The sequence below is a fragment of the Synechococcus sp. WH 8016 genome (genome assembly GCF_000230675.1).
GTDB lineage: Bacteria > Cyanobacteriota > Cyanobacteriia > PCC-6307 > Cyanobiaceae > Synechococcus_C.
Window position 1 is genome coordinate 107496 of the sequence record NZ_AGIK01000006.1, and the last position, 45543, is coordinate 153038.

61 protein-coding genes and 2 tRNA genes (1 of these 63 cut by a window edge) are annotated in these 45543 nt (G+C 54.3%); 19 read left to right on the plus strand and 44 right to left on the minus strand.

The annotated features are described in order from the left end of the window. From SYN8016DRAFT_RS12970 to SYN8016DRAFT_RS13000, 7 genes are all read right to left on the minus strand, one after another. Positions 1-276, minus strand: partial view of a chromophore lyase CpcT/CpeT gene (locus SYN8016DRAFT_RS12970; protein WP_006854874.1) — the beginning only. The gene continues 315 nt to the left of window position 1, outside the view; only the first 276 of its 591 coding nucleotides appear in the window; its start codon is at positions 274-276; the stop codon falls past the left edge of the window. An 86-nt stretch (positions 277-362) separates the two neighbouring features. Then, a complete protein-coding gene (cpcA, locus tag SYN8016DRAFT_RS12975; protein ID WP_006854875.1) occupies positions 363-851 on the minus strand; it encodes a phycocyanin subunit alpha in 489 nt (162 codons plus the stop codon). A 40-nt stretch (positions 852-891) separates the two neighbouring features. Further along, positions 892-1410 carry a phycocyanin subunit beta gene (locus SYN8016DRAFT_RS12980; protein WP_006854876.1) on the minus strand — a complete coding sequence of 173 codons (519 nt, stop codon included), beginning with the start codon at positions 1408-1410 and terminating at the stop codon, positions 892-894. Positions 1411-1594: 184 nt separating this feature from the next. Next, positions 1595-2371, minus strand: a complete 777-nt coding sequence (locus SYN8016DRAFT_RS12985) for a phycoerythrobilin:ferredoxin oxidoreductase (RefSeq protein ID WP_006854877.1) — start codon at positions 2369-2371, stop codon at positions 1595-1597. Then, complete coding sequence (locus SYN8016DRAFT_RS12990) at positions 2368-3069, minus strand: 15,16-dihydrobiliverdin:ferredoxin oxidoreductase (RefSeq protein ID WP_006854878.1); 702 nt, start codon at positions 3067-3069, stop codon at positions 2368-2370. The genes SYN8016DRAFT_RS12985 and SYN8016DRAFT_RS12990 overlap by 4 nt, the downstream gene beginning before the upstream one ends. Position 3070: 1 nt before the next feature. Next, entirely contained in the window at positions 3071-3685 is a 615-nt protein-coding gene (locus SYN8016DRAFT_RS12995) for a phycobiliprotein lyase (RefSeq protein WP_371212450.1), read from the minus strand. A 65-nt stretch (positions 3686-3750) separates the two neighbouring features. Continuing rightward, positions 3751-3969, minus strand: coding sequence for a hypothetical protein (locus SYN8016DRAFT_RS13000; RefSeq protein ID WP_006854880.1), 219 nt, complete (start codon positions 3967-3969; stop codon positions 3751-3753). Positions 3970-4307: 338 nt separating this feature from the next. On the opposite strand from SYN8016DRAFT_RS13000, the gene cpeB reads away from it, so the two are divergent. The 3 genes from cpeB (at position 4308) to SYN8016DRAFT_RS13015 (ending at position 6181) form a co-directional block, all read left to right on the plus strand. Continuing rightward, positions 4308-4862 (plus strand): class 1 C-phycoerythrin subunit beta, encoded by a 555-nt coding sequence (cpeB, locus tag SYN8016DRAFT_RS13005; RefSeq protein ID WP_006854881.1) that lies wholly within the window; start codon positions 4308-4310, stop codon positions 4860-4862. A gap of 53 nt (positions 4863-4915) precedes the next feature. Further along, positions 4916-5410: a class 1 C-phycoerythrin subunit alpha gene (cpeA, locus tag SYN8016DRAFT_RS13010; RefSeq protein WP_006854882.1), complete on the plus strand. Its 495-nt coding sequence runs from the start codon at positions 4916-4918 to the stop codon at positions 5408-5410. A gap of 156 nt (positions 5411-5566) precedes the next feature. Next, complete coding sequence (locus SYN8016DRAFT_RS13015; RefSeq protein WP_006854883.1) at positions 5567-6181, plus strand: HEAT repeat domain-containing protein; 615 nt, start codon at positions 5567-5569, stop codon at positions 6179-6181. Positions 6182-6218: 37 nt separating this feature from the next. Here the strand turns inward: SYN8016DRAFT_RS13015 and SYN8016DRAFT_RS13020 are convergent, their stop codons facing one another. After that, positions 6219-7145, minus strand: a complete 927-nt coding sequence (locus SYN8016DRAFT_RS13020) for a HEAT repeat domain-containing protein (RefSeq protein WP_006854884.1) — start codon at positions 7143-7145, stop codon at positions 6219-6221. A 47-nt stretch (positions 7146-7192) separates the two neighbouring features. On the opposite strand from SYN8016DRAFT_RS13020, the gene SYN8016DRAFT_RS13025 reads away from it, so the two are divergent. Beyond that, a complete protein-coding gene (locus SYN8016DRAFT_RS13025) occupies positions 7193-7627 on the plus strand; it encodes a DUF2656 family protein (protein WP_006854885.1) in 435 nt (144 codons plus the stop codon). Between the two features lie 455 nt (positions 7628-8082). Then, positions 8083-9399, plus strand: a complete 1317-nt coding sequence (locus tag SYN8016DRAFT_RS13035; RefSeq protein ID WP_006854886.1) for a HEAT repeat domain-containing protein — start codon at positions 8083-8085, stop codon at positions 9397-9399. A gap of 86 nt (positions 9400-9485) precedes the next feature. Here SYN8016DRAFT_RS13035 and mpeA read toward each other — a convergent pair whose 3' ends face one another. The 3 genes from mpeA to SYN8016DRAFT_RS13050 all read right to left on the minus strand — a co-directional run bounded on the left by mpeA (position 9486) and on the right by SYN8016DRAFT_RS13050 (position 11916). Then, entirely contained in the window at positions 9486-9983 is a 498-nt protein-coding gene (gene mpeA / locus SYN8016DRAFT_RS13040) for a class 2 C-phycoerythrin subunit alpha (protein ID WP_006854887.1), read from the minus strand. A gap of 41 nt (positions 9984-10024) precedes the next feature. Beyond that, the gene (locus SYN8016DRAFT_RS13045; RefSeq protein ID WP_006854888.1) at positions 10025-10570 is read right to left on the minus strand and encodes a bleomycin hydrolase; all 546 of its coding nucleotides are present in this window, start codon (positions 10568-10570) and stop codon (positions 10025-10027) included. Positions 10571-10707: 137 nt separating this feature from the next. Continuing rightward, entirely contained in the window at positions 10708-11916 is a 1209-nt protein-coding gene (locus SYN8016DRAFT_RS13050; RefSeq protein WP_006854889.1) for a HEAT repeat domain-containing protein, read from the minus strand. 117 nt (positions 11917-12033) lie between these two features. On the opposite strand from SYN8016DRAFT_RS13050, the gene SYN8016DRAFT_RS13055 reads away from it, so the two are divergent. Continuing rightward, positions 12034-12345: a hypothetical protein gene (locus SYN8016DRAFT_RS13055; protein WP_006854890.1), complete on the plus strand. Its 312-nt coding sequence runs from the start codon at positions 12034-12036 to the stop codon at positions 12343-12345. 2 nt (positions 12346-12347) lie between these two features. After that, a complete protein-coding gene (locus SYN8016DRAFT_RS14645; protein WP_006854891.1) occupies positions 12348-12953 on the plus strand; it encodes a Nif11-like leader peptide family natural product precursor in 606 nt (201 codons plus the stop codon). Between the two features lie 5 nt (positions 12954-12958). Here the strand turns inward: SYN8016DRAFT_RS14645 and SYN8016DRAFT_RS13070 are convergent, their stop codons facing one another. The 11 genes from SYN8016DRAFT_RS13070 to SYN8016DRAFT_RS13115 form a co-directional block, all read right to left on the minus strand. Then, positions 12959-13267 carry a hypothetical protein gene (locus SYN8016DRAFT_RS13070; protein ID WP_006854892.1) on the minus strand — a complete coding sequence of 103 codons (309 nt, stop codon included), beginning with the start codon at positions 13265-13267 and terminating at the stop codon, positions 12959-12961. Positions 13268-13297: 30 nt separating this feature from the next. Continuing rightward, positions 13298-13903 carry a chromophore lyase CpcT/CpeT gene (locus tag SYN8016DRAFT_RS13075; protein ID WP_006854893.1) on the minus strand — a complete coding sequence of 202 codons (606 nt, stop codon included), beginning with the start codon at positions 13901-13903 and terminating at the stop codon, positions 13298-13300. A gap of 15 nt (positions 13904-13918) precedes the next feature. Further along, positions 13919-14458 carry a phycobiliprotein lyase gene (locus tag SYN8016DRAFT_RS13080; protein WP_006854894.1) on the minus strand — a complete coding sequence of 180 codons (540 nt, stop codon included), beginning with the start codon at positions 14456-14458 and terminating at the stop codon, positions 13919-13921. Then, positions 14448-14720, minus strand: coding sequence for a hypothetical protein (locus SYN8016DRAFT_RS15125; RefSeq protein WP_136988032.1), 273 nt, complete (start codon positions 14718-14720; stop codon positions 14448-14450). The genes SYN8016DRAFT_RS13080 and SYN8016DRAFT_RS15125 overlap by 11 nt, the downstream gene beginning before the upstream one ends. A 40-nt stretch (positions 14721-14760) precedes the next feature. Further along, complete coding sequence (locus SYN8016DRAFT_RS13085; protein ID WP_006854895.1) at positions 14761-15495, minus strand: phycobilisome rod-core linker polypeptide; 735 nt, start codon at positions 15493-15495, stop codon at positions 14761-14763. Between the two features lie 102 nt (positions 15496-15597). Then, positions 15598-17244: a phycobilisome rod-core linker polypeptide gene (locus SYN8016DRAFT_RS13090; RefSeq protein ID WP_006854896.1), complete on the minus strand. Its 1647-nt coding sequence runs from the start codon at positions 17242-17244 to the stop codon at positions 15598-15600. A 95-nt stretch (positions 17245-17339) separates the two neighbouring features. Then, the gene (locus SYN8016DRAFT_RS13095) at positions 17340-18224 is read right to left on the minus strand and encodes a phycobilisome linker polypeptide (protein WP_006854897.1); all 885 of its coding nucleotides are present in this window, start codon (positions 18222-18224) and stop codon (positions 17340-17342) included. 172 nt (positions 18225-18396) lie between these two features. Further along, positions 18397-19083, minus strand: coding sequence for a pentapeptide repeat-containing protein (locus tag SYN8016DRAFT_RS13100; protein ID WP_006854898.1), 687 nt, complete (start codon positions 19081-19083; stop codon positions 18397-18399). Between the two features lie 5 nt (positions 19084-19088). Next, positions 19089-19835, minus strand: coding sequence for a phycobilisome rod-core linker polypeptide (locus SYN8016DRAFT_RS13105; RefSeq protein ID WP_006854899.1), 747 nt, complete (start codon positions 19833-19835; stop codon positions 19089-19091). 89 nt (positions 19836-19924) lie between these two features. Continuing rightward, entirely contained in the window at positions 19925-20527 is a 603-nt protein-coding gene (locus tag SYN8016DRAFT_RS13110; protein ID WP_006854900.1) for a Phycocyanin, read from the minus strand. Continuing rightward, complete coding sequence (locus SYN8016DRAFT_RS13115; protein ID WP_006854901.1) at positions 20524-20970, minus strand: hypothetical protein; 447 nt, start codon at positions 20968-20970, stop codon at positions 20524-20526. The genes SYN8016DRAFT_RS13110 and SYN8016DRAFT_RS13115 overlap by 4 nt, the downstream gene beginning before the upstream one ends. A 184-nt stretch (positions 20971-21154) precedes the next feature. Between SYN8016DRAFT_RS13115 and SYN8016DRAFT_RS13120 the strand changes: the two genes are divergently transcribed. Next, positions 21155-21583 carry a hypothetical protein gene (locus SYN8016DRAFT_RS13120; RefSeq protein WP_141561523.1) on the plus strand — a complete coding sequence of 143 codons (429 nt, stop codon included), beginning with the start codon at positions 21155-21157 and terminating at the stop codon, positions 21581-21583. Here the strand turns inward: SYN8016DRAFT_RS13120 and SYN8016DRAFT_RS13125 are convergent. The 3 genes from SYN8016DRAFT_RS13125 to SYN8016DRAFT_RS13135 all read right to left on the minus strand — a co-directional run bounded on the left by SYN8016DRAFT_RS13125 (position 21575) and on the right by SYN8016DRAFT_RS13135 (position 23691). Next, positions 21575-21829, minus strand: coding sequence for a hypothetical protein (locus SYN8016DRAFT_RS13125; protein ID WP_006854903.1), 255 nt, complete (start codon positions 21827-21829; stop codon positions 21575-21577). The genes SYN8016DRAFT_RS13120 and SYN8016DRAFT_RS13125 overlap by 9 nt on opposite strands. Positions 21830-22225: 396 nt before the next feature. Beyond that, entirely contained in the window at positions 22226-22891 is a 666-nt protein-coding gene (locus SYN8016DRAFT_RS13130; RefSeq protein WP_006854905.1) for a hypothetical protein, read from the minus strand. Between the two features lie 260 nt (positions 22892-23151). After that, on the minus strand, positions 23152-23691 hold the full coding sequence (locus tag SYN8016DRAFT_RS13135; RefSeq protein ID WP_006854906.1) for a hypothetical protein: 540 nt from the start codon (positions 23689-23691) through the stop codon (positions 23152-23154). Positions 23692-24226: 535 nt separating this feature from the next. Between SYN8016DRAFT_RS13135 and SYN8016DRAFT_RS15985 the strand changes: the two genes are divergently transcribed. Further along, entirely contained in the window at positions 24227-24352 is a 126-nt protein-coding gene (locus SYN8016DRAFT_RS15985) for a hypothetical protein (protein ID WP_256364601.1), read from the plus strand. A gap of 125 nt (positions 24353-24477) precedes the next feature. Here SYN8016DRAFT_RS15985 and SYN8016DRAFT_RS13145 read toward each other — a convergent pair. From SYN8016DRAFT_RS13145 to psbB, 10 genes are all read right to left on the minus strand, one after another. Next, positions 24478-24550 (minus strand) — tRNA-Phe (locus SYN8016DRAFT_RS13145). 30 nt (positions 24551-24580) lie between these two features. Continuing rightward, the gene (locus SYN8016DRAFT_RS13150) at positions 24581-25210 is read right to left on the minus strand and encodes a ComF family protein (protein ID WP_038014869.1); all 630 of its coding nucleotides are present in this window, start codon (positions 25208-25210) and stop codon (positions 24581-24583) included. A gap of 19 nt (positions 25211-25229) precedes the next feature. Beyond that, positions 25230-25517, minus strand: a complete 288-nt coding sequence (locus SYN8016DRAFT_RS13155; RefSeq protein WP_006854910.1) for a DUF2470 domain-containing protein — start codon at positions 25515-25517, stop codon at positions 25230-25232. Between the two features lie 168 nt (positions 25518-25685). Further along, positions 25686-26957 carry an FGGY-family carbohydrate kinase gene (locus SYN8016DRAFT_RS13160; protein WP_006854911.1) on the minus strand — a complete coding sequence of 424 codons (1272 nt, stop codon included), beginning with the start codon at positions 26955-26957 and terminating at the stop codon, positions 25686-25688. 10 nt (positions 26958-26967) lie between these two features. Beyond that, positions 26968-28227, minus strand: coding sequence for a methionine adenosyltransferase (metK, locus tag SYN8016DRAFT_RS13165; protein WP_006854912.1), 1260 nt, complete (start codon positions 28225-28227; stop codon positions 26968-26970). A 37-nt stretch (positions 28228-28264) separates the two neighbouring features. Next, a complete protein-coding gene (locus SYN8016DRAFT_RS13170) occupies positions 28265-29056 on the minus strand; it encodes an HAD family hydrolase (protein WP_006854913.1) in 792 nt (263 codons plus the stop codon). Between the two features lie 13 nt (positions 29057-29069). Then, positions 29070-30170, minus strand: coding sequence for a 30S ribosomal protein S1 (locus tag SYN8016DRAFT_RS13175; protein ID WP_006854914.1), 1101 nt, complete (start codon positions 30168-30170; stop codon positions 29070-29072). 101 nt (positions 30171-30271) lie between these two features. Beyond that, on the minus strand, positions 30272-30748 hold the full coding sequence (gene nrdR / locus SYN8016DRAFT_RS13180; RefSeq protein ID WP_038014871.1) for a transcriptional regulator NrdR: 477 nt from the start codon (positions 30746-30748) through the stop codon (positions 30272-30274). Positions 30749-30881: 133 nt separating this feature from the next. Then, positions 30882-30977, minus strand: coding sequence for a photosystem II reaction center protein T (locus SYN8016DRAFT_RS13185; protein ID WP_006854916.1), 96 nt, complete (start codon positions 30975-30977; stop codon positions 30882-30884). A 21-nt stretch (positions 30978-30998) separates the two neighbouring features. Then, a complete protein-coding gene (gene psbB, locus SYN8016DRAFT_RS13190) occupies positions 30999-32561 on the minus strand; it encodes a photosystem II chlorophyll-binding protein CP47 (protein ID WP_006854917.1) in 1563 nt (520 codons plus the stop codon). 243 nt (positions 32562-32804) lie between these two features. Here psbB and SYN8016DRAFT_RS13195 point away from each other — a divergent pair, with 243 nt between their 5' ends. Together SYN8016DRAFT_RS13195 and psbM are read left to right on the plus strand one after the other, a co-directional pair. Further along, complete coding sequence (locus SYN8016DRAFT_RS13195; RefSeq protein WP_006854918.1) at positions 32805-33272, plus strand: 2Fe-2S iron-sulfur cluster-binding protein; 468 nt, start codon at positions 32805-32807, stop codon at positions 33270-33272. Between the two features lie 60 nt (positions 33273-33332). After that, the gene (gene psbM, locus SYN8016DRAFT_RS13200) at positions 33333-33443 is read left to right on the plus strand and encodes a photosystem II reaction center protein PsbM (protein WP_006854919.1); all 111 of its coding nucleotides are present in this window, start codon (positions 33333-33335) and stop codon (positions 33441-33443) included. Between the two features lie 28 nt (positions 33444-33471). Here the strand turns inward: psbM and SYN8016DRAFT_RS13205 are convergent, their stop codons facing one another. Further along, positions 33472-34320 (minus strand): universal stress protein, encoded by an 849-nt coding sequence (locus SYN8016DRAFT_RS13205; RefSeq protein WP_006854920.1) that lies wholly within the window; start codon positions 34318-34320, stop codon positions 33472-33474. Between the two features lie 52 nt (positions 34321-34372). Between SYN8016DRAFT_RS13205 and SYN8016DRAFT_RS13210 the strand changes: the two genes are divergently transcribed. The 5 genes from SYN8016DRAFT_RS13210 (at position 34373) to SYN8016DRAFT_RS15595 (ending at position 37650) form a co-directional block, all read left to right on the plus strand. Continuing rightward, complete coding sequence (locus tag SYN8016DRAFT_RS13210; protein ID WP_006854921.1) at positions 34373-34822, plus strand: acyl-CoA thioesterase; 450 nt, start codon at positions 34373-34375, stop codon at positions 34820-34822. A 92-nt stretch (positions 34823-34914) separates the two neighbouring features. After that, positions 34915-35958, plus strand: coding sequence for a DNA-processing protein DprA (locus SYN8016DRAFT_RS13215; RefSeq protein WP_006854922.1), 1044 nt, complete (start codon positions 34915-34917; stop codon positions 35956-35958). A gap of 9 nt (positions 35959-35967) precedes the next feature. After that, positions 35968-36876: a peptide chain release factor N(5)-glutamine methyltransferase gene (prmC, locus tag SYN8016DRAFT_RS13220; RefSeq protein WP_006854923.1), complete on the plus strand. Its 909-nt coding sequence runs from the start codon at positions 35968-35970 to the stop codon at positions 36874-36876. Between the two features lie 7 nt (positions 36877-36883). After that, a complete protein-coding gene (locus SYN8016DRAFT_RS13225) occupies positions 36884-37501 on the plus strand; it encodes a Sua5/YciO/YrdC/YwlC family protein (RefSeq protein WP_006854924.1) in 618 nt (205 codons plus the stop codon). Next, complete coding sequence (locus tag SYN8016DRAFT_RS15595; protein ID WP_006854925.1) at positions 37489-37650, plus strand: hypothetical protein; 162 nt, start codon at positions 37489-37491, stop codon at positions 37648-37650. The genes SYN8016DRAFT_RS13225 and SYN8016DRAFT_RS15595 overlap by 13 nt, the downstream gene beginning before the upstream one ends. 50 nt (positions 37651-37700) lie before the next feature. On the opposite strand, the gene SYN8016DRAFT_RS13230 is transcribed toward SYN8016DRAFT_RS15595, so the two are convergent. The 7 genes from SYN8016DRAFT_RS13230 to ctpZ all read right to left on the minus strand — a co-directional run bounded on the left by SYN8016DRAFT_RS13230 (position 37701) and on the right by ctpZ (position 42468). Continuing rightward, positions 37701-37772, minus strand: a tRNA-Thr gene (locus tag SYN8016DRAFT_RS13230). Beyond that, positions 37763-38032, minus strand: coding sequence for a response regulator transcription factor (locus SYN8016DRAFT_RS14650; protein ID WP_006854926.1), 270 nt, complete (start codon positions 38030-38032; stop codon positions 37763-37765). The genes SYN8016DRAFT_RS13230 and SYN8016DRAFT_RS14650 overlap by 10 nt, the downstream gene beginning before the upstream one ends. Positions 38033-38038: 6 nt before the next feature. After that, positions 38039-38323 carry a cell division topological specificity factor MinE gene (gene minE / locus SYN8016DRAFT_RS13235; RefSeq protein WP_006854927.1) on the minus strand — a complete coding sequence of 95 codons (285 nt, stop codon included), beginning with the start codon at positions 38321-38323 and terminating at the stop codon, positions 38039-38041. Between the two features lie 4 nt (positions 38324-38327). Further along, on the minus strand, positions 38328-39143 hold the full coding sequence (minD, locus tag SYN8016DRAFT_RS13240) for a septum site-determining protein MinD (RefSeq protein WP_006854928.1): 816 nt from the start codon (positions 39141-39143) through the stop codon (positions 38328-38330). 40 nt (positions 39144-39183) lie between these two features. Further along, a complete protein-coding gene (gene minC / locus SYN8016DRAFT_RS13245; protein WP_006854929.1) occupies positions 39184-39885 on the minus strand; it encodes a septum site-determining protein MinC in 702 nt (233 codons plus the stop codon). Positions 39886-39916: 31 nt separating this feature from the next. After that, a complete protein-coding gene (locus tag SYN8016DRAFT_RS13250; protein WP_006854930.1) occupies positions 39917-41173 on the minus strand; it encodes an HD domain-containing protein in 1257 nt (418 codons plus the stop codon). Then, positions 41170-42468: a carboxyl-terminal processing protease CtpZ gene (gene ctpZ, locus SYN8016DRAFT_RS13255; protein WP_006854931.1), complete on the minus strand. Its 1299-nt coding sequence runs from the start codon at positions 42466-42468 to the stop codon at positions 41170-41172. The genes SYN8016DRAFT_RS13250 and ctpZ overlap by 4 nt, the downstream gene beginning before the upstream one ends. Before the next feature lie 67 nt (positions 42469-42535). On the opposite strand from ctpZ, the gene petB reads away from it, so the two are divergent. Further along, complete coding sequence (petB, locus tag SYN8016DRAFT_RS13260) at positions 42536-43192, plus strand: cytochrome b6 (RefSeq protein ID WP_006854932.1); 657 nt, start codon at positions 42536-42538, stop codon at positions 43190-43192. A gap of 77 nt (positions 43193-43269) precedes the next feature. Beyond that, positions 43270-43752, plus strand: coding sequence for a cytochrome b6-f complex subunit IV (petD, locus tag SYN8016DRAFT_RS13265; RefSeq protein ID WP_006854933.1), 483 nt, complete (start codon positions 43270-43272; stop codon positions 43750-43752). Positions 43753-43828: 76 nt separating this feature from the next. Here the strand turns inward: petD and SYN8016DRAFT_RS13270 are convergent, their stop codons facing one another. Continuing rightward, positions 43829-45289: a glycoside hydrolase 100 family protein gene (locus SYN8016DRAFT_RS13270; protein ID WP_006854934.1), complete on the minus strand. Its 1461-nt coding sequence runs from the start codon at positions 45287-45289 to the stop codon at positions 43829-43831. Between SYN8016DRAFT_RS13270 and SYN8016DRAFT_RS15415 the strand changes: the two genes are divergently transcribed. Further along, complete coding sequence (locus tag SYN8016DRAFT_RS15415; protein WP_159098332.1) at positions 45269-45502, plus strand: hypothetical protein; 234 nt, start codon at positions 45269-45271, stop codon at positions 45500-45502. The two genes, SYN8016DRAFT_RS13270 and SYN8016DRAFT_RS15415, sit on opposite strands and share 21 nt — an antisense overlap. Positions 45503-45543 lie beyond the last annotated feature (41 nt).

Below are 45543 nucleotides of genomic sequence, written 5' to 3' on the forward strand. Positions count from 1 at the left end.
CGCTTCTGCAAAGCGATCCGGGTCCAGGAAGGTGTGGTTCCAGAGCTTGATCACTCCTGGGGATCGTTCTTCTGCTCTGATGACCCTTAAGCGGTAGGGATGGCTGGGATCTACGGCATAGGTCTGCTCCAGCAAAATCGATCCAGGTTGTAAGTGGAGGAGAGGTGTGTAGCGCAGAAAGATGTGAGCAAAAAAAGGCGGATTTTCGAATGCCTGCTCTTGGTTGCTGTATTCACCACAAATCTGCTGAACAAAACGGCGTACGGATGGCGTCATGTTCCGCTTTTAGGAGTTGGTTGACAATAAAAAAGAGCCCCTGGATGGGGGCCCCTTTTGACCAAAAACTCTTGGATTGATTTAGATCAGATCAGAGCGTTAATGGCGTAGTCGATGTAGCTGTTGGCTTCAGTGCCGGCATTGCCAGACAGACCGTGGTTGGCCTTGATGTACTTAAGGGCTTCCACATACCAGGATGGAGAAAGCTCAAAGGTGCGGTTGATCTCATCGAGACCAGCGATCAGGTAATCGTCCATGGGGCCTGTGCCACCAGCCACCAGGCAGTAGGTGATCATGCGCAAGTAGTAACCGATATCACGGGCACACTTGGCTTTGCCTTCAGTGGTGGTGGAGTAGTTCGAACCCTGCATCTGAGTGGTGTAGGGGAACTTGGTGTAAACGGCTTGAGCGGCACCGTTCACCAAGGAGTCAGCCTTGGCGGTGAGACCTTTGGCAGCCTCGAGGCTGGCTTTGGCGCGATTGAAACGGCCAGAAGCAGCCTGAACTTCAGTGTTGCTGAGGAAGCGGCCTTGTGAATCGGCTGCTGCTACAGCTTCGGTGAGGGGAGTTTTCATTGTTGAAAAGGGATTGAATCGTCGAGTCGGCTATGCCTGATCAGGCCACTGCAGCAGCAGCGCGGTCGAAATAGGTGCCGATTTCACTGGAGAGGGAAGAGCAATCACCTGAGGAGATGCCGGCTTTGTCGTTGACGATTGCCAGGGCAGCTTCTTTCATCAAGTTGACGCCAGCTGCAACGGAGGCGCCTGGTGTGCCCAAAGCCAAGTAGGTCTCGCGCAGACCGTTCAGGCAACGATCATCAAGGACAGAAGCGTCACCTGTGAATGCTGAGTAGGTGACGTAGCGCAGGATGATCTCCATGTCGCGAAGGCAAGCAGCCATGCGACGACTGGTGTAAGCATTGCCACCAGGAGCGATCAATGCAGGCTGCTGAGCAAACAGCTGGCGAGCAGCGTTGGCAACGATTGTGGAAGCGTTGCTGGAGAGACGACTCACAGAGTCGAGTCGCTTGTCGCTGTCGGAAACCATTGCCGACAGGGCATCGATTTCGCTGGAACTGATGAACTGGCCCCGGGCATCGGCCTGGGCGACAACCTTAGTGAAGGCGTCGAACATGGGAGAACTCCTTGGAACTGTCTGGAGGGGAAAAAGTCTTCAGACCTGGATGAGGACGGCACGGAAGCTGTGCCCATCCCGTCGGAACTGATTCTGACTAAAGAGGCTTGTCGCCCCCGACAGCTGTTCATAATGTTTAACTCCCCAGGTGGCAGAGGCCATCTGCCCAGGGCGTTTTCTCCCCCTACTCCAGGTCGAATAGAACGCCGTGAATGAAGTTTTCGGTCCACTCGGGCCCGTGGAAGCGTCCAAGCATTCCGCGGGCGGGATCTTTCTCAGACCTGTAGGCGGTGTACTTCCGCTGTCCGCTTAAGAGATTTTGTTCTCGGTCTGAGCTCACGGATGTCGCTTCTTTGACCAGATCCAAATACAGATGGAGATAGTCGAGATAGGCCGGCATCACAGCCTTTTCAATCAGCGCATCCCCTTCAGCTCCAAGCGGTAACCGCGTCCAAAGGAAGCAGGGCGAGAAAAAGGGCTGAGCTTCTTCAGGGATGGGGCCTCCATCGGGAAGCTCTCGTCTCCAGCGCTCAAAAAGCGGCGTCAGCCTTGACCAGACGTGCTCGGTATGCGTCGCGTCCGATTTAAGGGCTGGTTGAAGATCAAGAGCGATGAGGTGTCCGTTTGGAAGCGTGACGAGATCGGCGCCGAAAAAAGGCAGGTCATAGCTGGTTCTGGGATTCATCACCAGGTTGAGAACGGACGCGGCTGAACCGGCTTCCACGCATGCGGCTCTGACCTGTCGAAGCTTTTCTGTGCTGCATCCCCAGGTTTCGGTGGTGGCACTGAACGGCCTTGCCTTGGAGCCACCGGTGTTGTGCTTATGCAGATAGGTCTGCTCAATCGGGTATGCCGTCGGCTGCATCGGCAGCAGTTGAGCGATGGCCTGATCGAGAAACGGTGCCCAGCGCCATCCTTCTAATTGAATGGGGTCGAGGCTGGATTGGCGTGAGTCGCTCATAACGCAGCAGGGAAGAGAAAGGTGTGCAGGAATTTGTCAGACCAGGCTTTCCCGAAATGACTGGTAAACAAACCGTGAGCAGGATCCCGTTCGGCGCTGTAAACGTCATAGGCAATTTGAAGTCTGTCGACTTCGTCTGGCGGTAGCTGCGAGGGAACGGATTTGGCCGTGTCATGCAGCTCCCAGAAACATTTCATGAACTCATCAAAGGCCTGTGGGAGTGATTCGTGGGCTTGCTCAGCTCCCCCTCTGCAAAACAACAGCCACGGAGAGAAATATTGATGGGGGTCAAAGGAACGCATCGTTTCTTCCCCATTCAGTTCAGGGAAGCGTTCATTGAGCGCTTTCAGGCCTGAGAAGTGGCGTTTCAGGTATCCCTCGTCCTGAATCAAGGGTTGGAAATCAAGAACCGCTACCAACTTTTGACGCGCGCCAAACCAAAGAAGATCGATTCCCAGAATTGGATGATCGAGGTCATGGGATGGATAAGCCACGGAGTTGAGGACCTGCAGACTCTCTCCGGCATCTAGACGGGTGACACGCCAACGCCGGAAGCCCGGAACGTCCCATAACCAGCTGCGAATCGTGCTGGCGTTGCGCTCAGATCGCTGTAATTCGAATTCAGGAGAGATGGTTTGGGTCTGGCCTCCCCTCGCTTTGATGTCTTGATGCAGAGTTTCGAGAAAGGGGTCGAACATTTCAGATCTCTCGTTCTGCGGTGTGCCTGGCAAGGGCCAGAATGTCAGCGTCGCTAGGGCAACGACGCTCTGTGCAGTAAGTCGTCATGGTGACGCCGTCGAGGTTTTGTACGGAACTCACGCGCATGCGCAGCTGGTCGGTCACAAACCAGCAACGTTCAATGCCAACGCTGGTGTCGTATCGGGTAGTGATCGTTAGCACTCCATCTTCAGCAAAGCAGTAAGAGCTCAGAACAGCTTGTTTTTCGACGTATCCCTTGTCTCGAACGAGGAACCCTTTTGCTGAATCTTCAGGGTTCACGACGTTTACAAGAGCCGCTGCACGATCCTCACTCCGATCGCTCAGTTTGAGATTGCTTTCCCACCAGAAACGTGCACCTCCGCAGCCTCGGGAGGGGTCCACACCCAGAGCTGCGCAAATAGCGGCCACACTGTTGTCATTAGGGCCGAAGGGCTCAACGATCAGGTTGGAATCTCCATCTTCATCATCTTGATGGTCTTGGTGATGGACCACGCGACGAATCATCCAGATGCCGGCGCTGGCTTCAAGGAATGCCGTCATCGTCATGGGTGTTTCAAACCCGTCGGTCGGGAGAGACGATCCCTCAGCACTCATGACCTCTAAAGATGAGTCGCTCACTGTCATAGGGCCATTCGACTGAAAGGTAGGGACTGTCTCCATTAATTGGAGGCTTTCACCGTTCGAACTTGTTCTTCGAGTTGATGAAGGATTTGGGTGAGACGTTGAAGCTCTGGGTGCTCCGCAATGGAGGCATCGATGCGTTTCTGAGGGAGTTTGAGCTTTTGACCCATGCCAATCACATCTTTGCGTAGCCGTTCCATGTAGGCCGTGAGCTCTTCAATCGACTCTTGAAGTTCGCTCAAAGATGATTCAGCCATCGCCTTTCAAGGGTTTTGGAAAGGCTAATAGAGGGGTTTGCTTGGAAAACCGCTCGCGCGAGCGGTTTAAATCTGAAGCAAATGTTAAATACTGCCCCGCCCCGTGCTGGTTGAGCAGGATTTTGGACTTCTCTCGGTCATCGAACCCTTTCCAGGACAGGCTCTCTTAGTGATCGGCTCAAAACGGTGACGAACCTTTGCGTGATCTGCACAAAACGCACGGCCCCCCAGTTTGCGCCCCTTAAGTTGATTGGGCTTTCGACCACGAAACGGATACGTCAGGTTTTCTTGACTCCTTATCAAGTCTTAGGCCTCAAGCTCCCTTAGTCCGGCTCCCAATGCTCGACGCATTCTCCCGCTCAGTTTTGAGCGCTGACGCCAAAACCGCTCCTGTTGGTGCTGGCGACATCGCTGCTCTCCGTTCGTACGTTGCCGACGGCAACAAGCGACTTGACGCTGTCAACGCAATTACATCTAATGCTTCCTGCATCGTTTCCGATGCAGTGACAGGCATGATTTGTGAGAACACAGGTCTGATCCAGGCCGGTGGTAACTGCTACCCCACCCGTCGCATGGCTGCTTGCCTGCGTGATGGTGAGATCGTTCTCCGTTACATCTCCTACGCACTTCTCGCCGGTGACGCTTCTGTCCTCGACGATCGTTGCCTGAATGGTCTGAAAGAGACCTACATCGCTCTTGGTGTACCTGCACAGTCCGCAGGCCGCGCTGTTGCCATCATGAAGGCTTCAGCGACTGCGCACATCGGCGAGACCAACACCCCCGCACTGGGTGGCACCAAGTTCCGCAAGATGGAAACCATCCAGGGCGATTGCTCTGCTTTGGTTGCTGAGGCTGCCTCTTACTTCGATCGCGTGATCAGCGCCATCAGCTGAGTCATCCGGTTTTTCTTTTTTTAACGCAAACCTCCATCTAAAGGATCTCAACGATGAAATCCGTCGTCACGACCGTTGTGACTGCTGCAGATGCAGCAGGTCGCTTCCCTTCTCAGAACGACCTCGAAGCCGTTCAAGGCAACATCCAGCGTGCTGCTGCCCGTCTTGAAGCTGCTGAAAAGCTGGCTTCTGGTCTCGATGCAGTCACCAAAGAAGCTGGTGATGCTTGCTTCAACAAGTATCCCTACCTCAAGCAGCCCGGTGAGGCTGGTGAGAACCAGACCAAGGTGGACAAGTGCTACCGCGATCTGGGCCACTACATGCGCCTGATCAACTACTGCCTGATTGTTGGCGGTACAGGCCCTCTCGATGAGTGGGGCATCGCTGGTGCTCGTGAGGTTTACCGCGGCTTAGGTCTGCCTACTTCCGCTTACGTGGAAGCTCTCACCTACACCCGTGACCGCGCTTGTGCACCTCGTGACATGAGCCCCCAGGCTCTGAACGAGTTCAAGTCCTATCTCGATTACACCATCAACGCTCTTTCCTGAAGACGTTGGTTTAGGTCCTTAAACGGAACGAAAGGAGGCCAATTGGCCTCCTTTTTTTATGCCACTTCCCAAGCTAGCGATGAAGTGGATTGGTTTTCTAGTAGATTTATAGGGACGATTTGATGGGTTTCAAGCGTCTTTCATTGCTTTGATTTCATGGCTTCTTCGAATGACCAGCGTCGTGAATTGGATGATCTCTTCGCTGATCTAGCCCATCCCAATCCGAGGATTCAGCAAGAGGCTTATACAGCAATGGTTGATGATTGGCCGGAAGAATCTGTTCCACGCTTGTTGTCTTTACTCGATCAACCAGATGTTTCTTTGCGCCGCGCCGCGGTGCGTGGTTTAGGTGCTTTTGGAGTGTCGACTCTGCACCCCCTAGCTGACTTGTTTGCTCAGAGCACCGATGCAACGGTGCGGGCAAGTTGTGTGAAAGCCTATGCGCAGATCGCTTCAAACTATCCAGAGCAAGACTTCAGCTCCGAGGCGATGTCTCTCTTAGAAGTTGCTCTCGATGATGCCTCGCCAGTTGTTTCTCAGTCTGCCGTGATGGCATTGGGCCAAGTGGGCACGCAAGCACTCCCTCTTTTGATTCGCATTTGTAAGGGTGGCAATATTGCTCATATTCAGTCTGCAGCGATGGCATTAGCAGAAATTCCAGATCCTGCGGCGGAACAGTGCTTAAGAGACATTTTGGCTGACCCTGAAACAGATCCACTCTCGCGTGAGACCGTCGATGCTTCTTTAAGTCGGATGATTGGCCAAAGGTAATGCCAGGGGAAGATGATCGCTGAGGCTTGGCAATCGATTAATCATTTTCGTCGCGAGATAGTTGATTGATTGCAAGGTTGAAAATGGTAATCACGCTGCTGTCTTGTTCCTGCTCAAGTTCTGTGCGAAGTCTCGAGATCACCTGCGGATCCCTAAGTTTCATGAGTGAAAGTGCTGCATTCTTTCGTACTTGAGCATCTTGATCGCGCAACATTGGTAGTAGGAGTGGGGCTCCCCAGTTGGTGTCATGAAGCTTCCCTAGCAATGTGGTTGCCTCGGCTCGAACCTCTTCTTCTGGATCCTTCAGGGCATTTTGCAGAAGTTCACGGGCGTCAAGATCGTCAAGTTGTTGGATCTGATCACCCAGTGCTGCAATGGCGGCTGTTCTCACTTGTGCATGTTCTGAACAGGCTGCTTTGCGCAGGGCTTCTGGTGCTTTTGCTCCCACAAAAGACAACCCCCAACTCGCTAGTCCAATTTGCATTTGACTGCTTTTAGGGTTGATGAGCACATCAAGAAGGCCATCAACCGACGCTGCACCAATGCATGCCATGGCACCCACTGCAGACCCTTGGACGACAGGATCTGGATCCTCCAATAGAGCTTCAAGGAGATCGGGTAGTGCTTTCACGTCATTAATTAACGTCAGCGTTTTGGCAGCAGCTCGACGAACGGTGACGTTTTCGTGCCGTCGCATCGCAATGCAAAGTGAGGGCACGGCAGCGCTGCCGACCGCACCCAAACTTTCCGCAAAAGTAAGTCGTAATAAGCCACGTTTATCACCTAATCCAGCCACCATTTTTTCGATGGCATCACTGTCGCCTGCAGGTATTTCTCCTTGGCGCAACTGTTGCTTAAGTCCTTCGGCAAGCTGCGCTGCTTCTTCTCCACTCAGTTGGATTTGATCAGAGCTATTGGGCTGAGCTGAAGGGTGTGACACTGGAGGATGAACGCGATAGTCCATTATCGACCTCGTTCGATCGCTATGGTCATGAAAGCAACGAGATTTGTGTGACCAGCTACGTTCTCTCTCACAATCTTCAAGTCCAAGATTCTTCTGTTCCTGCCCTTGGCTTCGAGGAGCTTGCGATTGCTTTAAAGAATGAAGACGCCTCCTTCACCTCGGTAGAGGCGTTAACACATCCTCATTGGAAGTTAAAAATCGAATCTTCTCTCGATCCTGAGACGTTTGGAAAACGTCTCAGCTCGTCTTGGCGTGCTGTTCGAAAAAGCATGGGTCATGGCACGAACCATGCTGTGATGGCTTTGGGCGGCCGCAAAGACAGCCCCGGCAATCCCGGTGCCCCCCTTCAGGAAGGAGGCTGGGGGGTTGATGTTGTTGAGACCAACGACTCTGATGCGTTTTTAATCGCAATCAATTGGAGTGGGTTGATCTCGGGGCGCCCTGCGGATGGGGTGATTCAGGTGATTGATCAGCAGGGTTGATCAGTCGCTTGTTCTTTAGTTTCGGCGCTTACGACCAGATCGCTTGGACGAGTTATTGCTGGAAGTCTCAGCCTTGTCCGCTTTGGAAGAAGCTGCCTTCTTTTGGGGCGTCTCTCCTCCGAGGCCTGATCCTGCGGATGCGCCGAAGCCCATGTCGATTGATTCGATTAAAAGGCCTTTGCTATGCATTGCCTGGATTGTCCTTGCAAGATGCTGGAGCGGAACTCTGATCACCTGTTGAGAGGAAAGACGAGAGCCCTGCTCAATCGTGGTTTTCACTAAGACGGAAGAAGACTGTGTAGGGCCCATGTGTGCGAATCGAACCTTTCACTAGCCTCTCGCAGTTTTTTCCTTTGGCGAGAGTTGCTTAATTTTCGTTAGAGATTGATTTTGGCCCTCGCATGTCTCAGCATCCTTCAGACTTAGTGGATTAAGACCCAAAGGTGGCGACAGCGATGAGTGGTGCTTTCGACAATATCCATCCTGGACTGACGCAGCCTGACGCAATCCGAATGCTGTTGACGCCAATCGATCAGTTGGAGTCGCAGAGCGACCCTTACATGGCGGCTGCGCATCTGCTCAATTTTCCTGGTCAATCCACGGAGCAGGCATTGTTGGCTCTTGTTGACGATCAGGACCAGTCTCAGCCGAGGCGTCTAGCGCGTCGTAAGGCTGTGGAAGTTTTAGGCCGCTTGAAATGTCAGGACGCCATCCCTGCAATCGGTCGTTGTTTGAATAGTGATGATCCCTATCTTGTTGAGAATTCAGCATGGGCTCTCGCTCAACTTGATTGCCAAGTTGATGCATTACACGAAACCATGATTTCGTTGGTGTCCCGTTCTGATCAAAATCAACGTGTCCTAATCCAGAGTTTGGCGAGTCTTCAAGTGGCCTCTGCTGCTGGGGTGATCGAGCCATTGCAGGACAGTGAAACTCCCGGAGTTCGTGGCGCTGCCATCAGTGCTTGCATCAAGTTGGGCGCCTCCTGTGATCGTCTCGATGTGCTCCAACAGCATTTTTTGCTGTCAAATCAGATGGATCGGCAGTCTGGAATTCAGGATGCGATTGATTGTGGTGCTAGAGATTTACTTCCTGCTATTTTGCAGGCCCCAGTGTCTCCCGTGTTCAGAATGCGGGCGCTTCGTGCGCTTTGGCCAGAAGGGGATTTGATCTTTGGTGAGTTATCGCTGGTTTCAGTTGTGGATGCTCTGCTTAATGATCATCCTAGTGATTTGGAATTGGTCCATGAATATGATCAAGCTCCTACAAATGAATTTCTGATTCAAGAATTTTTTGGAACGGATTTTAGTCGTTGTTATTTGGCCCTTCAAACTCTCTGTGATCGATCAGCTGTTGAAATATGGCCGCTGCTTCATCAGCGTTGGACTGAGGAAGCTCATAATGATTATGGTGCACACTATTTTTTTGTAAAGCTGTTTGGAAGTCGTTGTGACTGGCCTAAGGAGGCGTTGCCTGTTATTGAACAGATCTTAAATGAAGCAATCTTATCTCAACGTCCGCAATTCATGAAATCGAAGTCTGCTGCAGTCTTGTCAATGTATCGGTTGGGAGTTGGTTTTGAACAAGAAAGGCTCATTCAACTCTTGTCATCTGATTCGATGCCTTTTTGGGAGGTGAGATATGCTGTTTTGATGCTTTTGTCTGATTCGAAGTTCGATTTGGACCGGGACCGTTGCCTTGAATGCTCAGCCGTTGATCCTCATCCTTTTGTTGCCGCTCGAGCCAAGGCGATGACGAGTGATTCTATTTAGCAGTGGTGATTGCTTTCCTTTTAAACATAAAAAAGGGGCGAAATGATTCGCCCCAAGTCGTTATGGATGAAAAACTCGGCTGAGAATCAGGCGAGTGAATTGATCACATAGTCAAGTGCACCGTTGTACTCGGTGAGAGCCTGGGGGCTCAGGTCACGAGGGGCACAACCGTCGTTACGCATGTGGGTGAAACCAGCAACGTAGGTGCCGGGGTCGATGCTGAGGGCCTTGTAAACCTCGCGCTGACCATTGATAGCCAGTTCGTCGAGAGGGCCTGTGCCGCCGACAACCAAGGAGTAGTTGATGAGACGGAGGTAGTGCACGAAATCGCGCTTGCACTTCTCTTTGCCTTCAGTCGCGCACTGGCGAGGCTGGCGGCCGGTGGCGCCGTTGGGGTACTGGGTGTACACAGCGTCAACAGCACGCTGAGCAATCGCATCGTAGTTCTGAGCGATTTTTTCAGCAGCCTCGAGACGGGCAGCAGCGCGTTGCAGGGAACCCTGTACAGCTTCCAGGTCAGAGCTGGTAGGGAAGCGAGATCCGCTGTCAGCGGATCCGATGGCGGTGGTCAGGACAGACTTCATTGATTTTAGAGATGTGTTTGGTTGAAAATCTCAGATGAGCTTCAGCTGATGGCGCTGATCACCATGTCGAAGTAGGAGCCAGCTTCAGCAGACAGAGCGTTGCAATCACCCTGAGTCACAGGCATCTTGCGCTTTTCGCCAGTGCTGTTGTTGGTGTTGGTGATGTGGGCACAGGCAGAAGCCTTCATGATGGCCACAGCACGTGAAGCGGATCCTGAAGGAACGCCCAATGCGGCATAGGTCTCGCGCAGACCATTCAGGCAACGGTCCTGAAGCACGGAGGCATCGCCGGCCAGCAGTGCATAGGAGACGTAGCGCATGATGATTTCAGCATCACGCAGGCATGCAGCCATTTTGCGGTTGGTGTACACACCACCGTTAGGAGCTGTCAGACCTGTGTTTTCGCAGCAGATGCCTGCGACGGAGTCGGAAACAACGCAGGAAGCGTTACTAGTAATGGCGTTCACAGCGTCGAGACGCTTGTTGCCTTCAGAGATGAATGAGCGAAGCGCGGAGAGCTGATCGCCACCAATGAAGCTGCCGCTGGAATCGGCGGAAACAGCTTGCCTGGAGAATGCGTCGAGCATAATAAAATGCTTACAAGAGGGGGACTTAGATGCGATGCATCACCCCGGAACCGTAACTTCATCTGCCAGCTAGAAATCATTCCCCTCTGGCTTCTCAATACAAGTTTGCACTTAAAATATGAAGAAACTATGAAGCCTCAGCCCATTTTCTCCAAGACCTGAGTACACGACCATCTCAAGGGCTCCCAGGGATGGGTCTCTGCAAGCTCTTTGAGAAGAGGTTTTTGGTCATCGAGTTGAAGACGAAGGCAACTCCATGCGGCCGCAATTCTTGATTTTGAGTACTGAGGACCGGTTTCTTGCAGGGCTCGTCTCACCAGGTTGCTGCGTTCCTGCAGCTCGAGTAGGCCAACGCAGCTGGCCAGGAGATAGTGCACTCCATAGTCGCTTCCCTGGTTCTCCTCAAGATCGTCGATGAGAGCCAGGCGTTCCGTCGCTGGCATCTCGCACAAGGCTTTGGCGGCTTCGTATTGACGCGCCTCGTCGCGGTGTTGAAGTCCAGCCCGTATCGCTTCTGCTTCTGAGGGGATCGGAGAGGGGTTGGCGAGAGCAAGCGTGCGCGGATCATCCCTCAGGAGCGTTTCAAGCAAGGCGTCTGAATGGGTTTTGTTGATGTCTTCTCTGTTGCCTTCGGTTTGGGCTTTGGTAATGAGGAAGGCGCTTTTGGCCCGTAGCGGCATCGAAACAGGACAGCGGGTGAGCGCTTCTAAGGCCGCCAAGTGTTGAGCATCGCCTAAATCAATGACTGCCGCTCTGCGTCGTCCTGGATTGGTGTCTTGTAATTGACTCAGCAGTGGCCTCAAGCTTTCGTCTCGATTGGTTAGCCGTAGGGCATGGGCGTGGGCCGCTCCTGCGACTAAAGGATTTAAATCTCCGCGCAGTTCCGCAATCTCATCGTTGCTATCTGGAAGGTTCAGACGCGTAAAGGCTTGAATAACGGCCCGCTTTTGGTTGTCAGGACCGTTCAGTGCAGTCAGTAATTGCTGCTGCTGGGTTTCGGTGAGTGATGCGCCAATGCGTGCAATGGAATCAACAGCGTTAACGACCGTTGGTTCATCTTGATCAGTCAGAGCCTCAATCAAGACAGGGAGAGCCGTCTTTTGTTTTCGTCTGCCCAGAGCTTCAAGAGCTTTTCGTCGGGTGATTCGTTCATAGAGGTCATCGCTTTCCTTTGATGCAACCTCAATCAATCGGTCAAGAGACTGTTGCGATGTGCAGGCTCCTAGGCGTGAGGCAGCTAAGTACTTAACACCGGGATTATCGAGTTGGCTTGGATCAGTAATAATGAGATTGAGAGCATTCTCCTCACTCATTCCCGAAAATAATGTGTCAAAGCGCTCACTCATTGCCTACAGGGAAGAATGGGATTTTGATGCCGGCACTTGTCTTAATGCCCGACGAGGCCAGAGCCTTTGGCTCGGGTTGATCCTTTTCTCTATAGTAGGGGTCAGCCTCATTGGTGAATGAATGTGACGTCCGCATCTTCTGCATTGAGCGAGATCAACCGCTTTGTCAAAGCATTTGATTTGGATGATGCTCTGAATACTATTTCCAGTATCGAGGATCTCAAAAAACTTCTCGTGGATTTTGATAGCCCGCTTTCCGGATCGTTAATCCCCCTTGAGCAGGCAACGCGGACCCCAAAGATTCTTGTTGACTCTGGTACAACTCAGCTGGGAATCCGATGGAGAACGCTTCAGTGTCCTGGTGGGCCTATTGTTCTACAAATGATTTGCGAAAAAGTTAATTTTGCCCTTTGGATTGAGGAGTGTTGAGTATGTCATCGTCTGAACTTGACCGGTTTATCCAAGCTGTCGTTGATGATCACGGCATTGCGACTGGAATTAAGCCTCTTGCTACCCATTATGATCTCGTCGCTTATGCAAACATCAGGGGCTTCTCAATCACATTGGTTGAATGGGGAAGGCATCTTGCGATGGATTGGCTTAAATCTGCCGATGCAGAATTGGAATTGCTTCAGCTTGCCGATCCTGCCCATTGGAGTTGGGCTTTTAGGCAACTGTCGAGTTGGCGTCCTTTGTTAATGGAAGGCACCCTTTCTGAGGGGTTGTTGGGAACGGCCAATTTTGCCTCCATCTCTGAGTCCGATGATCAAAATGGGTTTCAGGGAACGGATGCTGTTGCTCAGCAAGAAAAGCCCCTCACGGATTCTGAGCGAGATGCGGCCCTGGAATCTTTCATTGAAATGCTTAAAAGTAGGCCTGACTTAAAAGATCAAGTGAAGTTTGCACGGGATCAGGATGCAGTGATTGAACTTGCGAACGCACAAGGCTTTCCGGTTGATTCGTTGACATTATTACGTCGTTGGAACAAGGTATCTGACTTCTCCAAGCCGACTTGGTTTGGTTGGTTTGACGAGTAATTTATTTAGCTGATTTCTGCATAACGAGTTTGCGATGTTCCGCGCTTTGCCCAATAGGTCACAATGGCTTCTCCCCCTGGGCGGGGGACTGGAGCATTGGCTCGAAGAATTTTGAATGTTCGGTTTGGTCCCATTGGCCAATTGCCTGCAGCTGAAACGGAACGAATTCTGCCACCAAGTAATTCAATACAACGCTCAAACTTTTCGAGTTGACTTTGATCAACAGTCTCGAAAATAAAATCTGTTCCAACACAAATCAAGTGTTGCGACCGGATCCAAGCTTTTAATTGTTTTTCCGCATCTAGCGCGGACATTCAAACCACATGCTTGCTTGATCAACCATCTTATCGAAGCCAGTCGAGGTTTAGAGAGTCGCCAAGGGATGTCACTCGTTTAAATTTTAAGGGTCCGTGTTCGGAGCCCCATTTTTGCGCATGGGTTTCTGGATCAAAACCGCGATCACGGCTAACCCAAGTTGTGCTGTCTACATCAACCTCGCTGATCAGATAGGTCAATTGCCCATCGCGCGGGACCAAACACTTGTGGCCTGGCTCCACTTCTCCCCGATAACATCCAGTTTCGACTTCATGAAAATGCATATCGCATCCACAACGTGGTGTGAGGGACTCCACTTTGAGGCTTCGGAGTAACTCTGGACGCTGTCCTGAGCCGGCAAGCCTTAGTGCATCAGCAAATCCAAAATTTTCAACAACAAAGATGTCTTGAATTTGCTGGAGTCGATGAATCCCTTGTCGATAGGGACTCCAGGGATCATGGTCGTAGCTTTGTTCTGAGTAGAAGCCAGGTCCTTTTAAGGTTTCCCATGGTAGGGGCCTGAAATAGATATTAATGTGAGCGAAGTCTTTTGGGTTGTCCTGAGATTGCTCAAAATTGCTGTAATGTCCAGCCAGTGTTTTGGCAAATCTCAATAATGCTTCTTTAGAGCTCATCGATTATTGATGTAGTTACTGAATGTTTAAGCGTCTTACTTCTGATGCAAATGAAGTTTGTAGGATTCCCGAGCCTGCGGATGTCCGAAGGACGGAGGACCGACAGCGTACGTTTTCTGATACAAACCAAATCCTTTCTTCTGCAATGGATTGCTCATATTGAGTCTTGAGCAGAAAGGTGCCATCTTCGAGAAATTTATAGTCGGAAACTGCGAATTCAGATTCTGCGTACCCTACGCTTCTGATGATTTTTCCTTCGGTCTCGTTGGTGGCGAGGGGAACGAGGAGGCAAGACCCAGATGTGACATCGCTGGGATCGTCAGGTTCCCAATCACTTTCTGCTTTCCATTCCATTTGAAATGGGCAGGTTGCGGTTGCCTTGCAATCTAAGTTTGATGATTCGATTAGTTCTTGAATACTGCTAGAAGAGGGATCAACACTTTTGATCTCTACTTCACTTAGCACGTCTTCAAATTGTTGGAAGGCTAGAGAGTGCCCAGAGCGCATCGAGCGCCATTTGCCTTCGCTTTGATGGACGAAAGTCTCAATATTCATTCAGGTGTGCATCAATCGTTGCCGAGGTGGCAGACGGATGAGGTTGATTGATATGCACCATATTCACCATGGAGTCAATCATCATTGACATGGCCATAGGAACGCCAGAAACAGAATCATGAAAACTCTCGTTTTGCCCTGATGTTTTCCTGTTGGAAGTGTTTCTAAAGATTGGCATGTCGTTTGGAGTGATTGAAGGTGCTAACGGCTTTGGCTGGGAAAACGCCAGATTGGGCCCTGTGAACGACCAGGGTCCAATCATGACCGATTCGATCTGCTCAATGAGCAAATCTCTCTAAGGGTTAAGCATTCGCAATAGAGATGATGCGACCGCGCTGGGCTTGGATGCTTCTGATCGTTGTGGACAGGGAGTTGTAGCTGACAACTGATCTTTGGGCTGAACGACGCGCCGTTCCGAGCTGCACACGTGACGTCCAAATGATCGTGTAGCGACCACCACCGCCAACGGCCTTCCGAGCACCAGCGGCTGTTGGATTGGTGTTCGAAGCAATGCTGCTCAGCAAAATGGATGTTTTGCTGCCATCAAAGCCTGCATAGCCAGGGTCAATGGCGATGTTGCGTTGGTAAGCAACGGTGGTTTCGCCAACCACTGATTTGGCTGTTCTGGCATAGGGAACCGTGTCGATCCCAAAATTCTTGAGATACTCGTCGCTGTAGGTGTAGCTAGCGATCTCAGCTTCAAATCCCTCTGTGGCAAGTCTGTTGACGTGCTCGCTGATCTCAGCCTGATTGCGCGGAGGACGTCCCATCAGGTGCTTGAAGTTCAGTTCGACAAAGCGATAAGGATTGTTGGGCTCGAGTGTGTAACGCCGATAGGTCTCGGATTGAGCCAAGGAAGTGATCAGCCCCTGAACGGTGAGATCACCGTTCATGAACAGCGCATCGATGGAAGGACAAACATCCAGCTCCATCAGATAACGGTTGCCGAACACCTGACGATAAGCGGCTTTGAGAACAACGGAGGCTTGTTCGGTGTCTTGGTTTGCGGCGCAGGTGAGGGTCAGAGGGGCAGTCATTGTTGGGGGGAGGGAAAAAAGAAGGCTTCATCACAGACGGGGGTCGGATGAAGCCAATGTGCGTCGAAGAAGTTGGAAGGGATGGGTGAATCCCTCCTTAGGTCACATCACCTCGGTGATGGAGACGATCCGACCTCCGCGGCGGTGGATGTACTTCATCTGGCTGGTCATGTCCTTGCCAGACACCAAGTAGCTGGCATTGGGAGTTCTTTGGCGTCCACCTGCGGGCTGTGCTTGCACAACGATGCGGAACCGTCTCTTGGTGGGATCAGGGGAGCCAGCAATCGCGCTATTGCGGTTGCTGCGGACGGTTGTTGTGCGCCATCCACTGGGCACCGTCTTGGTGGCGACTGAGGTGACAAGGGAAGAGCTGTTCGCTACGGAGTCACTTGCTGCATAGCCTTCAGAGAGAGACAGATGGCGGTTGAAGGCCAGCTGGGAGCGTCCCTGCTCAGAGAGGATGCGCATGTAAGGAACGGTGTCCTCACCAAACGTGCTCTGGTATTCGGCGCTGTCGATGTAGCTATTGATTTCTGCTTCGTATCCTTCGTTTGCAAGGATTTGGATGTGCTCGCTCACCTCTGCTTGTGAGATGGGTGCACGTCCCAAAATGTGCTTGAAGTTCAGTTCAACGAAGCGGTAGGGAGCATTCGATTCAAAGAAACGACGAACGTATTCGGAAGACAAACAGATCCCACGAACCAACTCACGGGTGCTGTAGTAGCCCTCGGTGAACTTGCTTTCAGCAGCCAAGGCCCTCTCTGACTCCATCAAATGGGGATTGCCCATGACCTGGCGGTAGGCAGAACGGATCAATGCGTTGATTTGGTCCGCAGTGTCACCAGGGCAGCGTTGGAACACTTCCTGTTCCCGCTGACCAAGACCGAAGCCCACGTAGGCATCGCCACGGGCTGGCATCGAGTCGCCGCCATCGCTGGACTTGCGCACCTTGGAGGTGAATTTGACACCGGTTCCAGAGCCGCTGCTCTTGGCTCCACGGGAAGCCGAGACGGAGCTGGGAAGCTGAATGTATGGAACGGCACCACGTGCGAGTGTGTTGCTCAGCTGACTGCGGGCGCCAACGGCACTGTCGCTGATGGCAAAGCCGCGCTCAAGAGCCGCGATATTGACAAAGCTGCTTGTGGGGATACCAGCCGCAGACGTGAATGAACGGGTGTAGGGAACAACGTCGTTGCCGAACACTTCAGCGTATTCAGCTGAATCAACGATGAAATCAATCACCGCATCGTGACCAGCGCTTGCTAGCAAGGTGATGTGCGCTGACATCTCACCTTGAGAAAGAGGAGGGCGACCAAGCAAATGCTTGATGTTCAGCTCAACTCCGCGCATGGGTGCAACGCCTTGGAAGAAACGCGCGCGATAAAACTCAGTTTTTGCAAGTGCCCGCACGAATTCGCGCACGTTCCGCTCGCCATTGCAGAACTGAGCCTCCAATTCTCTCGAGCGCTCATGTTCCATCACATGGGCATTGCCATAAACCTGGCGGTAGGCGGCATTGATGGCAGCTTCGAGCCCAGCTGCGTCATCGACGGCATAACGCTGCATCGTTCCGCCATGGGGACAATCTTCGTGATTGCGAGGGCCAATCGCAATTTTCATTGAGGCGCAGGATTGGCGCAGAAACTCAGCGTTGCTCAGGGCTGGCTTGTTTGCTGCATTGCGATTCCTGCTGAATGAGACAGGGTTCGAATTGAGGGAGCTGGCTCCGAAACCTTGAGAGGCAGACATGGGGGGTTGAGGGAGAGGGAAGGGAGAGGTGGTCGCTCAGGGCGACTGGGAAGGGCAGATTGGCGTTGCATGCAAACGCCAATCCAGGATTCGGGTTAGTTCGAGGGGGTGATGCTGGCGATCTTCCCGCCTTCGGCATGAATGCGTTTGAACTGCTCAGAGAGCTTGTCAAAGGGCACGTAATACACGCGATTTGAGCGGGTGTATCGAGAGATGCGGCGCACGTTGTTGGCGCTGTAGCCAGTGACTTCGACCCGATAGGTCTTGCCTTCGTCGCCAGCACCAACGCCGAGACGTGTTGGCGCATCTTGGAGATTCTTGGAAGGTCGGAAACTCCAGCCCTGGGTCTCGATGGAGGACGGCGGTACCACCGCGAGAGGACGGTTCTGATAAGCAGCACCACCCAACTTGCTGGTGATTCCTGAGAGGTCGCCTTTCAAGCTGCTGCTGCTGTTGCCACGCAGAAGCTGGAAGCTCCATGTGAACTCCTGCATGGTGGCGCAGCTTTCGGTCTTCCATCCCCGCTGATAGGGAACAGTCCATTCACCAAAGGTGTTTTGGTAATCGTCTGAGTCGAGGAAGCTGTCGATATCGGCGCTAAAACCCTTGCTATCCAGGCGTTCGGCGTGAGTGCGCATCTCCTGGAAATCCACAGGCGCACGACCAAGAAGATGGCGGAAGGCCAGTTCGATATAGCGATAACGAGGACAGGCATCAAAAAAGCGAGAGCTGTAAAGCTCGCTCTTGGCAACGACGCGAACAAACTCGCGAACACTGATTTCGCCAAGTTTGAACTGGGATTCGGCTACGAGCTGACGCTCGCTGTCCATCACGTAGGCATTGCCGAGTACCTGCTTGTACACGGCTGTGATGATTTGCTCCTTTTTGGCGTCTTCATCGCCTGGAATCAGTTCAAGGGGAGCTTCGCTCTCTGCGGAGAAGCGCTCAACGCCGAGTAACGAAGCGGGACCGAAAGGCATAGAGCTCGCTGGGTGTTCGCTCTATATGTTCTGACAACCCTTTTGTCAGCAGGGCGATTCTTTATAAAGCTCAATCAATTGTGTTGGAGTGTTGCGTGACATGACCATTTTGGCTTTGCGTCGGCGGCTGGCCTGATAAGTGGTAGCCGCCGAAACTGTCGCGAAAGCTAGTTCAGGACAGTGATTCAAGCGCTTCACGCGTGTTTTTACGCGTCATTGGGTTCCAGCAGTCCAGCTCGAGATAAGGACGAGCGCGCAAGGCTCCTAATTGCTCTGCTAGGCCAATGCACAAAGAAAAGTCGGCGCCTTTGATCGACTCCACGCCCTCAAGTCCGGCATCCGTCAGGTCCGCTCCTCGAAAGTCTGCGTAGTCGAGTTGGCAGCCACCGAAACGTGCCCCTCGGCAGCGGGCTCCCCGCAGCACGGCGTGACGCAGGTCGGCTCCTACGAGGCGAACATCATCAAGCAGGGTTCCGCTGAGATCGGCACCACTCAGGTAGGTGCCCATCAAAGAGGCGCCGCGTAAATCCATGCCCCGTAAATCTGTTCCGTTAAGGAACGCTCCATTGAGCTTGGCTCCAGGTCCAACCGCTCCTGAGCTGCGCACTTCAAACCCTTCAGGCCAGATTGTGGCTCTGTCGTAGCGGGCTAAACGCAAATCAGTGCCTTCGAGGTTGCAGCCAGATAGGTCGCAACCGCGCAAATCAACGCGGCAGAGAGCAGCTCCGCTGAAATCAGTGGTTCCCAACGATTGCCCTCGCCAGTTCGCTCCTCTGGCATCGGTCGTCCCTGAGGAAAAAGCCTCAGGGAGTGTTTGTTCTGGGGGTAGCCAAGAAGAGAGCTCAAGCTCAGCGGTCACGGCAATTAACGGGTGCTGAGCATTGAGCCTGCCACGATGATCAGCACGCGTAGGACTTCGACACTGCCAACCACGGCCAGACCCAGCCAGAACTTCTTAACCCAGGCTGGTGGCTCTTTGATCCATGCGGGAGTGACACTGCCGCCAGCCATGTCGCGGGTTTGTAGCTTTTGTTCCCATTGCATGTCACGCCAGTCGCTCCCATAACGCGGGAAGCGCTGGTAGATCGGCATTTCACCGGTTGCAGCGCCAGGTAGGACCCTGGAGCGTTGGTTTGGAACCTGGTCGTAGCCAAAGGAATCCATGTATTCGCTGCTGTCGAGCAGAGCATCGACAAAGCCAGCAAACCCGCGATTGCCAATCACAATCGACCAGCTCAGGCGTTCCCCTTCTCCATGAACAGAGCGTCCAAGGATCCGGCCAACAACCTGGTCAACTAAGCGGTAGTTGCTATTGCAGGACACGTATCCCTCGGTGAAGCGACGGGATAGCAACAGGCCGCGAATGAAGTCACGCATCGTGATGCTTCCGTTGCGCAGTTGCGACTCCAGAAAAGGCTCCCTGTCTGCCGTCATGGCATGAAAGAAAACCTGTTTGTAAGCGCTCTCTATCTGACTCGTGAGCGACGTCCAGTTTTCTCCGTTCGCTGCTGCTGCGATCACTGTTTGATCGATCGGTGCCTCCAGGCCTCCAAGATCTCCAACACGTTGATTTTGGCTGGTGAGGGGATAGTCAAGCCGTGGGAGAGGCATTAGGTGTATTTGCGCATTTACAAGGCAGACAGTCTCCCGCGAGTCGTCAAAAAGGGTGGGGATTCCTTCGTCTCTCTTTACGATAAGAATTACAAAAACGGTTTTCGATCGGTCTGAAATCCCTTCATTTGCTTGATGAGGTGGTCGAGGGCACTCTCTAGCAAGCTCACATCCTGGTTCGGTCCGTCCTTGGAATAGGCCTTGCATGCCAAATCGCGAAGCTGGGTGAGGGCGACCAGTAAGGCAGGGACAGGGACCTTTAGAACGTCGTAGAGCTCTTGCATGGCGTCGAGCCCAGCAGGATCGGTGAACCTGGTCTCGCCTGCGGCAACGGCATAGAGGCTGATCCTTAAGAAGTGAAAGCAATCACGCCAGCAAGCATCAGCACGCTCCTGAGGGAAAAGAGCGCCTCCGGGGCGAACGAGGTCTGGTTGTTGCGCTAGGAGTGCTTCCCGAGCGCTGTCAACCAAACCAGGAACTTGGCTTTGCAGCTGGATCAGCGGAGCTGGCTTCACTCCTGAGTGCTGGCAAGCAGCGGTGATTTCTTCTGCCGTTAGGAGCCTCGTCTCATCGTTTGCTTGAGCCAGGGTGGCTCTGAGATCACTGTTGAGCGATTGGCGATCTAGTAGGCCAAAAATCTGCGCTCGTTGGGCTAAGGCCCGAATCTGTTCGGAAGATAGGGGCGAGGTCATGCCGTGATGGCCGGACTTAAAAGCTGCTCATCAATGATCGGCGAAGCGGTGAGCCAGCCGTGCCTCTCTAAATAAAAAGCCCATGTGATCTCTGCCCCAAGGCCAGGGCAGTGGCCTGGTAAAGCTTTGGCAATGTCAACGGGAACGCCCAGTTCGCTCAATAAAGGGACGATCCCTTGAGACGAGTCGATGCTGGTTGACCGAATCGCAGCACCAACAACCCAGGTGAGGCGCGTTGCATCGAGAGCATCCCGGTTGCTCTCGCAGGCCAAAAGAATGTTGCCTGGTTCTTTCAGGCCCAGCAGGGTGTCTCTCCAAAGCTTGAGGTCGTCAGCTTTGAGGTTGATCCTCAACACCCCATCTCCAATGGAGTGTTGACATTCATTTTCAGGTTGAATCTTTTGGATCAGAGCTCTGATCGCGGAGTCGGCTGCACCGTTCATCACAACAGCTCAGATCGAAGAATCTTATCTCTGCTCCTTAAAGGCGTTGAGGATGGCAGCACGTTGCCTTGCGAAAGGAACCAGCCGTTGGTGCAGGCGTCTCCTTCAAGAGGTTTGAGATCACTGTGGACAAGTTGTTTGTGATCGATACCATCGGCTTTCGATGAGCTCGGAGTTCACGCCAATGACCATTTCTAGTCAAGACATGGTTCAGCAGTTGAGCGGACAACTGCACTTGGTCAGTGAGATTGCAGAATCTTTGACGCTCAGATTGCTTGCACTCGAAGAGCGATTTAACGAACTCTCAGAGAAGTTGGACTCTGTTGAGCCGGAACAAGCTGATGATTCCGATAGCTTTTTATTGCTCGCTGATAGCAGTGACCGTCTCGTGCAACTCCGCGGTTTGCTGAATGAGCAAGCCAAAGATGAGTCGCATAGCGAGGTGCCTCGACTCGAAGTGGTAATCGATTCTCATGTCGACTCAGACAACGACATGGAGGAGCCGGAGGATTTTGATCTGGAACAAACTGTGTATGTCAACGATTCACAGGAACTGCCCTCAGAAAGCGCGGATCCAGACCTCGAACAGAGCGACGAACTGATGTCAGCTTGAGTGGCTTGCTCCATCCAGGTTGAGCAAGCGAACCCTAAAAATCGCGATCTGACGAGCTTGCTCGGGCTCAGCCTGGAGGAAGGGATGGTCCTCCATCTTTTCAATGACTGCATCGATACGTTGGTCAATCGAAAGATCAGCAAATTGCTCAGCTTTGGCTAAGTGCTTCCAGGTTCGGTCGAACACCATCGCAAATCCGTCGGGATTATTGAAAGTGCGATCGTCATCGATCGGTACGCGAATCATCGACTGTTGCTTGCAAATGCCAGAACCCAGATTTGAACTGGGGGCGTTTCGACAAATTGCCCCTTCAAGCATTCAAATTGGTTGAGCAGTCATGCCGAAAAGCGCCTAGGAGGCGTTTCCCTTGCTGCTGATCCACCTCTCCCCAGCCGAAAGGCATGGTGTCGGGTAGGCCCATGGCACTTCTGAGGGGTGCATGGACCGAACAACTCTATGCCTCGCTCGAGTCTGCAGAGTTCATGCGCTGACGCCAGGCCTCGCGCTTCTTTGCATCGATTCAGGCGGCAAGAATGGTGCTCATCCATCCAAATCAGTTTGGTTGGTAGAAAGAATATGATGAAATGTTCTTGGATTAGACGTGGTGAAGTGAGTTTTTGAGCTTGGCTTTAGCGCTTGTTTCTAGCGCTTCATATAAGCATTGGCGTATTGATCAATAACGCTTGGGTCGTAATGGTGGGATGACAGGACTTCGGTGATTCTATGGGCCATGGCCTTGGATGTTGCTGAATATCGATTGCCTAATGGTTTCAGTTTTTTCCCTTGTTCTCTCAATGTAGGGATTTTGCTGGCTTGATACTGCTCCTCCGCTAGATCGATCATGTCTCCACTGCTGTTCTCAAGCCACCAGTGATAATCATCAGTTTCTTCAAGCTTACGCGAACCTCTGATGCAGTCAAAGTCTTTCCAAAAAAAGCGATGTAACGTATGCATGACAAACAAGTGCCACCCTCTCGTTTGATGGGGCGAAGCAGGGAGAGAGTCTTTTGAGGACTGCTTTTGAGCTTCTTCTGTTTGGAAGGATTCGCCAAACTCTCTTTCGATCTCAAGAGTGGAGTGCAACCATTTTTTCCCTTTAGCTCTCTTTTCTTGAAGCAATCCCATTGGATTGATATAGAGGTCGAGGAAGCACTGAGAGATCGTGAGGATGTTTCGATCTGTGGAAGGGATGGAGAGATCACCGCTGCAAAATTGATCTGATGGAAAGAGTCCATCTGTATGGGGCTTTAAGACCCTCTTCCCGTCAATGCAAAGATGACCAGATCGACTCGAAAGAAGAAAACCCATGTGGTTTGGTTAAAGCTTCCCTGATTGAATTGATATTGCAAGTTTACCTTGTGGCTGCTCGATTTTATTGGTTTTTAACGACTTCTAGGGATCTCATCCATTGATGTTGTTCCGCCCATCTTATTCCGCCCATCCTTCGTCGAGCGACGGGCTTCACCCCAGGCTTTGATTGGCCACAGGATCTAGATGAAAAGGGAACAGTGCAGGTGGGATCGATTGTTTGAATGTTTGGCAGGAGAGGGGGTGCCGATTCGTTCTCTTCAGGTTTCTGAGCTGTTCCAGCCAAAAACCTGAACCATTTGTGACCTCAGTTGTGCGGTTGTTTCCAGCGCAGGAGAGAGGCTGCGTTCTCGTTGAGGGCTTTGCTTCATGACATAGTCGAGGTCCTGTAAGAGCATGGAATTCATGTTCATGGCAAGGATGCACTGTGCATTCTCGCAGTGATTCTGCTTTGTATCGTTGTACATGGACACAACATCTTTGATGTAATCAATAAAGACCTTTCTTGACTGTTCCATTGTTAAGACCTGCTCTTGATTCCATCCAAGAAATGCAATGAGTTGATGGCATGAGCTAAGAGCAGCAATGCTGTGCTCGGTTTCTTTGAAGTATGTTTTAATAAATGCTGCGATGTTGGCGATGCAAAATTGCATTCCAAACACCATGCTATCGGCTTGTTCTAAATCATCTTGAATTCTGTCCCAAGTAATGCGCGCAATGCGGTCGTCTGGCTGCATCTCAGCTAGCGCTGCCAATTGGAGCGACCTTGAAATAAGTTCTTTATTTAGCTTGCTATTCATGGATCTCTAGCAAACACGATGGTCGATGACATCACTCATGAGGCTAAGTACCTCTGCTGCGGATTGGTCATGGCTGAGCCGAAGAGAGGGTGTCTGATGATCTTGAGTCTGCTCTCGTCCAATTGTGCATGAGCCAACGCAGGCGCGTCGTTTTTCATGCGCAACTGTTTTCATGCGCAACTGTGGAGACTGTCATTGCTTGGAAAATTGGTGGTTGAAGATGATATTTGGCTTGTGGGAATCGCTCAAGCTTTAGCGCAGTTGCTTCTGTCATTTCCTTATGGGTGAGTGGTCTGGCTCCTGCCCCTTCATTCAAGGGTTCAGGCGTTTCATCGCTCTATTGCTGAGGTCATGAAAGACGGCGAGTCAATTCTCGGATTGTTCCTGTCTGCAAGGCATGGCGTGACGACTTCGGAATCCATTGGTGTGACAGCTTCGGCAAGATGGGATCTACAGCGTTTGCTTTATGACATACGAGCAAGAGGTCATCATTAAGTGCGCCATCAAGGGCGTCCTTGGCGGTCTTGACAGGAAAATGACGTCTGAGGAGCTTGATGAGTTGCTGAACGGCTCACAGGATTGGAGAAAGCATTTGGTGATTGAGGAGATCACAGAGGTGGCCACCATCCATGCAGGGCGCCGTCGTCCAGAAATCGACTAGCTCTTACGGCTCTGCCGTTGTACGAGCGACTCCAAATCAGGTAGCTGTTGGCGATTGGCAGCACGCCTACAGCTTCCAATGCCCATGGAGCGGTGACTCCATCGCGTCGATCAAGATTCAGTCAATGCCAGGACCCAGATTTGAACTGGGGACACGGCGATTTTCAGTCGCCTGCTCTACCAACTGAGCTATCCCGGCACGTCGTTTTCACGACAACGGAATCTTAAATCACGGGGTGCGCCCCAGACAGATCAATCCCCTGACCTCAAACCCAGCATGTTTCAACGTCTTCAATGCTTCTTGGGCCGTAGCTCCACTGGTGAGGATGTCATCGACAATCCATGTGGGCCTTGCCGCCACGCACCTGGATCGTTGGTCTGGATCGATGGCGAAGGCAGATTTCATGTTCACCAGCCGCTGACGACGACTGAGGTGGTGTTGCCCCACGGTGGGCCGACAACGTTTCAGCAGTGCCTTCGTGGTGCGTCCAAGGCTTCGGCAGATCAATGCCGGCAGAGGATTGGCTCGTTTTACCGCTTTCCAACTGGGGATCGGAACCAAAAGAGCCTTGGCCGGAAGGGTTGGCTGCAGAGCGAAGGTGATGGCCTTCAGGACTGATAAATCTTGATTGAGCCTCAGGCGCAGGATGTGTCGGCGAAGCTCTCCTCGATACCAACCGGCCGCGTTGAAGCGAACAGGAGTGATGCCTCGCAGGCCTCTTTCCACAAGGCCCAGCCTTTGAGAGCACTCACTACAGGGATGATCCGCTTGTGGATGGGGTTGGATGGCCTTCTTGCAAATCGGACAAGAAGGCACAACGAACAGGTCTTTCAGGCAATCGTGAAGTGCAACTAGCAAAGCGTCAGAACGACTGCCTTCAGGATTCCCCTTTGCTGTCGTCAGACGGCATGGCTCTCAGCATGGCCACCATGGTGCGGTGGGCGTCCTCACTGTCAGTGAGGGTGTGATCAAACGGGATGCGGACGGTTTTTCCGTCTACTTCAAGGCTCATCGCATCAGCGCTAACGGCCGTCATGGTGGCGATGTTGGCAGCACTCACTCCTCCGTAATGGAGGGCGTACTGAAGCACTGCATCGCCATGGTCATCGTTCATGTGACGACAGATGCGTTCGCTAACAGCGGGGGTAAGCGGATCAGCGGTCATGGTTGAAGGGGAGAAGGTTAAGGGCGGGGGATTGACTCAGCTAAAGCGTTGCCAGAGCAGAAGGGCGAGCCGAAACCCGCTGAATCCCACATATCCGGCAAGCACGATGAACAGGCCAATGGCAAGGCCGTCACGAAGTCGGTTGGGCAAGGGTTCGGGGATGCTGCCTTAATTCTCCCCTAGATGGATCGTCTTGTCTGGTGCTTGTACAGCCTGAAGAGCTAAACGAGCAACTCCGGCGGCTGGAGGTGTGTTGCAACTGCGGATCGGAACACCGAGTTGGCGCTCGCGCAGGCGACGCCATTGAGGATTGCGCGCTCCACCGCCAAGGGTCACGATCTTCTTAGGAGGATCAGCTCCAAGGCTGGTGAGGCGTTGCCATCCCGCCTGTTCGATTTGGGTTAACCCCTCTAAAAGGCCGTGCAGATAGAGGGCATCGCTGACTGGGCGGGGCGTGAGGATGGGTTCAAGCTGGGGGTCATCAACGGGGAAGCGCTCTCCGCATCTTGGAAGGGGTCGCAGCTTTAAGCCGCTGTCCTGATCAGGATCGATCTGACGGCTCAGTTCCGCGAGGTCGATGTCGGGAAAGAGTTGCTGCAGCACGGCAGCACCAGCATTGGAGGCTCCTCCGCATAACCAACGCCCCCCCACGCGATGGGTGGAGGTTCCTGAACCTGGAGCGATGGGCTGATTGGTGAACCGCTTGAGCACCAAGGTGCTTCCCAGCACTGTGATGCCCTCGTCGTCGTCAGCATCAGCTGTGAGAACGGCCGCGTTGGAATCGGTTGTTCCGGCAACGATCAGCAGATCCTCTGGCAGGTCTAGATCTTTCGCGCGTTGGGGCGCCAGGGGCCCAAGCACGGAGCCACTGGTTCGAATGTTTGGAAGTGCATCCCGCCAGGGTTGGCTGATGAAGGTGTCCGGCCAGGCATTTTGGCCGAGGTCCCATCCCAGTCGAAGGTTGTTGCCTTCCTCCCCATCGCTCCAATTGTCAAGAAGCCATCCGCTGATCCAGTCGGCTTGATGGCGTAGCAGGAGAGGGGCTTGGTGTTGCTCGACTAGGTGTAGCACCCGCGCGAGGCTTCCACTGGCGCTGGAAGCTGGTCCACCCTGTGGAATCAAGGCGCGGAGCTGCTCAACGACGTTTGGGCATGCGAGCGAATAGGGCATGGCCTCAGCAAGGGGCAGGCCCTGTTGATCACAGGCCAGCAATGTTCCTGAGGTGCCGTCCACGGCGATGGCCTTGAGGCGATGTCGGTAGTCGGGCTTAAGGAGCCCGATCAGTTCAACACATCGGTCTCGCCAATCAAAGGGGTTATGCAGACCGATTTGATATGGCGCACTTTCGGTCTGGAGCAGGGCACAGCTGCAGTCGATGACAGCAATGCGGACACCGCTGGTGCCTAGGTCAATGCCGAGCACCAGCGGATCTTGGCTCATGGTCTTGCGTCTACAGACTGTTGCCGGCTTGGATGCGGTTCGCTTCCGCTTGCTTTAGGGCTGAAGCCTTGGCGTCAACGTCTTCCCAGGGCAAGTTCAGATCGGGGCGGCCAAAGTGTCCATAGGCAGCTGTATCGCGGTAAAAGCGACCACCGTTGAGGGAAGGCATTTCCCGCAGCTTGAACTGCTCGATGATGGCACCAGGACGCAGGTCAAAGTGCTCTTGTACGAGGTCGGTGAGTTCCGCATTGGACACCTTGCCTGAGCCGAAAGATTCCACAAGGATCGATACCGGCTTGGCCACGCCAATGGCGTAGCTCAGTTGAACCTCTGCGCGATTCGCAAGACCTGCAGCTACCAGTGCTTTGGCTACATAGCGGGCGGCATAGGCAGCGGAGCGATCCACCTTGGTGGGATCTTTGCCGGAGAAGGCACCACCGCCGTGACGGGCGTAGCCGCCGTAGGTGTCGACGATGATTTTCCGTCCCGTGAGACCGGCATCACCCTGAGGCCCGCCGACCACGAATTTGCCGGTGGGGTTGACCAGATAGCGGCAATTGGCCCGATCTGGCTTCAGAGGGAGGTCAGCTGTCGCTGGCAGCACCACGTGAGTCCAGAGGTCTTCACTGATGCGATTGCGCACCTCCTGCTCGTCGGTTAGGCCCGTCACCTCGGCGGTGTGTTGGGTTGAGATCAGAATGGTGTCGATCTCGACGGGTTTGTCGTTTTCGTAGACCACGCTCACCTGGGTCTTGCCGTCAGGGAGCAGGTAATCGAGGGTTCCGTTGTGGCGCACTTCGGCCAGACGCCTAGCAAGCCTGTGGGCAAGGCTGATGGGCAAAGGCATCAGCTCTGGCGTTTCATTGCAGGCGTAGCCAAACATGATCCCCTGATCGCCGGCGCCGACCTTGTCGAGGGGATCGCCTGCGTGATCATCCGCTTCATCAACGCCCTGGGCAATATCAGGGGATTGCTGATCAAGGGCGACCAGGACGGCACAGCTCGTGGCGTCAAAGCCACCGGCCCGCGCTCCGCTGTAGCCGATATCCCGAATCACATCGCGTACGAGATGGATGAAATCCACCTGGGCTTTGGAGGTGACTTCGCCCGTGATCATGCAAAGGCCGGTATTCACAACCGTTTCGCAAGCCACCCGGCTCGTGCTGTCTTGGGCTAGGAGAGCATCTAGGACGGCATCACTGACTTGATCGCAGATCTTGTCGGGATGGCCTTCCGTCACGGATTCGGAAGTGAAAACGTATCGACTCATAAGGGTTTCGGGCGTGGTGGGATTTTACGGGTTGCCCTTACGGAGCTTGTTCAACCTTGAGCTCTTGCCAGTGATGGATCAAATGTTGATGGGAGGTCAGGTCGGGGGTTCGATTCCATCCCGCCACGTACCCAAGCGCATAAGCAATGCCTGCGCGGCGTGCCATCAGGAGATCGGAGTCGGCATCTCCGATCAGTGCGCACTGGGATGGATCCAAATGCAGCTTCTTGCACAGACCATGCACGGCGCCTGGATCTGGCTTGCAAGGGGTGTCATCAGCGCTCCAGATGCCTGTGATGAAGTCGCTTAAGCCATGGTCTTGAAGAAACTGTTTGATGCCATGGCGGGTGTCATTGCTGATCACGGCACAGATCACACCAGCGTTGTGCAGCTCGTTGAGCAACTCTTTCGAATGGGGCAGAGGGGTTCTGGCGCTGAGGGGTGCTTCCGTTGCGGTTTGCTTGTGGAGATGGTCCACGCTGTCAAAGATCTCTTCAGCGAGCACGAGTGCTTGAGGCCAGCTGAGATCAAACAGACAGAAGATCGTTGCGGTGCTCAACAGATTGTGTTGACGCGAAGCGACGGCCAACGTTCCATCGGGAATCAAGCCGGAGTCGCATCGGCCCATCGCGCGCTTGAGCAGCCCCTGGAGTTGAACTTGTGTCTCTGACGATGCGCCACGGGAGGCAAAGACATGCAGGATTTCATCAATCCTGGCGTCTGCCAATTCAATGAGATGCGGTTCGCTATGGGAAAGGGTGCCGTCCTTGTCGAACAGCACCCCGTGGATCAAGCCAAGCGAATGGCCTCTGAGGGATAAATGAGCCATGGGCTCATGCAGCTCAGACCATCATCGAGCTCAAGGGCTCTTCTCCCTCTTCTGCTTGCTCAAGAAGCATTTGCTTGTAGCGAGCAGCCATTTCCTCAGCCTTGTCAAAGACCTTTTGAGGATCGGTGAGCATGTCACCGGGTTCTGGCTCTAGAGCCTTGGTGGAGAGTGAGATCCGACCACGTTCGGCGTCGAGGTCGATGATCATCACCTTCATTTGATCATTCACATTCAGCACGGAATGGGGTGTTTCGATGTGCTCGTGACTGATTTCGGAAATGTGGAGCAAACCGCTGACACCGCCGATGTCGATGAAGGCGCCGTAGGGCTTGATGCCACGAACGGTGCCGATCACCACTTCGCCGACCTCGAGGCGATTCATCTTGCGCTCTACGAGGGCGCGACGATGACTGAGAACAAGACGATTGCGCTCTTCGTCGACTTCAAGGAATTTCAGGGGCAAGAAGCCTGCAACCAGCTCTTCTTTCGGCTTGCGCGTGCTGATGTGGGATCCAGGGATGAAGCCGCGAAGACCTTCCACGCGAACAAGAGCACCACCACGGTTCGTGGCGAAGACTTCTGAATAGATCGTGGCGTCTTCTTTTTGCAGCTGCCGCACCCGCTCCCAGGCGCGCTGGTACTCAATACGGCGGACGGAAAGAGACAGTTGTCCGTCTTCGTTTTCTTCACTCATGATGAAGAATTCCCGAATTTCACCGGGTTGCAACACATCGCTGAGACCTTCCACCCTGTTGATGGAGACCTCTTGGAGTGGCATAAATGCGGCGGTCTTGGCGCCGATATCGATCATCGCCCCCTTCGTTTCCAGCGCAAACACGGTGCCGTTGACGATGTCGCCTGGCTTGAAGTTGTAGTCGTACTTGCTAAGTAGTGAGGCGAAATCATCAATCGTGAAGCCGGCCCCATCCAAATCCTTAGGGTTGGCGCGACTGCTTGGATCATCTGCGGTCGGAATATCTTCCGGAATACTGAGATCTTCGTCCGTTCCAAAATCAGCTTGGTCCGCTGTGGCTTCGACGGTTGTGCTCTCGTCGATGGCAGTGGTGGTGTCCACAGCAAGATCCTGAGCCGGATCGGTTGGGGTAACAGTCATGGATGGTTGGCGGTCTGCCCGAGGACAGTGCGATAAAAATTGATCCAGTGCCCGCCGACAAAGGATCAGTATTTTTTAATTTTACAGAACAGCCTTGCTTTTTAGACGAGGGCTGCGAGCTCAGCTTTGTCTACGTTCATCCCTTCGAGGGTGGAGACGAAATCGCTGACGCTTCGAAAGTGTCGATACACCGAGGCAAAGCGCACATAAGCCACTTCGCTGAGCTCTTTGAGATGTCCCAGCACCAGCTCACCAATCTCTGAGCTGGCAATCTCACGGCTATTGCTTTGCTGAAGGCTGAGTTCCAACTCGTCAACAATGGCTTCGAGTTTGCTGGGAGTGAGCTCGGTTTTTTCGCAGGCTCGGCTCAGGCCGTGCAGAAGTTTGCTGCGATTAAAAATTTCACGATGCCCATTGCGTTTGAGCACGGTGATGGGAACCATCTCAACCCGCTCGTAAGTCGTGAATCGAAATTCACAATTCAGGCATTCACGACGCCGGCGCACACTCCTACCTCCCTCGGCTGCTCTCGATTCGAGAACCCGGCTATCCGTGTTTTGGCAGGAGGGGCACTGCACGCCCTAATCGATCCAATTTGAATACTTTTTATTGTATAGAACATGTGGAGCCTTGAAAAGTGTTTGTGACCTAAGAATCCGATTTGAGCAATAAAAAACCCCGCTTTTGGCGGGGTTAGATCTGCTGGATGGACTACTTACCGATCTTCGGTGGATCGCGGAATGCGATTGCGAAGAACAAGGTGGCAATCGCCAGGCCGAGAATGAGGATGTAAGCGAAGCTTTCCATCGAGAATCTCCTAGAGAGCGATCAGCTGAGGGGGGTGGAACCCGTGGGAGGAACATATCCCTCGGGTAGGCGACGAGTGGATTTGTCGCCGAGTTTTTGGAAGAGACCGAACTCAACCTGTTCGCCAAGATCAGGGTCGATTCCTGCGAACACGTCCCGGTAGAGGGTGCGAGCACCGTGCCAGATGTGGCCGAAGAAGAAGAGCAGGGCGAAGGTTGCGTGGCCGAAGGTGAACCAACCACGAGGTGAACTGCGGAATGTTCCGTCCGAGTTATAGGTTTCGCGATCGAAGTCGAAACCTTCTCCGAGTTGAGCCTTACGGGCTAGGCGCTTCACGTCGGCTGGATCAGTGAAGACCTTGCCGTCGAGAGAACCGCCATAAACGGTTGCTGTAACGCCTCTTTGTTCGAAGGAGTACTTCGCTTCAGCCCGTCGGAACGGAATGTCGGCACGAACGATGCCGTCATTGTCTTCAAGAACAACAGGGAAGTTCTCAAAGAAGTTGGGGAGACGACGAACTTGAAGTTCACGTCCTTCCTTGTCGGTGAAGACAGGATGGCCAATCCATCCAGTTGCCAATCCATCGCCATTCACCATCGGACCTACACGGAACAGGCCGCCTTTGGCAGGACTATTACCGACGTAGTCGTAGAAGGCGAGTTTTTCAGGAATGGCAGCGTAGGCCTCGTCAATCGTGGCACCTTCATCAAGTGCCGTCTGAACGCGGCGATTGATTTCTGTCTTGAAGTAGCTCTGATCCCACTGATAACGAGTGGGGCCAAACAACTCGACAGGGGTTGCTGCGGCGCCGTACCACATGGTTCCAGCCACAATGAAGGCGGCGAAAAACACAGCTGCAATGGCACTAGCTAAAACAGTTTCGATGTTTCCCATCCGCAAAGCTTTGTAGAGGCGCTCCGGCGGCCGGGTTGTGATGTGGAAGATGCCGGCAATGATGCCCACGATGCCTGCGGCAATGTGGTGGGCAACAATCCCTCCTGGATTGAACGGGTTGAAGCCTTCCGGTCCCCACGAGGGTTGAACAGCTTCTAAGTGGCCTGTGAGGGCATAGGGGTCAGAGATCCACATGCCAGGCCCAAAGACACCTGTGAGGTGAAAGGCACCAAAGCCGAAACAACCCAATCCTGCAAGGAGAAGGTGGATGCCGAAAATTTTCGGAAGGTCAAGGGCTGGTTCGCCCGTACGGGGGTCTTGCCAAATTTCAAGATCCCAGTACGTCCAGTGCCAAATGGCAGCGAGCATCAAAAGGCCACTGAAGACGATATGAGCGGCTGCGACGCCTTCGAAGCTCCAGAAGCCAGGATCGACTCCCGTTTCTCCGGTAATACTCCAGCCTCCCCAGCTTCCGGTGACGCCAAGTCGAGACATGAAGGGCATGACAAACATGCCCTGACGCCACATGGGGTTCAGGACTGGATCCGATGGATCAAAAATTGCGAGTTCGTAGAGGGCCATCGAGCCGGCCCAGCCGGCAACGAGGGCAGTGTGCATGAGGTGCACGGCCAAGAGTCGGCCGGGGTCGTTAATGACGACGGTGTGCACCCGATACCAGGGCAATCCCATGGGTCAGGTTCAGGTGGAACGGAGCTGCTGATGCAGACAGACCAAGCGATCGTAGGGGGTTCGCTCAATTGAGTGGGGTGTGTTGTCGCGAGCTGCAATGTCTTGTGTTGAGCCGACTCGATTTGTTTTCCCCGCTGTCCTGTCAGTGCTTCCGTCCATTGGCTGCCGCATTTAGGTCTGGCCGAGGGGGTTACAAAACGCAACCTTTGGGCGCAAAGTGGGCGTTTATTGCTGGAGCACTCCATGCCAGTTATTCGTTTTTTGCGTGAGGGACGTGATGTGGAGTGCTATCCCGGTGAAAATCTGCGCGATGTTGCTCTGCGCGAAAACATCGAGCTTTATGGCTTGAAGGGACAGCTCGGGAATTGCGGTGGCTGCGGTCAGTGCATCACCTGTTTTGTTGACGTTGTGGGATCCGATGCCGACGCGCCTTTGACGGCTCGAACCGCTGTTGAGGACAGCAAGCTCAGGCGTCGTCCTGAGTCATGGCGATTGGCTTGCCAGGCGCTGGTGGAGCAATCCGTGATCGTGCTGACCCGCCCGCAAGTTCGCTTAGCTGACCTCGATAAGAAAAAGGTTGCTGCGCGCACGGCAACCCTGCCAGTCGGGCCTACGGCATGGCCCGTGACCGAGAGCGAAGATGAGGCCGAAGAAGGATTGGAACAGGAGACTGCGGATGATGCTCCTGCTACGCCCAGTGACGAGGGGTGAGCTGAAGCTCATCGTTGCTCCCGAACGATGATACGTTCGGCCTTGCGTCAATAATCGCCCATGGAAACCAACGATCTCGGCTTCGTTGCCAGCCTCATGTTCGTCCTGGTTCCGACGGTGTTTCTGATCGTCTTGTTCATCCAGACCAACAGCCGAGAAGGTTCCTCCTGATCGACTGTTGGTTCAGGACTGGTCCGCTTCAGCTCTGCTCGGGTTCGCGGACCAGAAGAACCGGCGCAGGCGCATGGACTCGGATGTAATCGCTGATCGAGCCGCCAAGGAGCTTGTCCAAATCCACCAGGCCCCTAGCGACAAGAGGGCGCCTGTCCTGTGATGCGATCACCACAAGGTCGGCATTGATTTCTTCGGCTGCTTGGCAAACCCCTCGGCCGATGTCCGGGTTCGCCACGTGCATTGGCTTGAGGTCAACGCCCATGCTGCGAGCCCGTTGGACTGCGGCCGTCAGCAAGCCGTCGGCTTTGCTGTCGCCACCGCGGGAGGCAGAGAGGTCTTGCCTGGCAATGTGGACGCCAGTCAGCTGTCCGCCTGGGATCTCTCGAACCATTTCGCAGGCAATTCGAAGCGCATCATCGCCAACACCTGTTCCGTCAACAGTCACCATGAGGCGATTCACATGGCGGACGTAAAGGTCATCACGCACCAGCAGCATGGGACGTGTTGATAGCTGAAAGACGTATTGGCTGGTGCTGTTGGACAGGATCGATTGCAGCCGACCCAGACCTCTGGATCCCATCACGATCAAGTCGGCATTGATCTCTTCAGCCACCTTCAGAACGGTCTGCTTGGCATCCCCTTGGCGGATGATCGAATTCACGTCACTCGGGTTAAGGCCCAATTGGCTTACCGCCTTGGCGAGCAAGCTCCCTGCGGTTGTCCAATGGTCTTCTGCGTTGACCTTGCCTTGCTCGGACACCACATGAAGCAGGTTGATGCGTGCAGCCCTGAATGCTGGAAGGTCCCGCAGCATCCGCACCATTTCTTCGACATGACCTTTGCCGGAATCAGCAATCAGAAGATTCTTGAACACGATGAAGAGTTAGGTCTGCATCAGCCTATGGCTGACTCACCAGACCGTGCTGATGGTGATTGAGAGCGTTACGAGACCTCCTTGGCGATTGCACAAGCGTGTGCTGCCACAACACACCGATCACGGCGGTGTGATGTGGCATGGCGCCTATGTCGGGTGGTTGGAGGAGGCTCGCGTGGAAGCCCTCGCTGCGGTGGGGCTGCCCTACCGGCTGATGGCGCTTGAAGGGTTGGAAATGCCAGTGGTGCGCATGGACATGTCCTATAAGCGAGCCCTTTTGCATGGCGACCAGGTTGTGCTTCTAAGCCATGCGCTTCCCCCTGAGGGTCCCCGCTGGCGATGGCAGACGCGCTTGTTAAGGCCAGATGGTGATTGCGCCTTCGAGGCCCATGTGGAGTTGGTGTTGGTCCGTCTCGACGGTGACAGGCGCCAGGTTTTGCGTCGCCCACCACCGTCCGTGGCATCAGCGCTTCAGCTGCTGACCCAGGGCCCAACCCAATAATGTGCTAGTACAGGTGTACTTGCGCTGAGTGATTGGGTGAGCGTGGCTGGTGGTGGCTGTGGATCTCATGCCCCGGATTGGGTGTTGCCAGGATGCGGGCCCTCAGGGCTGTTGCTCAAGCGCATCAGCTGCCCTTGGCTGATCTGTGGTCATGGCCTCTCTGGCGTTTGCAAAGAGAGCTGAGGTGGCCCGACGCCTTGATGAAGCGCGTCCAGTCGTATCGGCTGAGCAAAGGGACGTCCCCCAGCGTTGGGGTTCCGGACAATGCTCTGCTGCCCCTGGACCAAGACTGGCCGATCGCATTTGAAGGATTGAAGCGTCCTCCTCTCGCGGTGCACTGGTCGGGGCGGAAGCCGTGCTGGCCGTTGTTATCCGCTCAGAAGGCTGTCGCGGTGGTCGGAACGCGCCGGCCGTCGGATCATGGCCGGCGGATGGCCCACGCGCTTGGTCAGGGCCTTGCCCGTGCTGGTTGGCCCGTGGTGAGTGGTCTTGCGGAAGGCATTGATGCCGCCTCTCACCATGGTTGTCTTGCAGCGGGTGGACGTCCGATTGGTGTTCTGGGTACGCCTTTGGATCGTGTGTATCCGTCTGAGCATGAGGCCCTGCAGGCCGAAGTTGAGTCTGCTGGCTTGTTGTTCAGCGAATGGCCCTGCGGTGCGCGGGTGCAGCGATCCAACTTTGCGTTGCGGAATCGCCTTCTGGTGAGTGTGTCTTGTGCCCTGGTGGTGGTTGAGTGCCCTGAAACAAGCGGCTCACTGTTGTCAGCTCAGATCGCTCAGACTCAGGATTGTCCTGTGTGGGTGGTCCCAGGGGATGCGCTGCGCTGGTCTTGTCAAGGCAGCAATCGTTTGTTGCAGGAGGGGGCAACACCGTTGCTATCTCCGGAATCGTTGATTGCCGCCCTGGGACCAGGACCACTTGCGCCAGCGAGCACGGCGTCGAAGCGATCGGATCGATCCCGGCCCTCCGGCGAGCGGCATCCCTCGCTTTTGCGATGGGTGGATGAAGGTTTCACCCTTGAGCAGTTATCTGCAGAACTCAGCTGCAGCCCAAATCAGTTGGCGCATGAGTTGTTGCAACTCGAGCTCGAAGGTGTCATCGAGCCCAAGCCTGGTCTGCGTTGGCGGTCCGTCTAACCTGAGCCCATGGGCGTGATTCGCTGCAAGGGAACAGATCTACTGGTGTGGAGGCGGGAGCTGATCCGTCAGGGTGGGCGTGCTGTGGACTTGGATTGGCTGCTTTCGATGGCGGCAGATTGCTCCTGGGGTGATCTGCAAAAACTGCGCATTTGCCCAGACGTTGAGATCGAGCTGAGTTCTTCGTTGACCCAGCTCACAGATCTTTGGATCCAGCATCGCGATCAGCACATTCCGCTTCAGCACTTGGTTGGCCTCTGTCCATGGCGCGATTTTGAGCTGGAGGTGTCAGCCGATGCCTTGATTCCGCGTCAAGAAACCGAGCTGCTCATCGATTTGGCGTTGCAGTGTTCTCCAGAAGATGCCCTGGTTAAGGAAGGGATCTGGGCCGACTTGGGAACAGGCTCAGGAGCTTTGGCCGTGGCGCTTGCCCGTGCTCTCCCTCACTGGCAGGGGCATGGCGTTGACTCCAGCAGTCAGGCGCTTGCTCTGGCGGAACGCAACCTGAGGGCCCTCGCTGGCGAAAGTCGTTGGCAACTCCATCTCGGCAACTGGTGGGAACCGCTCAAACCATGGTGGGGGCAGTTTGGTCTTGTGTTGAGTAATCCGCCTTACATCCCCACCGCTGTCATCGATGACCTGGCGCCCGTCGTTAAAGACCATGAACCTCATCTAGCGCTCTGTGGTGGTGAGGATGGACTCGACTGTTGCCGGCAGATCATTCGAGATGCCAGCAGAGCCTTAGCTCCAGGAGGCTGGATCCTCTTGGAGCACCACCATGACCAGAATGCAATGGTGCTGAAGTTACTCAGTGAGGCAGGTTTCGAGCGGCCAGAAGCCCGCTCTGATCTTCAGGGCATCCCCCGCTTTGCACTTGCTCAGCGACCCTGCCATCCATTGCCTCTGGCCAGTTCATAGATCAACGATGACGATCAATCCCCTCAAGTTGTTGGATCGCGATGGCCTCGACGGGCATTTGCGTGCCGGGGGTGCTGCTTTGCTCCCTACAGACACCCTTCCGGCATTGGCTGCGCTGCCAGAGCAGGCGGGTCAAATTTGGCGCTTGAAAAAACGTCCACAGGACAAGCCCTTGATCCTGATGGGTGCTGACGTTGATGCGCTGTTATGTCATATCTGCCCCGAAGCTCGAGCCGATGCCAGTGCCCTTGCGCAACGGCACTGGCCAGGGGCCCTCACTCTGGTGTTGCCCGCCTTTGGGCCCTGCGCAGAAGCCCTCAACCCTGGAGTGGCAACGCTGGGTTTGCGTATTCCAGCTTGCGAGCCGATGTTGGATCTTCTGCGTTGCAGCGGTCCGCTTGCCACGACCAGTGCCAATGTGTCTGGTGAACCTGCCAGCCGAACCGAGAGGGAGGCGGCGGTTGCGTTCCCAGACTTGCCATTGCTTGCGCCGATCCCTTGGTCTAGTCCGTCCTGTCAAGCGAGCTCGGTGATTGCTTGGCGAGGATCGCAACGTTGGCATTGGCTGCGCAAAGGCGCTGTGATGCCAGCAGGTGTGGTGAGCCTTCCCGAATGCTCTGGTTAATTGCTTCGTTATTTTTGCTTCAAACCGCCATTCATTGGCTGTTTGCACCGGTGGTCCAACTGCTCAAGCCGTGGTTTGAATTGGATGTGCTCCCATGGATGCTTGCCATCGTTGGGATCTGGCTGTTTACAGGTCGCTCGAGCCGCTGATCCCAGCATCGATCTGGAGCGCTGACCGTGGTCTTAAGGATCTTGTCTGAAGCCGGCTAACGGATTTGAACCGATGACCTTCGCTTTACAAAAGCGCTGCTCTACCACTGAGCTAAGCCGGCATTGATGGGAGTTTACCGCTGCACGTTCTCGTCGCTTCTGAATGGGTGTTGAGCCACCACATCGAAAGTTCAAGTCTCGAGCGGCAACCACTTTTCTCGAGGGCGTTGCTGATGTGACTTTCCACAGTGCGGATGCTCACCACAAGTCGGGATGCGATCGCCCGATTGCTAAGCCCTTCCAGAAGGAGTTGGATCACGGTGGTTTCTGCGGGGGTGAAGCCTTGCTCAGCCATGACGTCTGGAGATGCTTCCAGAACCATTCCCCGCTAGTCCGATTTGGGAGTCGTTGATGCGATTGGTCGCCGAAACGGCAAGTTGGCAACCAGGGCCGTGACGCGATCCTCGGTTTCCAAGCTCACATCGCCTTCCTCTAGGTCGATATCAACGTATTTGGCCACCACTTCAAAAATTTCACGACGCATTTGGTCGAGAAGTTCAGGGCTTAGGTCACTGCGGTCATGCGCCAGAACGAGCTGAAGCCTGTCTCTGGCAGTGCTGGCGCTTGCTGGTTGACGTCCAAGCAATTTGTCGACGAGGTCACGGAGAGTCATCAGCTCAGAAGATCTTCGTTTGCATCAAGCGGCGCACGGTGGCCCGTAGGCCCGAACGCTCCTTAGAGGGGTCCAGCAATGAAATGTCTTCGCCTTGAAGGCGGCCGGCAATATTGCCGTAGGCCTTGGCTGCTGGTGATTTGGTCCCATTCAGGGTGAGTGGTTCGCCCCGATTGGTGCTAACGATCACCTGCTCATCTTCGAGCACTAATCCCAGCAAGGGGAGAGCCAGGATGTCGGTGACGTCATCCACCGCCAACATTTCTTGATTGGCCATCATTTTGGGCCTAACTCGATTGAGAACGAGTTGGACTGGGGTCACCCCGTGGGTGTTGAGCAATCCGATCACTCGATCCGCATCTCGCACAGCTGACACTTCAGGAGTGGTGATCACAATGGCTTCACGCGCTGCGGCAACGGCGTTCTTAAAGCCGTCTTCAATGCCTGCGGGGCAGTCGATTAACACGTAATCGAATCGTTTCTCAAGCATGGAGACAATGGCCTGCATGTCTTCTGGTTTGAGCCACTCGAGCATCCGCGGATTGCCAGCAGGCAGCAAGGCCAGATTCGGGACCTGTTTGTGCTTCACCAAGGCCTGGTCCAAGCGGCAGGTCTCGGCCAAAACCTCTTGAGCTGTATAAACAATTCGGTTTTCGAGTCCAAGCAACAGATCCAGGTTGCGTAAACCGAAGTCGGCATCCAGGACAACAGTGCTGGAACCACGCTGGGCGAGGGCTATGCCCAAGTTGGCCGTAAGGGTGGTCTTACCGACGCCCCCCTTGCCGGAGCAGATCAAGATCGTTCGCGAATTTGACGTCACGTTGTCGCGGTTGATTTGGTCAGGTTAGGGGCAAGTGCTCTTAATTGTTTAAATCGGCCGAAAGCTCTTGCACTGACAAGTCAGTGCGGGGATCAGCAGGCTCGATCGAAATCACCCCATCCACAATGCGGGCTTCCTCCGCAAGACCAGGTTGGGGTTTCTCCTCTGGTCCCCTGGCGACAAGATCCGCGATTCGTAGCTGAAGAGGACGGAGCTGTAAGGCCGTGATCCGGGCATTCAGATCGCCTTGAACCCCTGCATGAGCAGAACCACGGAGGCGTCCCCAGATCAGGACGTTTCCCCCGGCACTGATTTGCGCACCTGGATTGACATCGCCAATGAGCAAAACGTGGTGGCGTGCTTTGAGATGGTCTCCCGATCGCAGGGTGGCTCGATGGATCAGCAGTGCTGGGGCCTGCTTGTCCTCAGCACCTTCAGGAAGCGGATCGACACGCTGTGGTGTGGTGAGTTGAGCTGGAATGCCAAGGGCGTTGGCGCTGACCACGGTGAGTGGATGGCAGCTTTTGATGGACAGCAATCGGCAGCTGCGCTCCTCAAGTTGCGCTTGCAAGGCAGAGAGCACCCGGCAATTCAACAACCACTCCCCGCTATCCAATTCGAGATCCTTGCCCTCCAGGCCACTGAGTTGGTCAGCGAGGGTGTCTTGCCAAGGGATGTGCCGATTGTTGGGCAAAACCAGGCGATGGCATCCAGCTTGAAGGGTCTCTTGGGTCAAAGCCACCGTCGCGATCAAGAAAGAGTGGAGGCCGACGTTAGATGTCCGCCTCGTATTGACCCACGATTCGTTTCAGCTCCTGACCGATTTGCTTTGGATAGATCAGCCAGCTGGTGCTGGCCGGTTTGCTCAGACTTTTGACGAGTGCCGAGCTTTGCTCGAGTGCTTGAAGTTGTTGACCATTCCAGAGCCTCAGCCCCCCGCGATAGGGGTGATAACCATGCAGTTGTTGATGACGTAGTCCGCAGCACAAACTCGGATCCAATCCCTTCGCTTCTGCCAACCCCCTGGCTTGGGCCAAGCATTCGAGTTGCGTTTCCTTCGAGAGATTGTCCACATCCAGTGCTTTGAGGAGTCGTCGGTTGAGGAACCGATCGCAGAGATCGGCCAGTGGGCGAGGGGCTTCCTCTTGCCAGCGCAGCAAGTGATAGCCAGTTCGTAGGTCATCGTTGGCCAAATAGGACGTCAGGTCGAGCTCATGGGAGGACCAAAGCCAGCAGCGCATCGTTGAATCTGCCCAAACACGATCGGGGCCTAGCTCACGGGCCAGGCGAATCATTTGTTCCAGCAGCCAATTGCAGACCACATTGAGGCGGTGGTTGTAGACACTCCGGTACATCAGGTTTCGCACCACGAGGTAATGCTCAACGGCCATGAGGCCCTTGGGGTGGATGGCGAGTTCCCCATCTGGCGCCAGGGTTAGTGCGGCCAGGATTCTCTCTAAATCCAGCTGGCCATAGCTCGTCCCTGTGCTGTAGCTATCTCGCAACAAGTAATCGAGCCTGTCGCAGTCGAGTTGGCTGCTCACGAGGTCTTTAATCACTCTCCGCTGTGTGGTGCCGTGCTCCAGCAGAGCGGCCACGGCTTCTGAGCTTCCTGGTTGGAATCGTTCGAGCGGCTCGTAAATCGCGGAGTGCTCTCGAACGATGCGTGCGGACCACCGCTCATGGTGGGTGCCAAACATTTCCTCGCCGGTGTGGCTCAGGGGCGCATGACCCAAGTCATGGAGCAGGGCTGCCGCGTAGAGCACCCCCCGATGACGTTCCAGCGATGGATCCATTGCCAACAGGCGCCGAAAGGCCTGTCGCGCGATGTGGAAAACGCCAAGAGAGTGGGTAAACCGGCTGGATTCGGCGCCGTGGAAGGTCAGAAAGGCTGGCCCGAGCTGGCGAATCCGCCGAAGCCTTTGAAAGGGGGCTGCGTCAACGAGCTCGAGTACCAGCGCTTCAGCCGGGTCGTCTGTATTGAGTGCGATGCCCCCATGCAAAGGGTCGTGATAAGTGCGGCTACTCATGCACTTTCTGCCATCTCCTCTGCATTGATGGCATCGGCTGTTGCGGGTGATTCGCTGGTTTGGCGATCAATGATGGCCTCCAGAACCCGCGCTGCATCCGTCAGCCAGCGGTCTCCTTCGCCCCCGGGATTCAGGGGTTCGGGCTGATCTAGCAAGCGATCTGGCGTAATCCCTTGCCCTTGTATGTCCCGTCCGCTGGGGGTGACATATCCGGCCACAGTGACGGCCAAACCGCTGCCATCACTCAGGTTGGTGAGGGTCTGGATGAGCCCTTTGCCGAAGGTTTCACTGCCCAGCAGCAGCGAACGATCGTTGTCCTGCAGGGCCCCCGCGAGGATCTCGCTGGCACTTGCGGTGCCAGCGTTGACCAAGGTCACCATCGGACCGTCGTACAGCGTGGTTGGGTTCGATTGGATGGGATCAGCAATCCCGTCTCGATTGCGTGTTTCCACGATCGGCTCTTGGTCCAAGAAGGCGTCAGCAACGGCAAGTCCTCCGCTGACGAGACCCCCAGAGTTGTTGCGAAGATCAAGCACCACCCCTTCCACTCCCTTATCGGTGAGTTCTTGCAGGGCTTCCTGTACTTGCTTCGGCACACCTTCGCTGAACTGCGTGATGCGGAGATGGCCCAGCGTGTGGGTGTCACTTCGAAGACGCCGCGTGCGAACGGGGCGTAGATCGACATTGCGTCGTTCCAAGGTGAGCTCTTCAGCCTCTCCATTCGGGGGTTGGACGGTGATCAAAACCTGCGTTCCCACATCCCCTCGCAAGCGTGCTGCTGTGGTTTCGAGTCCCAGCAGAGCAGTGGATTCTCCGTTCACAGCCAGAAGTGCTGCGCCGCTGACCACGCCCGCGTCAGCGGCGGGTGATCCCTCGAGTGCCGCGATCACAACCACTGAATCTTCATCGTTGTGATGGCCCAGTTGAAGCCCTACGCCACTCAGGCTGCCGGAGTTGCTGGACTTCATGACGGAGTAATCGTCAGGTCTCAACAGCCTTGTGTAGGGATCATCGAGGGGTTCAAGCATCGTTTCGATGGCGCTGTAGGCCTGCTCGCTGGTTTCGATCGTCTGCTCAAGAGCTTTCTGGCGTAAGCGCTTCCAATGAATTCGATCGAAACTCGAGGGGTCGACATAGCTCTGATTCACAAGGCGCCAGGTTTCAACCACCAGCTGCTGGGCATCGTTGAGCGCCAGAGCAGGTGCTGGAATTAAGAGGCTGCAAAGCAAAAGGGAGGCAAAGCCGGAGGCCAGCTGCCGCAGGCCTTTTCTCATGTAATTAACAATCGGCAACATCAGCTTCATTCTGTCGCGTCGGCTGGAGCGTCATCGGTAGACTCTCGCAATCCAAACCGACCTTTGCATGGCGAACTCCTCACCTGTCTACGACTGGTTCCAGGAACGTCTTGAAATCCAGGACATCGCTGATGATTTCAGCACCAAGTACGTTCCGCCCCACGTCAATATTTTCTATTGCCTGGGCGGCATCACTCTTGTTTGCTTCCTGATTCAGTTCGCGACCGGGTTCGCGATGACTTTCTATTACAAGCCCACTGTTGCTGAGGCCTACAGCTCAGTTCAGTACCTGATGACAGATGTGAGCTTCGGGTGGCTCATTCGCTCAGTTCACAGATGGAGCGCCTCAATGATGGTGCTCATGCTCATTCTTCACGTCTTCCGCGTGTACCTCACAGGTGGCTTTAAGCGTCCCCGTGAGCTCACCTGGGTAACGGGCGTGACCATGGCCGTGATCACTGTTTCTTTCGGTGTAACCGGTTACTCACTTCCTTGGGATCAAGTCGGTTATTGGGCCGTCAAGATCGTTTCTGGAGTGCCCGCTGCCATTCCAGTGGTTGGTGACTTCATGGTTGAGCTGTTGCGTGGTGGCGAGAGCGTTGGTCAATCCACACTCACTCGCTTCTACAGCCTGCACACGTTTGTGATGCCCTGGCTGCTGGCTGTCTTCATGCTCATGCACTTCTTGATGATCCGTAAGCAAGGCATTTCCGGTCCTTTGTGATCCATTTCAGTTGCTTTACGCACTGATTCAAGTTTCGAACTTCTCCACTTACCGTTCGTTCACTACCGCTTCGCACCATGCATATTCTCAAGAAGCCTGATCTCACCGATCCCAAGCTGCGGGCCAAGCTCGCCAAAGGCATGGGTCACAACTATTACGGTGAGCCTGCATGGCCCAATGATCTCCTCTACATCTTCCCTGTAGTGATCCTTGGAACCATTGCCTGCATCGTTGGGCTCTCTGTCTTAGATCCAGCCATGTTGGGTGATAAGGCCGATCCGTTTGCAACGCCGCTTGAGATCCTTCCTGAGTGGTATCTGTACCCGGTGTTTCAGATTCTTAGGGTTGTTCCTAACAAGCTTCTGGGCATTGCACTTCAAACCTTGGTTCCCCTTGGTCTGATGTTGATTCCCTTCATTGAAAGCTTCAACAAGTTCCAGAATCCATTCCGCCGTCCTATTGCGATGGCCGTGTTCTTGTTCGGTACAGCGACCACTATTTATTTGGGAATTGGTGCTGCGATGCCCATCGACAAGTCCCTCACCCTTGGCTTGTTCTGAACCCAATGATTTGAGAAACCCTCCAGCTCATCGCTGGGGGGTTTTTTGTTGTCTGGAATGGTTGGGAGCTGTTGTTTTATGAGCCTGGTAGAGGGTCGTCCAGGTCGAGCATCTCGACATCGTTCGGGTTCACCCGAAGGAAGTGATGGAGGAGGAGAAACCCAACGATGGTCCAGGTCTGGTAGGTGCGTGACTGCTGGCCCATCCAAGTGCCTGTGGGGCCATCGAAATATTCAGCCCACTGTTGTCTTGGCAGTTGGTTGAGCTGGCTCCAGTAGCAGTCTTCCAGCATCGCTTTCATCTGCCCCATCAGCAGGATGTCTGCATCGGGGTGACGGCGCTCATGGAGGAGGATCGACGCTCCGAAATACCAAAGAAGGCTCGGCCAATGCCCGCCATTGTGGTAACTCCATGGCCAGTTCTTAGGGTCGGATCCGGTCTTGTTTTGCCACTCCAACGTTTCCATGGGTGGATGACAAATCCGCATCGGCATCTGAGCCATCAGATGATTGCGGTTGTGAAGTGTGAGGCGAAATAGAGCGCGCTGTTGCGGTGCGGTGAGAAGTCCGAAGAGGCAGCCCAGGGAATTTCCAAGACTGTAAAAACGGAAATCAGGTCGACCTGTACGGATGTTGCCGATCAAATAGCCACCGCGGTTCTCGAGCCAGTCCTGAAGCCAATCAGGGATCACCTGGGGCTGCACATTGAATTCGTTTTGATGTTGATTGTCGCCGTATTGCTCCGTAGGCCTTCGCCTCAAAACTTGCATCGTCTTGCTGGTCACCCAGTAGTGCTTCAGCAAAAACTTGCGCAGGTCATGAATCCACTGGCGTGTGAGCACCAAACGCTGGTCGAGCAGGCGGCTGTTTTGATTCCGCCGCCCTAGCTCCATGAGCTTGGAGCAACAACGAAGGGAGGCATGCAGGAGCACCTCCACCTCTAGGGGGGCACCCCATACATCCATGGGACGATCGATCATGAAGGCACAATCCGGCACGAACAACACCGGTGTGCCCTCAAACGTGGGGTGAAGCACGAGGTCTAAGAGCAGCTGGACCCCCCGTTGGACCCCTGGCGTTGCTCCAAATTGTTCGTCCCCACTTGCTTTGACGTACATCCAGCAGAGGACGGGCCACCAGAGACTGGCGTCGACGGAGGTGATTCTTCCGATCGAACGTTGGCCGTAATCAGCAATGAGTTCGCCGCTTTCCTCCACAAAGCTGGTTGGGAACACTCCACGGGTCTGATACGTGGTGCTCTGGAGGTCGAGGCAGATCTGGAGGAACTGCTTGACGACCTTGAACCTTTTTTGTGTCAACAGGTAGACCATCACTGGCACGTTGTCGCGCAGGAAGATCTCGCCGTAGTTGAGGGCCTCGTCGTCACGCGGGTGCTGGAGAGCAGCAACACTGCCCGCAAGGCTCCCAGCAATGGGAATCAGCGTGCGTTCGAAATGCTCTTTGGCCTTTTGAACAACCTGATCTTCCTTGGAGCTGGGACGGACCCGCTGGTTCTGTTGGCTGAAGCGTTCGGCCATGGTGCTGTTGCGACCATTGCTCAAAACTTAGTGATGGACCTTCCTCTGGCCAGTGGAAGCAAGTCTGGAGATGCGTATTTCTCAGGCAGCCTTGCGCAAAGGGTGAGTGTTGGGTTATGGTTTTGGACTGCGCAGGGGAGTTTGCTCCGAAGCGCAGCCGATGGATGCGAAGAGCGAAAGCTTGAAGTGTTCAGCGGGTGCTTACGAGATTGAGGGAGCGATCCCACGATGTTGTAAGTTTCACAAGCGGTCGC

Coding starts and splice junctions, on each gene's coding strand:
- cpcA (WP_006854875.1), bottom strand. CDS start 851: ATGAAAACTCCCCTCACCGAAGCTGTAGCAGCAGCCGATTCACAAGGC.
- SYN8016DRAFT_RS12980 (WP_006854876.1), bottom strand. CDS start 1,410: ATGTTCGACGCCTTCACTAAGGTTGTCGCCCAGGCCGATGCCCGGGGC.
- SYN8016DRAFT_RS12985 (WP_006854877.1), bottom strand. CDS start 2,371: ATGAGCGACTCACGCCAATCCAGCCTCGACCCCATTCAATTAGAAGGA.
- SYN8016DRAFT_RS12990 (WP_006854878.1), bottom strand. CDS start 3,069: ATGTTCGACCCCTTTCTCGAAACTCTGCATCAAGACATCAAAGCGAGG.
- SYN8016DRAFT_RS12995 (WP_371212450.1), bottom strand. CDS start 3,685: ATGAGTGCTGAGGGATCGTCTCTCCCGACCGACGGGTTTGAAACACCC.
- SYN8016DRAFT_RS13000 (WP_006854880.1), bottom strand. CDS start 3,969: ATGGCTGAATCATCTTTGAGCGAACTTCAAGAGTCGATTGAAGAGCTC.
- cpeB (WP_006854881.1), top strand. CDS start 4,308: ATGCTCGACGCATTCTCCCGCTCAGTTTTGAGCGCTGACGCCAAAACC.
- cpeA (WP_006854882.1), top strand. CDS start 4,916: ATGAAATCCGTCGTCACGACCGTTGTGACTGCTGCAGATGCAGCAGGT.
- SYN8016DRAFT_RS13015 (WP_006854883.1), top strand. CDS start 5,567: ATGGCTTCTTCGAATGACCAGCGTCGTGAATTGGATGATCTCTTCGCT.
- SYN8016DRAFT_RS13020 (WP_006854884.1), bottom strand. CDS start 7,145: ATGGACTATCGCGTTCATCCTCCAGTGTCACACCCTTCAGCTCAGCCC.
- SYN8016DRAFT_RS13035 (WP_006854886.1), top strand. CDS start 8,083: ATGAGTGGTGCTTTCGACAATATCCATCCTGGACTGACGCAGCCTGAC.
- mpeA (WP_006854887.1), bottom strand. CDS start 9,983: ATGAAGTCTGTCCTGACCACCGCCATCGGATCCGCTGACAGCGGATCT.
- SYN8016DRAFT_RS13045 (WP_006854888.1), bottom strand. CDS start 10,570: ATGCTCGACGCATTCTCCAGGCAAGCTGTTTCCGCCGATTCCAGCGGC.
- SYN8016DRAFT_RS13050 (WP_006854889.1), bottom strand. CDS start 11,916: ATGAGTGAGCGCTTTGACACATTATTTTCGGGAATGAGTGAGGAGAAT.
- SYN8016DRAFT_RS13055 (WP_006854890.1), top strand. CDS start 12,034: ATGAATGTGACGTCCGCATCTTCTGCATTGAGCGAGATCAACCGCTTT.
- SYN8016DRAFT_RS14645 (WP_006854891.1), top strand. CDS start 12,348: ATGTCATCGTCTGAACTTGACCGGTTTATCCAAGCTGTCGTTGATGAT.
- SYN8016DRAFT_RS13070 (WP_006854892.1), bottom strand. CDS start 13,267: ATGTCCGCGCTAGATGCGGAAAAACAATTAAAAGCTTGGATCCGGTCG.
- SYN8016DRAFT_RS13075 (WP_006854893.1), bottom strand. CDS start 13,903: ATGAGCTCTAAAGAAGCATTATTGAGATTTGCCAAAACACTGGCTGGA.
- SYN8016DRAFT_RS13080 (WP_006854894.1), bottom strand. CDS start 14,458: ATGAATATTGAGACTTTCGTCCATCAAAGCGAAGGCAAATGGCGCTCG.
- SYN8016DRAFT_RS15125 (WP_136988032.1), bottom strand. CDS start 14,720: ATGATTGGACCCTGGTCGTTCACAGGGCCCAATCTGGCGTTTTCCCAG.
- SYN8016DRAFT_RS13085 (WP_006854895.1), bottom strand. CDS start 15,495: ATGACTGCCCCTCTGACCCTCACCTGCGCCGCAAACCAAGACACCGAA.
- SYN8016DRAFT_RS13090 (WP_006854896.1), bottom strand. CDS start 17,244: ATGTCTGCCTCTCAAGGTTTCGGAGCCAGCTCCCTCAATTCGAACCCT.
- SYN8016DRAFT_RS13095 (WP_006854897.1), bottom strand. CDS start 18,224: ATGCCTTTCGGTCCCGCTTCGTTACTCGGCGTTGAGCGCTTCTCCGCA.
- SYN8016DRAFT_RS13105 (WP_006854899.1), bottom strand. CDS start 19,835: ATGCCTCTCCCACGGCTTGACTATCCCCTCACCAGCCAAAATCAACGT.
- SYN8016DRAFT_RS13110 (WP_006854900.1), bottom strand. CDS start 20,527: ATGACCTCGCCCCTATCTTCCGAACAGATTCGGGCCTTAGCCCAACGA.
- SYN8016DRAFT_RS13115 (WP_006854901.1), bottom strand. CDS start 20,970: ATGAACGGTGCAGCCGACTCCGCGATCAGAGCTCTGATCCAAAAGATT.
- SYN8016DRAFT_RS13120 (WP_141561523.1), top strand. CDS start 21,155: ATGACCATTTCTAGTCAAGACATGGTTCAGCAGTTGAGCGGACAACTG.
- SYN8016DRAFT_RS13125 (WP_006854903.1), bottom strand. CDS start 21,829: ATGATTCGCGTACCGATCGATGACGATCGCACTTTCAATAATCCCGAC.
- SYN8016DRAFT_RS13130 (WP_006854905.1), bottom strand. CDS start 22,891: ATGGGTTTTCTTCTTTCGAGTCGATCTGGTCATCTTTGCATTGACGGG.
- SYN8016DRAFT_RS13135 (WP_006854906.1), bottom strand. CDS start 23,691: ATGAATAGCAAGCTAAATAAAGAACTTATTTCAAGGTCGCTCCAATTG.
- SYN8016DRAFT_RS15985 (WP_256364601.1), top strand. CDS start 24,227: ATGACGTCTGAGGAGCTTGATGAGTTGCTGAACGGCTCACAGGATTGG.
- SYN8016DRAFT_RS13155 (WP_006854910.1), bottom strand. CDS start 25,517: ATGACCGCTGATCCGCTTACCCCCGCTGTTAGCGAACGCATCTGTCGT.
- SYN8016DRAFT_RS13160 (WP_006854911.1), bottom strand. CDS start 26,957: ATGAGCCAAGATCCGCTGGTGCTCGGCATTGACCTAGGCACCAGCGGT.
- metK (WP_006854912.1), bottom strand. CDS start 28,227: ATGAGTCGATACGTTTTCACTTCCGAATCCGTGACGGAAGGCCATCCC.
- SYN8016DRAFT_RS13170 (WP_006854913.1), bottom strand. CDS start 29,056: ATGGCTCATTTATCCCTCAGAGGCCATTCGCTTGGCTTGATCCACGGG.
- SYN8016DRAFT_RS13175 (WP_006854914.1), bottom strand. CDS start 30,170: ATGACTGTTACCCCAACCGATCCGGCTCAGGATCTTGCTGTGGACACC.
- SYN8016DRAFT_RS13185 (WP_006854916.1), bottom strand. CDS start 30,977: ATGGAAAGCTTCGCTTACATCCTCATTCTCGGCCTGGCGATTGCCACC.
- psbB (WP_006854917.1), bottom strand. CDS start 32,561: ATGGGATTGCCCTGGTATCGGGTGCACACCGTCGTCATTAACGACCCC.
- SYN8016DRAFT_RS13195 (WP_006854918.1), top strand. CDS start 32,805: ATGCCAGTTATTCGTTTTTTGCGTGAGGGACGTGATGTGGAGTGCTAT.
- psbM (WP_006854919.1), top strand. CDS start 33,333: ATGGAAACCAACGATCTCGGCTTCGTTGCCAGCCTCATGTTCGTCCTG.
- SYN8016DRAFT_RS13210 (WP_006854921.1), top strand. CDS start 34,373: ATGGTGATTGAGAGCGTTACGAGACCTCCTTGGCGATTGCACAAGCGT.
- SYN8016DRAFT_RS13215 (WP_006854922.1), top strand. CDS start 34,915: ATGCGGGCCCTCAGGGCTGTTGCTCAAGCGCATCAGCTGCCCTTGGCT.
- prmC (WP_006854923.1), top strand. CDS start 35,968: ATGGGCGTGATTCGCTGCAAGGGAACAGATCTACTGGTGTGGAGGCGG.
- SYN8016DRAFT_RS13225 (WP_006854924.1), top strand. CDS start 36,884: ATGACGATCAATCCCCTCAAGTTGTTGGATCGCGATGGCCTCGACGGG.
- SYN8016DRAFT_RS15595 (WP_006854925.1), top strand. CDS start 37,489: ATGCTCTGGTTAATTGCTTCGTTATTTTTGCTTCAAACCGCCATTCAT.
- SYN8016DRAFT_RS14650 (WP_006854926.1), bottom strand. CDS start 38,032: ATGGTTCTGGAAGCATCTCCAGACGTCATGGCTGAGCAAGGCTTCACC.
- minE (WP_006854927.1), bottom strand. CDS start 38,323: ATGACTCTCCGTGACCTCGTCGACAAATTGCTTGGACGTCAACCAGCA.
- SYN8016DRAFT_RS13250 (WP_006854930.1), bottom strand. CDS start 41,173: ATGAGTAGCCGCACTTATCACGACCCTTTGCATGGGGGCATCGCACTC.
- ctpZ (WP_006854931.1), bottom strand. CDS start 42,468: ATGTTGCCGATTGTTAATTACATGAGAAAAGGCCTGCGGCAGCTGGCC.
- petB (WP_006854932.1), top strand. CDS start 42,536: ATGGCGAACTCCTCACCTGTCTACGACTGGTTCCAGGAACGTCTTGAA.
- petD (WP_006854933.1), top strand. CDS start 43,270: ATGCATATTCTCAAGAAGCCTGATCTCACCGATCCCAAGCTGCGGGCC.
- SYN8016DRAFT_RS13270 (WP_006854934.1), bottom strand. CDS start 45,289: ATGGCCGAACGCTTCAGCCAACAGAACCAGCGGGTCCGTCCCAGCTCC.